Below are 57,671 nucleotides of genomic sequence, written 5' to 3'. Positions count from 1 at the left end.
TTTGCCATTTTTTCTCAATAACTCTGTGGTTATATACCATAAGTTTAGCACACTCCTTCGCTCTACAAGTTCTATACTCTATAGTATACCAATTTTACCCTTATTTAGCAACATCCGAAATAGAAAAGTAGGTTAAATCTATACTTTATACAATAAGTAAAAACCAGCCTAAAAATTTGGTTTTTTATTATCATCTAGAAATTAGACAAGAACTCTAACTTTTAACTGATATTTTATCAAACTTTAGACTAGTTTTTATTAATTAGTTATTTCCTATCATCATAAATGATCCACCCATTACTGTATCAGATGGTTCAAAGCTACGTTGATTCCAAATATTATTTACATCATACCATTTTCCAGTAGTATAAGCATTATCTGGATCCATTGCTTTTGTTTTTCCATTTTGGTAGCCACTTAAAACTACCGCATGAGTATAATAATTTCCTTTTACAAAATAACCATTCGCCATCGCTGCAAATACTGGACGGCCACTTTGCAATGCTTGAACTAATTGTTCTTTTGATTGAATTACACTATAGTTGAACCCATAATGACGAATTGCATAAGCCGCTCCTCTACCTGAAGTACCTATTTCTCGCTTGTTAAACTCGTTAGTATTATAATAAATTACATCTGCCACATCTGTAGGTTTAACTTGTTTTCCTAAACCTGAAAAAGCCATAGCTAAAGATGTTGGCACACATCCTGTGTTTCTCATAGTTGAAAGCCCATAACGTTTACTTCCCCAACGCGCATCACCTTGATAGTATTGAGGCATATTTAGTGGTTGGGCGTTATTTTCTTTTCCGTAATTTGGTATCCATTTTCCAGTTGAATCTACATAGTAACGTCCGTTATCTACCCAGCTACTTACAACCATCTTACCATCAGCACCTAACCAATAGTTTCCTGCCCATGCATTTCGTTTATAAACTCCATCTTCTCCTAGGTAATACCATGCTTTATAGGTATTGTCATATATCCAGCTTTTTACAACCATCTTACCATCTGAACCTAAATAGTAGTCTCCTACCCACGCGTTTTTTACTAAGTTACCTTTATTGTCGTAGTAATACCAAACTCCTCCATTTGATAGCCATCCTATTTTCTTATCTTCTAGTTTCTTAGCCTCTTTATTCCACAGTCCGTCAGCCCCTACGTAATACTTGTTGTTATCTACCCAACTATTTGTTGCCATTCGACCATCTGAACCTAACCAATAGTTTCCTACCCATGCATTTCTTGCCATTTGTCCTTGAGTATTATAGTAGTACCATGCTCCTGATTTTTCAGTCCATCCTGGATTTTGAGCATTTTTTACCCATAGTCCATCATGACCTACATAATAGTTGTTGTTGTCTACCCAGCTATTTGTTACCATACGACCATCGACTCCTAGCCAGTAGTTCCCTGCCCACGCATTTTTCACCATTTGTCCTTGCGCGTTGTAGTAGTACCACGTGCTTCCACTTTGTATCCAACCACTTTTCTTCTCTTCCGGTTTCTTGGCATCTTTTACCCAGGCTCCATTACTTCCCACGTAATAGTTATTGTTATCTACCCAGCTGTTTGTTACCATACGACCGTCAGCTCCTAGCCAATAGTTTCCTACCCATGCATTTCTTGTTAAACTTCCATTAACACTATAATGATACCATGTACTTCCGCTTTGTATCCAACCTTGTGCTGCTTGTACTTCGTTACCATCAACTGTATTTATAACTACCGGAGTTGCTAAAACTGTTAGTAATCCGACTCCTAATTTTATATTTTTTCTCATTAATCTATCTCCTAAAATAACCACTATTATTTACTACTAGATTCTACTATACTTCATAAGGATTGTAAACTAAAATGAAGCCATAAAAATACTTATATTCTCTATAATCTTTGTACCTCTCCGACTTTTCATTGACAATTATACTTCCTTCCTTTAAAATTATAAATATAAATCATAGAAAGGGCTCGTATTTACGAGAATAAAATTGATATGACTAAAATCTTAGTAACAGGGGGAGCTGGATTTATCGGTTCTCACACTTGTATTGAATTATTAAATAATGGAAACGAAGTAGTTGTTGTAGATAACTTATACAACGCTAGTAAAAAAAGTTTAGAAGTAGTAGAGCGAGTTACAGGGAAAAAAGTAACTTTTTATGAGGTTGATATACGTGATGAAGAAAAATTAAACGAAGTTTTTGAAAAAGAACAAAATATTTTTGGAGTAATTCACTTCGCTGGGTTAAAAGCAGTTGGAGAATCATGCCAGATACCTCTTAAATATTATGATAATAACGTTGCAGGAACTACTACACTTTGTCGTGTTATGGAGAAAAATAATTGTAAAAACATTATCTTCAGTTCTTCTGCAACTGTATACGGGGATCCTCATGCACTTCCTATTAGAGAGGACTTCCCATTATCAGTAACTAATCCTTATGGACGTACTAAACTAATGCTAGAAGAAATTTTAGGAGATATTTATAAAGCAGATAACGAGTGGAACGTAGTTCTTTTACGTTACTTCAATCCAATTGGAGCACATGAAAGCGGAGATTTAGGCGAAGATCCAAAAGGAATTCCTAACAATCTACTTCCTTATGTTATGCAAGTTGCTGTTGGAAAATTAGAAAAAGTTAATGTCTTTGGTAATGACTTCGATACTCACGATGGAACGGGGGTACGCGACTATATTCACGTAGTAGACTTAGCACGCGGACATGTTGCTGCTCTTAAAAAATTAGAAAAAGGTAGCGGCCTTACTAAGTATAATCTAGGTACAGGTATTGGATACTCTGTTCTAGATATAGTTAAGAGTGCTTCAGCTGCTGTTGGCCGTGACTTACCTTATGTTATAGTCCCTCGCCGTGCAGGAGATATCGCTGCATGTTATGCTGATGCAACAAAAGCAAAAGAGGAACTTGGTTGGGAAGCTTTATATGATGTTAAACGTATGTGTGAAGACTCATGGCGTTGGCAAAGTAAACATCCAAACGGATTTGATGAATAAAAAATTTTATAACTAAAATTAATATAATAAAAAGCTTAGGATAATTAACAATCCTCAAAAAGTCTAACTTTTGAAGGATAGAGCAAATATTATCCTAAGCTTTTTTATTAAAATCTATTTGTAAACCGCCATAAAAGGACCCCCTACGGCATTGTCCTCTAACTCTAGACTGCGTTCGTTCCAAATATCATCAACACTATACCAACGATTTGTCTTACTCATATTATCCGGATCTATCGCTTTTGTTTTACCGTGATCATAGCCACTAAGTATTATTGCATGTGTACTATACCCTCTAACAAAAATTCCGTGACCAACTGCCCCGTAAACTATCTTCCCACTTTTAAGCGCTGCTATCAAATCTTCTTTTGAATCAATTACTTGATATTTTAAACCCCAGTAAGTAATTGCATCCCGCGCTCCTAGACTTGAAGTCCCTGTAAACATAGTATTCATTTCCATAGTAGTATCATAAATATAATCTGCCACCTGAACAGGTGTAACATCTTTCACTAATCCAGAGATTACCATTGCTAAAGAAGTAGGCACACAACCAGTAATTTTCATATTAGATATCCCATATCTCTTATCGCCCCAACGCGCATCCGCTTGATAGTACTGCGGAAATTCAGTAGGTTGTACAACTAGATTCTTATTTTCATAAACAAGTTGATTTGATATATTTTCATAATAAGTCCATTTACCTTGTTGATCCTTTAACCATTCTGCTTTTATTTGAGTAGCACTTCCAAAAATTAGAACAAAAATAAAAGTAATTCCAATAAACTTCTTCACATCGTACACCTCCTACCTTCTCAAATTTAAAATTTATTTTATAACATTCTATATTATACTATGATTTCAAATTTTTAACAAATTCTTGTCACTAGAAAAGGTGAACTTGATAATAATCAAAATTCACCTTTTTAATTTTAAAAAACTTAATTTTTAATACATTGGTCTTGCATATCCTTTAATATAACGAGAGTCCCAGTTATAAGTTTTTCTATTTACTTTTGTTGGCGCTGTATCTCCTGCATATTGAGCTGAATTCCCTTCGATAGTAGTAATTACTCCATTATTTACAGATTCTACTATACCGATATGGTCTGCCCAACCACCACCATCCCAGTCGAATGTTACTATATCTCCTACTTTGGGTTGTGTTTTTCCTTTCCAGATTCCTTTTTGTTCCAATATTCCAATATGGCGTTGAACTCCACATTCACGACCTATTAAATGACTAAGTCCAGCTTGTTGGAATACCGTTGTTACAAAGATATCGCACCAATCGTCTGAATATTTTGCAGTATAGCCTACAGGTTTAGGATTAACAGAGTTATATGCATCAACTATTTTTTTGTGTTCTTCACTTCCTGATTGAACACCAAGATAATTTCGGGCAATGTTTAGAACACTATCTAGACTAGCCCTACCAGTAGCAGATTTCCCTGCATTTTTCTCCCAAGCGCCACTAGGCCCTACATAATAACGACCATTGTCTACCCAACTATTCGTCGCCATCTTTCCATTTGAACCTACCCAGTAGTCTCCTACCCATGTGTTTCTCTTGTAAACTCCATTTTCTCCTAGGTAATACCATGCTTTATATGCATTGTCATATATCCAACTATTTGTTGCCATCTTTCCGTTGGCTCCTACCCAATAGTCACCTATCCATGTATTTCTCTTGTAAACTCCGTTTTCTCCCAGATAGTACCATGCTTTATATGTATCGTCATATATCCAACTTCTTACTATCATCTTCCCATCTGAACCTAGATAATAATCTCCCTGCCATGAGTTTTTTACAATTTTTCCTTTATCATCGTAGTAGTACCAAACTCCTTCATTTGATACCCAACCACTTTTCTTCTCTTCTGCTTTCTTAGCGTCTTTCTCCCAAGCTCCATTAGCTCCTACATAATAGTTGTTATTGTCTACCCAACTATTTGTCGCCATCTTTCCATCTGAACCTAACCAGTAATTTCCTACCCACGCATTTTTTGTTAGGTTTCCTTTATTATCGTAGTGATACCATGCTCCTGATTTCTTTGCCCAGCCTGGTCTTTGGGCATCTTTTACCCATAAGCCATCGGCTCCCACATAATAGTTGTTATTGTCTACCCAGCTATTTGTGGCCATCTTACCATCTGAGCCCACCCAGTAGTCTCCTATCCATTTATTTTTTTCCATTTGGCCTTGACTATTATAGTGATACCATGTGCTTCCGTTTTGAATCCATCCTGTCTTCTTGGCATTTCTTACCCATACGCCATTACTTCCTACATAATAATTATTGTTATCTACCCAACTGCTTGTTGCCATGCGTCCATCAGCTCCTACCCAGTAGTCCCCTACCCACGCATTTCTTTCCATTTGGCCTTGATTATTGTAGTAATACCATGAACTTCCACTTTGAATCCATCCTGTCTTTTTAACATTTTTCACCCATAGTCCATCATGACCTACATAGTAGTTGTTGTTGTCTACCCAGCTGTTTGTTATCATACGACCATCTGCACCTAACCAGTAGTTTCCTACCCAAGCGTTTTTAGTTAAACTTCCGTTATCTTTGTAATGGTACCATGCACTCCCATTTTGTACCCAACCTTGGGCTGCTTGCGCTTCGTTACCAGATACTTCTCCTACTACGAATGGTGTTGCTAAGACTGTTAAAAATCCTAACCCTAATTTCAAATTACTTCTCATAATTTCTTATTCTCCTACATTTACTATTTTCTTTACACTAATGCACCTTATATTATATCATCTTTCTTATCTATACTACGTTACAAGTTAATTACAATTAAAAGAGAGATACGTTACAGTTCTTTATCTCTCTTTCTTAGTTACTTACTATAATATGTTTTCTTCCAACTAAATCCTTTTACTAAACCAACTAATGTCCCTAATCCATAATATACATGGATTAAAAATAATAGTATAGGCATTAATAACAACGTAATATTAAACTTATTATTTATAATTGTCATCAGCATAATCATCAAAGTAAATATTAAATATAAGCTACTTAACAACGCTATAAATAGTTTAGTGAATGGAATCATTAATAGGCTAAAAATAATCGCTAACACAAAAACTAATGGAACAAAATGGAAAATAGATAAACATTTACGTTCTACGTGAGACGTAAGACCAATCCAATAACCATTAGAATACTTCTGCTTCAACATTTTTTTTAGTGTTGGGCGGATATATTGATAAGATACTATTTCAGGAGTATATCTTATCTTATAACCATGTTTTCGAATTCTATAATGAATTTCATTATCTTCTGTTCTTATTAATTTTTCATTTAATAAGCCTACTTTTTCAAAAACTTCTCTTTTATACATCCCATGAAAAATTGAGTTAACATATTTAGCCCCCTCAGATTTTCTATAATCCGCTATACTACTTCCGAACATATTTTCTTCAACTAAATGTAAGGTTCTTGAAAAATTATCTGTAGTTTCTACTATAGTAGGTCTTCGTCCGCCAGAAATATCTTCCCCGGACTGAATCACCTCTACATTTTTTTCAATAAAATTTTCTGAAATTTTTGAATGTCCGTCTACTTTTAAAATAACATCACCAGAAGCATTTTTTACTCCTAAGTTAAATCCACTTGGTTGTGTTTTCTTAACATTGTCTAATACTTTTACACTATAAAACTCTTCATCACTGTCTCTAAAAGTCTCCATAATTTTTTTACTACTATCCGTAGACATAGCATTTATAAGTATTATTTCTATTAAACTATGTGGATAAGTCTGTTTTTTAAAATCATCTATTAGTCCTGGTAAATATTTCTCCTCATTAAATGCACTCACTACCACCGATACTAACATACTCTTCACCTCATTAAAAAGTAAGCTAGATTAAAATCTAATCTAGCTAAACTTGTATTATCCATCTTTTCTACCTAATTTTTCATTAGCTGCGAACATTATACTAGCTATTGATTCTCCCCAATATGGTGCTGTTGCGTAGTTAACGTTCATTCCTCCAGCTTTATTTCCAAGATAAGCTCCACGAGCAGGATATGTTGATTTTGATAAATATTTCTCATTAATCCAACGTGCTGCGCCTAAAATACCAGCATCAACATTATCAAACTTAGTAGCAGCATTATATGGATTGTTATCATAAGCTGAAATACCAAAGAAGTTATTTTTATCTCTAGCAATCTTACTTCTTCCCCACGCACTTTCTAAAGCACTATGTGCAACTAAGTACAATGCATTAACACCATACTTTTCTTCAGCAGCTTTAAATGTAGCTCCTTTGCCAGCTAATCTACTGTCGCTAGCTCCCATTAAGCTATACAATCTATCTAAATCTGCTGCTGTATAATTTGTTTTTGATTTTAAATTGCTGAATTGGAATGGATGATCTAATTTGAAAGTTCCAAAATTAATTCCATCCGCCGAATAATAAGATTTTCCTACTACCATATCTTGATGATGACGCGCAACCATCACTTTACTATATTGTGAATATCTGTGGTAGACATATTTACCATCACTAACATAATCTGGAATAAATGTAGTGCTAGAATTTACCGCTTGAACTTGTGATGGATTTACATATCCTGTCAATCCTGCTACTTGAACTGGAATTCTTCCCCCCACACTAGCTCTATTATCTTTAAATAGAATTGTATCTTTAGATACATGTGATAAAATATTTCCACTAGCATCATATACTGGAATATATAGTGACACTACTTTATAGTACCCAGAGTATGCATTATTTTGCACCCAAGCGCCACTAGGCCCTACATAATAACGACCGTTATCTACCCAACTATTAGTCGCCATCTTTCCATTTGAACCTACCCAGTAGTTTCCTACCCATGTGTTTCTCTTGTAAACTCCATTTTCTCCTAGGTAATACCACGCTTTGTACGCATTATCATATATCCAACTTTTTACTACCATCTTTCCGTCTGAACCTAAGTAGTAATCTCCTGCCCATGCATTTTTTACCATTTGACCTTCTTTATTGTAGTAATACCAAACTCCTCCATTTGATACCCAACCACTTTTCTTCTCTTCTGGCTTCTTAGCATTTCTTTCCCATAATCCATCTTTACCTACATAATAGTTGTTATTATCCACCCAACTATTCGTTGCCATCTTACCATCTGAGCCTAACCAATAGTTTCCTACCCACGCATTTTTTGTTAGATTTCCTTTATTATCGTAGTGATACCATGAACCTGATTTCTGTGCCCATCCTGGTCTTTGGGCATCTTTCACCCAGTACCCGTCAGCTCCTACATAGTACTTATTGTTATCTACCCAACTATTTGTTGCCATACGTCCATCTGCACCTAACCAGTAGTTTCCTACCCATTTATTTTTTTCCATTTGGCCTTGACTATTATAGTGATACCATGTGCTTCCGTTTTGAATCCATCCTGTCTTCTTGGCATTTCTTACCCATACGCCATTACTTCCTACATAATAATTATTGTTATCTACCCAACTGCTTGTTGCCATGCGTCCATCAGCTCCTACCCAGTAGTCCCCTACCCACGCATTTCTTTCCATTTGGCCTTGATTATTGTAGTAATACCATGAACTTCCACTTTGAATCCATCCTGTCTTTTTAACATTTTTCACCCATAGTCCATCATGACCTACATAGTAGTTGTTGTTGTCTACCCAGCTGTTTGTTATCATACGACCATCTGCACCTAACCAGTAGTTCCCTACCCAAGCGTTTTTTGTTAGGCTTCCATTTGCTTTATAATGATACCATGTACTTCCACTTTGTACCCAACCTTGGGCTGCTTGCGCTTCGTTACCAGATACTTCTCCTATAACGAATGGCGTTGCTAAGACTGTTAAAAATCCTATTCCTATCTTTATATTGTTTCTCATAGCCGTTATATCTCCTAAATCTACTGTTACTCTTTATATACTAATTTTTTAACTTATTATTAAATTTGGTTTATTCTTCAATCATATAAAATTATAACATACTCTATCCTCTAACCCTTTTACAATTTGGTTACAAATAACCTCCACTATTAAATACTGTAACAATGGTATTTGACGCATATCCAATTTAATCATATATAGTCTCTTTTATAACTATATTAAAAAAGAATACGAATTTATTACTCGTATTCTTTCAATATTTCTTCTAATTTTTTATAATCTTTAACACTATCAATTTCGTAGATGCTATTCGATTCTAATTCTTCGACATAAACATCTAACTCATTAATATTGTCTTTAACCATGTTATCCCAATATAAATTTATAAAATCTCCACTATTATATGCTTTGTCTATAAATCCAACAATTTTCTCAGCTGTAGGTTTATCCCAAAATGATACTCCACTCAATATTCTACCAGCTTTACTATCGACTATAATATCTTGAACTTTATAATCATCTCCATAAAGAAGGAACCATTCATTTTCACAATCTTCACGATAAACGCTAAAATATGTAGAACGTGTTACATCTGTTCTAAACATATTTTTAAATAAATAATTATCCGCATCTATTACATAACTATCTGCTAAATAATCTTTTACTAAATATAACGAATAAAAGTTATTATATTCTGCATATTTATCATTCAATACTAGTTTTACATTATATTTTTCTTTTAAATAATCAAATTGTTCATGTAGATATCCTACTACAATTATAATTTCATCTATTCCTTTTTCTTTTAAATATTCTATTTGGTATTCTACCAACGGCTTATCTTTTACTTTGACAAGTGCTTTCGGCGTGTTGTTAGTCATAGGTCTAAGCCTAGTACCTAAGCCCGCCGCTAAAATTATCGCTCTCAAAATTTATCCTCCTAAAATTTTCACCTAGTCTTTTATAATTATATATACCCCAAAGATAATAATTAATGACGTAATTATTACTTGGAAGCCAAGTCCTATACCTAAGAAAATTGCAGAAAAGATCACAGTCCAAACAACATAACTGACATTTAATCCTGTTGCTTTTGCTGGTTGCAATCTATTTATCGCAATATAGTACATAATATATGATACCATATTACTTAAAACAAAGAAGAAAATTAACCCCCCCAGCTTAATATCCGCTACTTCTCCTATAGTAAAACCATTAAACATAACAATTACCAAATAAGCTAAAAACGATGTTACTTGTCTTATTAATAACGTCTCAATCTCTGTTAAATGGTTACTCATCGCATACGAACTTAGGACACTTTCACTCCCCCAAGCAACTGCACAAATTAGCGCAAAAAGAAATCCTATGTAAAAAGAATTAACCTGCTCACTCTTATAACTTTGAATAAAGATACCTGTTATTATTAGTGCAATCCCTACAATTGTCTTTGTAGAAACTTTATGGCGCAGAAAAATAACAGCTAATATAACAGATACTGCTGGATAAATTGCTGTGATTGATGAAGTCAATCCGCTACCTATATATTTCACCGCGTAAAGATTACACTGCATTCCTATCGGCCCTGCAAGTAAAGCACCAATTATAACACTTACGTTTCTAATATTTGTAAATATTTTAAAGTCTATCTTTTTATACTTTATTAATAAAATTGACGCAAGTATAAAAATACTAATAAAGTCATGAACAACTGCAACGACAAAAGGTGAAATATTATATAAAGAAAATATATATGCACTTATTGTGAGTCCTAATCCCCAAAATAAGCCTGAAAACAATCCAAATGATATCCCTGATTTATTTTTCATAACTCGCTAAATACTCCTTCAAATTCTTAAGACAGCGATTATATCTGTCTTGACCATAACTACCAAAGTCATCTCCCTGTTCTTCTTTATAAATAGTCCATAGACTCCATAAAAAGTCCTGAAGAATCTTGTAAATCATAACTTTGACAATACTAACAGGTGTCTTTTCACTATAATAATGTTTGAAAAACTCTCCTTCTTCTGCTTTTTTAAAATTAGATTCTAAAAACAATGCTGCCAAATCCCACATTGGATCATTCATCGCGGCATACTCCCAGTCAATAAGATAAACTCTTTTATCTGGTGCTTCAATAAAGTTTTCCGGTACTAAATCTGTATGACATGATTTTCTATCTACACCTAATTCTTCAAGATGATTTTTTAAAGAAAAGATTTTCTCTCGTATTTTATCATAATATACATACTTGATGTCTTCTGTAATTAAGTTCTCATATTTTTCAATCTCAGAAAATACATCAAACTCACCATCTAATTCTTTTCCTGAACCATGTACTCGTTGTAAAATTTTAGCAACTTCTTTTGTTTTAGCTTTTAAATAATGAGCATCAAAAGTAATCGCATCTTCTATATACTCATTAACTTTTATGCCAGCATCAATATCAAAAATATAATTTTCAACATCAAGCTCTAAATCACGAAGTTTTGCCAAATTATTCTTTTCATTAATTCTATTTATTAACTTATCCGTTCCTTTTCCAAAGAACTTCACTATATATTTTTTATTCGTAGTTACAACTAGATAGTTGTTATTAGTCATCCCACCTAGGCGTTCTACACTCTCTATCTCTTCTGAGTCAGAAAGTAGTCTTTCTATTTTATTTTTAATCAATTGTTTCAATGGACAAACCCCATTTCTGTATTACATTAGTATTTTTTCCATTATATCACAAAATCAAAAGTTTTTCATCGCTAATGTAAAATTCTTATGCTTAACATATAGAAATAGGAGTACTATAGTAGTACCCCCATTTTAAAAATCTACACTTCCCACTTAAACACTGTCTTAAATGCTGTATTTAAGTCTGTTGCGAACACACGATGAATATCTTGAATATTTTGCACAGGCTCTTCTAAGTATATGATGTTTTTAAATCTTCTTTCAAATTTTTTATTACTTAACATTTCAACTGTTTTCTCAAAGTCAGCACGCCCTGAACGTGATGAACCAACTAATGTAAGACCTTTTTCTAGCACATCACGAGTATTAATATTTACTTTGTATTCACTTACTCCCATAAGTACCATACTACCTTGTGGTTTAATATATTTTATTAAATCGTTAATCGCATAACCACTGCCATCTCCGCCACAACATTCTATCCCATGATCAAAACTTAATTCTGCTGGAATATCATCAGTCAAATAACGTTCTTTAGCAAAACTAAATAAATCTAATTTCTCCCAATGGCGTCCTATAACTATTATTTCAGCGTTTGGTAAAACGTAGTTCACAATATTCGCCATAACATATGCAAGACTTCCATCACCAATTATTGCAATTCTATCTCTTTTACTATGAGCTAGTTTTTGAAATCTATCTATTGCATGCATTCCCACACTAATAAATTCACTAATTACCGCAACATTATCTTCAATACCATTATATGCTACTACCCTATCCTTTGGTAATGATACATATTCTCGCATAAATCCATCATAACCACTTGATAAGAAATGTGTCCCTTGCATATAATTTTCATAAAATTCGGCATCGCTTGCTCTTGGAGGTTGATTAGGAATCATTACAACTTTTTGCCCTACTTCATAAGTTCCTGTAGGATCCGCAATTACTATCCCCACACACTCATGAATAAGTGCCATTGGTAATTTCTTAGCAAGTACTTTTGGATCTCTCTTCCCTTGATAATATCTTTGATCCGCATGACATAACGCCATGTAATTCGGACGAATTACTATTTTATCTTTTTCATTCAAGTTTTCTTCATTATATTTTACATTAATAAATTTCGGCTTTACTAATTGATATATCTGATTTATCATATTACTCGTCCTCTAACATGCTCTTAGCAATTTTCAGATCTGTTACCGTTGTTATTTTTAAATTTGAGTATTCACCTTTAGCTAGAGCAACTTCTTTCCCCTTAATAACAAAAATTTTACAAGCGTCTGTTAATATTTGTTTTTCTTCACTAGTCAATGAATTATATAGGTTTAAAAAGTCTTTACAACGGAAACTTTGTGGTGTTTGTCCCTGATAATAATGAGCTCTATTAGGAATATTAGTAATATATTCCCCATTTGTACTTTCTACGATTGTATCCACAGCTTCGACTACAGTATCTACCGCATCACATTCTTTTGCCAAGCGAATATTATCTTTTATTATACGTAATGTAATAAACGGACGCACTGAATCATGAGTAATTACAATATCTTCATCCGTTAGTTCTTTATAGTCATCAATAGCTTTGATAATATTTTCGATAGTTGTATTTCTATCAGACCCACCAGCGACAATAATTATTCTGTCTTTAAATGTAGATATGTATTCTTCTACTAAGTCCTCTGCATGACTTATCCAATCTTCATGAACTCCAACCACAATCTTCTCAATTTCAGGCTCTAGTAAAAACTTTTCTATTGTATGAATTATTATCGGTTTATTCCCTAAATCTAAGAATTGTTTCGGCATATTGCTTATTCCCATTCTTGTCCCTGTTCCCCCAGCCAAAATTCCTGCGTATATCATATAATTCTCCTTAATTTGTTTTATTATCTGTTAATCGTTTTAATTATATCATACAAAATAACGGAATTGAAATGATAATAAACTCTGCTATCTGATAGAAAATAATTAAACTTATATTGCTATTGCATATTAAAAAAATGTGCGATACAATGACTATATGAAATTTAGGAGGCCACTATGGACATAATAATACTATTATTATTTTCAGTTTTAATATTTTTGCTACCAAAAAGCAATGTAGATTACTTAGAAAAAAACTCAACAAATGGGTTAAAAGGATTGTTAGCTATTGGCATAGTACTACATCACCTATCTCAGTGGATATCTTCTGGGGAGACTTTTTCTAATTTTCAATATATGGGTACTTATATTGTTTCTATTTTCTTCTTTTTATCTGGTTATGGGTTATATATTCAAACCAAAGTAAAACCTGATTATTTAACTAATTTTTTTAGAAAAAGACTGTTGAAGATACTTATTCCGTTTGTATTTATCTCTGGGATATACTTAATTTATAGAATGGCGTATCTAAAAGAAATAATAAATTTGAATTTCTTTTATAATTTATTTTTAAAAAATACCACTATAATATATAACGGTTGGTTTATCAATATCATAATTCTAACTTACATATTTTTCTATATCTCATTTAAATTCATAAAGAATGCCACTGTGGCTATTACAGTTAATTTTATATTTATTGCATTATATATTGTTGTAGCTATAAAATTGAATTATGGATTTTGGTGGTATAATAGCATTCTTACATTTATTATAGGATTAGTTTGGGCAAAGAATAAAAAAGTAATAGATTATGTCTTTGAAAAATATTATTTTTTAAGTCTAATACTTTTTACTATTTTAATATTTATATCTCATAAATATAGTATTGTTCTTTCTAAAGTAGGATTAGTAGATACCTATAGTTATGCAATCGCAGCGAATATAGACAATATTATTTTCACGATATATTTTATGCTAATTATAAAAAACATTGATTTCAATAATAACTATTTACTGAAACTAGGTTCAATATCCTTTGAATTATATATGATTCACGGTCTTGCTATTGCATTTTTTAGTAAATATTTTACTTCTTCAACTTTAAATGACATTCTCTTTACAACAACCGTTTTTTTTAGCTAGTATAATTTCTGCAAAGGCTATTCATCTAATAATTACTAATATTCAAAAAAGATAACTTAATGTTATCTTTTTTAGACCTATAATATTTATTTTAATCAAAGAGCGCCCTATTATTCTCTTTATATTAAGAATTTATTTTAAAACTATCTCGGATGTGTATTTTATGCTATAATAAAAAATAGAATTTTAGAAAGGATTTACTTTTGCATGAAAAGTATTAAAATCAATGCTTTAGCATATGTAGGTATTAGAATTTTAAATACTATATTCCCTTTACTGACAGGGACGTATGTAGCGCGTGTCTTAGATAAAAGCTATTATGGGTATTTTAACTCTGTTGACACTATCTTATCATTCTTCTTACCTTTTGCCACATATGGAGTTTATTCATACGGATTAAGAGCTATTAGCAATGTGAAAAATAATAAAGACAAAGTGAATAAAGCTTTCTCTCAATTATTTTACTTATGCATAGGTTGTACTATTTTAACAACATTAGTATATTTAGTCGCCTATCCTCTATTTTTCGAGAATAATCCTATACTAAAAAAAGTATATTTAGTTATGTCTATCCAGCTTATTGCCCAAATTTTCTCAATTGAATGGGTAAATGAAGCACTTGAAAATTATGATTTTTTATTTTATAAAACTGCTTTTATAAGAGTATTAATGCTTGCATCTATTTTTATTTTCATTAAAAACGAGAAAGATATAATTCCATATACTCTTATTATGAGTTTGGCCACTCTTATAAATTATGTAATTAGTTATTTTTGGATAAAAAAAGATATAAAACTAGTAAAGGTTAGCCTTAAGGAGTTTAAGCCTCTTTTTATACCTTTAACAGCAATGCTTATCTTCTCTAGCGCTAATATGCTATTTACTTTTCTTGATAGATTATTTCTAGTAAAAGCTGGCGAAGAGCTTTATGTAACTTATTACACTATGGCCCAAAGGATAGTTGGCGTCGTCACTGGAGTAGTTACTGGGGCCGTGAGTGTTAGTCTTCCTAGGCTTAATTACTACTTAGGTATTGGCGATAAAGATGCTTATACCTCTTTGGTTAATAGAGGAAGTAGAATATTTATGTTCCTAATAATACCAATAAGCTTAGGTTTAACTGTCCTTGGTACTGAAACCATTTTACTATACGGAAGTGAGAAGTATGTTGGTGGCGGCATATTAACATCCTTATTTGCTTTTCGCTTTATATTCTTAGCGTTAGATATTATCTTGGGTTCACAAATTATATTTGCTAATGGTTTTGAAAAAAAACTAACACTATTTACTGTATTATCAGGTTTACTTAACATAATTTTAAATAGCGCTTTATTCTTTAACAAAGTCGCTGCTCCCGAATTTTACCTACTAACAACTATGTTATCAGAGGCAATACTGTTGATTACTTATGTAATATTTATTAAAAAGAAACAATTAATCTCTTTAAAATATATATTCTCATATACTTTAAAATACTTTATGATTAGTTTGACTTTTATTCCTATTTATTTCATTATAAATTATATTCATCCTACTGAGATGAAAATTACATTAGATTTAATAATAAATATATCTGCTGTTATTTTCCTTTCTGTAATTAGTTACTGTGCATTCTTAACAGCAACTAAAGATGAGATATTTTATGAATTTTTAGGATATGTAAAAAAACTAAAAGATAAATTCTCTCGAATATAGGAGCTATAAAATGAAAAAAATAACTATAGAAGAAGCTAAAGAAATTGAACTCGATATTTTATCTTATATCGATGACTTTTGCAAAAAAAATAATATTGAATATTTTATAAACTATGGTACCCTTATCGGTGCAGTGCGTCATAAAGGTTTTATTCCCTGGGATGATGATATTGACATATCTATGACGCGTGAAAATTATGATAAATTCATTGAGTATTATAAAAATGATAAATCTAAATATAAATTGCTAGCGTTAGAAACAAATAAACACTATTTTAATAATTTTGCAAAGATAGTTGATAGTACTACTAGAATAGACAATACGAGAATCTATAAGTCATACCCATCTGGTATCTTCATAGATATATTTCCTATGGATTCATTTGCAGATAAAAAAATAGTAGATATTTGCTATACGCTAGAAAGTTTCAAACTATTATCATTCAGTAAGAGAAAAAATATTATCTACAAGGATAGCAAACTAAAAGATTTAATAAGAGGAAGCTTTTGGCTACTATTACGACCAATATCTCCTAGATTTTTTGCGAAAATGATAGAACGATATATCAAAAAATACTCAACTCCAAAAGGTCCATACGTAGCCTTTCTACCTTCTAAATTTAAGTATAAAGAAGTATTCGATAAAGAAGTATTTAATGATTTAATCGATATAAACTTTGAACATTTGACTCTGCCTGCTCCAAAAAATTATGATTTAATATTAACTCAATACTATGGTGACTACATGGAGCTACCACCAGAAGAAGAAAGATTTTACGGTCACGAGTTTAACGCATATAAACTTGATGAATAATATCGTCTTTCTAGTTACAATAAGACTTATTCCAAAGGAGATAATATATCTAAGATGAAAAAAAAGATACTCTTCGTTATATGGTCCTTTAGTTTGGGAGGAGGCGCTGAAAAAATGCTCTCTGTCCTTACTAGGAACCTAGATATTGATAAATATGAGATAGATATACTGGAAATAGAAAATCATGGGTATAAAGAAAAAATAGGTCCTCATACAAAAATATTACCTGCTTTTTTAAATCCTAACCACGATTCTAAATTACTACACAACTTAAAATGGTATATATTTAAGCTATTCCCTCGTTTAGTGAAAAAAATAAAAACAGGAAACAAAAAATATGATTTTGAAATAGCGTTTAACTATCTTTATCCTGTTTTTTGCATAGATAAAGATGCTAAAACAATTTCTTGGAATCATGGCAGTGTATACAACTTAAACCATGAAGAAAAAAAACGTGAGCGCTTAAGAAAAAATCTAAAATATGTTAATAAAATAGTAGCTATATCAGACAAAACAAAAGACTCTCTAATTAATGTATATCCTGAATATGAACATAAACTTACCCTTATTAATAACGGTTATGATTTTAACGAGATTATATCAGCTTCTAAACAGGAAATACCTCACAAAATAGAAGCTGATAATTTGATTTTCCTTGGAAGAATTGAAAAAGCTAAAGGTGTCCCCCGTCTTCTAAATATTTTTAAAGAAGTTGTCAGAGTTCTTCCTGAAAAAAAATTATATCTACTTGGGACTGGAGAATTAGATGCATACACTCTGGACTATATAAAAAAACATAACTTAACTAGCAATATTATTCCTTTAGGGTATATCAATAACCCTTATCCTTATATAAGTAAGTCCGCATATGTTATAATGCTTTCAGAAGCAGAGGGATTCCCTACTGTATTCGTCGAAGGCCTTGCTCTTGGAGCAGGTTTCATTAGTACAAATGTCGGTGGGGTCAAGGAGTTATCTAATAATAACCTATGCGGCTTTATCTCAGACGATGATAGCGAACTAATCCACTATCTCATTACAGAACTATCAAAAGAAAAAAATGATAGAATTATTAATGGTGATATATGTAAAAATCACGTAAATAAATACAGTATCAGTGAACAAATTAAAAGATTTGAAGAACTTTTAAATGAATTATAGAGGTGAACTAATGAAGAAGATTATTATTCCAACTGGGTATATGGGTAGCGGTTCTTCTGCTGTTACCGATTTACTGAGAGAGTATCCAGTAATAAATACAAAGAATGCTGATTTTGAGTATATTTTTCTGCATGCTCCTAATGGTGTTTTTGATCTCGAAAATAAATTATTAAAAAATAATAATGCTATTCGTAGTGATGAAGCTCTAAAAACTTTTAAGTATTTTATGACATCATTATATGAATATCGAGGATGGTGGCCTGCAGGATATAGACAAAAAGTATCAAAAAATATAGATAACATTGTAGAAGAGTATATCAATAATCTTACTACTTCTGAATTTCCTGGTGCTTGGTATTATTATGAAAAACCATCAACTACTATTTGGCTTTTAAATGCTATTAAAAATAGAATATTTAGACTCTTAAATATTAGAACAAAAAAAATAAGGCCTAAACAACAACAATTATCCTTTAGTTTACTCTCTCCTGATGAATTTTATAAATACTCAAATCTATTTATAAATAATATTATAGACGAATTTTCTAAAAATGATGATTATGTAGTTTTAGATCAGCTATTATTACCGCATAACTTACAAACTATAGAAAACTATAAAATGGATAATTTATATCCTATAATCGTCAGCAGAGACCCGCGCGATGTATTTATTTCAAACAAATATTATTGGTATCCTGATAATTATCAAGTTCCATATCCTCTAGATCCATATGAATTTTGTAAATATTACAAAACTGTCAGAAAGAGCGAACCACATTCTAATAACAGAATATTACGTATAAACTTTGAGGATCTTATTTTAAATTACGAGCAAAGTGTAGAACTAATAGAGAATTATCTAGAGCTTCCTAAGGGTTCTCACAAAGAAAAATTAAAATATCTAAATCCAAATTTATCTATTAATAATATCCAAATTTATAACAGAAATGATAAATATAAAGATGAGGTTACAATTATAGAGCAGGAATTATCTGAATATCTATATCCATTCAAAAATGAGATAATTTCTGATGGGGATATTTTTTAAAATAAAGGTATATAAGCTATACTACTAGCTTATATACCTTTATTGTTTTTATTGAATATTCTTCCTTATAATTTTTTTCTATAAATGCTTTTATGTAGTAATCCGTAGCTTTCTTATAATCATAACGCTCATCAAAAATTATATATTTAGGCGCTCTCTCTTCAAAGCTGCTCCTAACATCATCTATAATAGGAGTTTCATCTTCTAACGACGGAATAAAGAAAAACTTACTATTTGCCAACCTCTCCGCTTCTAAATATATTAATCCTTGCATTCTATGACTATATATCCTATCTGTATTAGCGGTATTATTTTTAACATATTGAGCAATTTTAACCTCATCATTGAAATAGTTATAATTTCTATTTTCTATGTTCGTTAATATGTTTTGAATAGGCGTATAATAAATGATATAAACACCTAACAGTATATATACTATATTGACCTTAAATATCGAACTCTCTAAAATTATACTTAATATCGGGATAACTAAAGGAATCAATACTAATAAATAATGTAAATATGGTCTCTTAGATAATAAAGCAAAAACCAAACATAAACCTATAGCAATGGCAAAAAATAAAATTCTTCTACCATATTTTCTATAAGCAATAACTACTCCCCCAAAAAATATCAATGATATATTGAGTCCATTAGCTGTCTCAATAAACCACTCTAGAATCTTTCTTTTCCCTAATCCTTGATTTTTCGCGTAGATAAAATTCATCGTAAATGATTGATAAATCATTTCAGACAATACACCTTTTATTGATAGATATATACCTAAAGGAATAATAACTACAAATATCCCTAGTATAAAATACATGGTAAAAGTCGCCAATTCTTTATATTGTTTTTTAGAAATTTTGTCTACTAAAATATATAAAGAAAAAATTAACCATATCCCTATCATATTGGCTCTTGTGAAAAATACTAAAGCTAAAGACGCTCCTACTAGTAATATTTCTAATCTACTTACTCTTTTTACTAAGAAATATTTTATATAAATATATAAGGAATAATTTATTACTGGTAAAACATATCCTTCTATTCCCCAACCTAACTCAAAAAAATTTTCAAATAAGACAAGGATAACTACTAATACAATGATAGAATTTCGTTCATTAGTGAATAACCTCGCTATTAAAATACTAGTATAAAAAAAGATAAATATACAAATCAAATAGACTATCTTTATACCAAATTCTCCATTTAATATATATCCAAAATAATTTATTAGAAAAATTATTGGCCCCTTATGATCAAATAAATCCCTGTACAAAACCTCTCCGTTAGACATAGCATACCCGAAATATTCGAAAATAGATGCATCGCTAAGCCCCAATGCGTAGCGAGCTCTAACAGGCATAGTAAAATAAACAAGTATTGTGAATACACTGCTCCATAGCCATCTATTATATAGATATATTTTTTTCACCTTATTTCCCTCCTTATAAAAAGATAGCCTAATTCAAAAGTTAGACTATCCTTTATAAAAAACTATAGTTTATAAGTCGCTATACCTAATACTTTTTTGTTTAGGTTTTGAACTACTTGTAATGTTTCCTCAAAGTTTTTATATCTAGTTACCCCATACTCCTCTACAAATAGTACGCTATCTGCTACTAGAACATCTTTAACATTATCTATATCTCCAATAGCTATATTATCAGCTAATACTTTCCCGTACTCTTTAGCAAACTTATTTATAACTTTTTTATTTGACCCTAATAAAACTAATGAACTATTTCCATTTTTATATTGAATTATTTCTTTCAAGTTATCTGCTGAATCTAATTTTGTTACAAAATTAATCCCATACTTGCCATAATCCCCAGCCCTATTAATTGTCGGATTAAAAATATATACTATTACATTTCCTAATATAGTAATGATTAACGCTCCTACGCCTAGTATAGCTAGACGGATTAGTAAACTAATTTTATTAACTCCTGACTCTGTACTTGCAGCTTTAGCTAATTCTTGAGAATTTACCGTATCTAATTTTTCGATTGTTACATTAGAATAAGTATTTTTAAATTTTTCAATCAAATTATCCAATTTTTTCTCTATAATATCATTAGCTAACTTACTTGAAGTTAGTATTTTTACAGATATTCCTGCATTGTTAATTAGCGAATTCACTACTATTTTCTTATCCCAATAATCAAAATTAGAGTTTTTAAGAGTTGTTACGCCTGTATCTAATTCTGAAGAAATTTTACTCATATCTTCAGAAGTTAAATCATTGAATAAAAATGCTCCATTTAAATTAGATTCTATTAATTTACCATAGAAATCTCCATATCCACCTATTTTATTCTTATTAAAATTTTGTTGTTCTTCCAGTGGTGAAGTAATCTTATAACTAACATAACTTGAATAGTTCGTGGTATCTTTTATTATTGTTTTACTATTTAGTGCCTTATATGTATATGGCACTGCGATTATACAAAATATTAATACTAAAGCTACTATATTAACTAGCCTTTTTTTATAAATATTAGCAACTAAATCTGCTACTGAATAATTTTCAAACATTACTGTCCTCCTGTATCATTTACTACATATTTTATATTGTTCTTTAGCAATCCTGCACTTACAAAAATTACAATTATTATTCCCCAAAATTGCAACGTAAAAAGACTAAAAAAGCTTTCGGAAAAACTACTTCTTGGCATGAAAAATAGATTATTTAAAACTAATAAAGTCATCCCAAATAACAATATTTTCCCTGAATATGCAATTCTCATCATTAATATAAATAGTATTCCTAGCAAAATGCTAAATAAAAATACGCCTGCTAAGCCATAGTCCGTATATATTTCCATAATATAGCTACTACCAATACCATGACCTTCTAAATATTCTTCCTTCATAACTATATATGAAATATTGTGAGGATATCTATCACTTTGAAGCGCTAATTCCATACTATTATTGGTTGCCGTAAATGGTCTCCCACCAAATAATATAGCCAAGTTCCCTTTAGAAAAATACTCTATTATTGGACTAAAAGTATAATTTCTAAATTCTTTTATCGGTAAGTTGCTTTCATATAAATAACCTCTTGTTAAGACACCAAAACTTGTCCCTTGTTTATAAATAAAATCTAGTAGGATATCAAAAACTCCAGTTTTATTTATTTCTGCATCATCTCGTACATAGTTCAAAAGTCCCATAGCTACCATCATTAGTGGCGCCCCTATGTACAATACTAATTTTTCTTTTAATCCTATCCATTTATCTTTTTCTTCTTGATTTCTTATAAAATAATACAAAAATGCAAATATAACACTTAATACAAATGGATTCCTTGTTCCAACTAAAAGATTTATTACATTCGCAAAAACAAACGCCCCTAATACTAAAGCAGAATAGAATTTTTTGGGTTTTGTAGCTAAATATATACACATAGCATAAACTACAAATGTTGATAATATGTATGTAAAGTAAGGAAGTTCGCTTTTAAAATTGGCGTAATACTCATAGTAACTAAAGTTCATTCTATAAATCAGTCTTTCAATTAATCTTATTAAATAAAAGGGATATGAAACGATAAATACAGATAATGATGTTTTCCTTATATAAGATACCCAATTCTTTCTTTCTTCATTTTTATTATAATTATTGATTACCCGCTCTTTTTTAGATACTAAAAATCCACCTATAGTAAGTCCTACTAATGATATAATAACTGATATAAATGCAAATCTATATGCATCAACTTGATATGTATTTAATACTCCATTTTTAAGATAATCTATCGTCGGTCTTGAGACCAAAAAGATAAAAATAGTAATATAGAATAACAGGTGTATTATATAATATCGTAAATTATTGAATGTATATAGGATACTACTAACCAAAACTAATAACACTGTAAATAATAATACTTGTATACTATTGGTATATATGTATATTATTCCCATTAAAATCGCTGTTAAACAACTTAGAATTGTTAATAAGAAGTATATCCTTTTTCCATCGATCAAATACGTTACCTCCTTTAATCATGTACTTTTTTACTATTTTTAATGTTTTTAAATAACAACATTCTATATAACTTAATATTTATTAATAAAGTTATGGCTGCTATTCTTCTTCCAGTTCTAAATATATTGTTCCTAAAGATTTTAAATGCATTTTTCTTTAAAAACCCTACTATTTCATCATAATCTTCTATTTTTTTGTAATCATCTTGAAGTAGCATTTTATCTAAAATTACAAAATATGAATATGATAATCTAAAAAAAGCTTCTTCTTTAGTAGATAAGGCATTATTCAGTGCATAATCATAGAACTTAGTATATATATCAATGCAAGATAAATCTCTTTTTTTATAACACCCTTCTGTTAAACTTCCCTCTCTATGATAATAATTGTACAATGGTTTTGTGTTTACTACATATCTTTTTGCTAATTTTATTAACTCATAATGATAATATGCATCCTCATAGATTCGTCCTACAGGAAATTTAATAGTTTTCGCTATCGAAGCTTTTATCAACTTATTCCATATTCCTCCCGGTACCCGTTCTCCTTTCAAATACTCCCTTAAAAATTCCTCATTATTCAAAATTAAATATTCATTTATATTCCTAGCTTGAGGAGTGTGGTTGTTTTCATAGACGTTCATGACCCCGCAAACAGAAACATCTGCATTCTCTTTTTTAATTTGAGAATACAACTCGCTTAACATTTCCTCGTTAATATAATCATCTGAATCAATAAATATCACATATTCTCCTGTTGCATTATCAATCCCTATATTTCTTGCTTCAGATACTCCTCCATTTGTTTTATGAATAACTTTAATTCTGTCATCTTTTTTAGCAAGTTCATCACATAATTTTCCGCTATTATCTGTAGAACCATCATCTACTAAAATAATTTCAAGGTTTTTGTATGTTTGGTTTATTATAGACTCTACACATCTTTCTAAGTATTGCTCTACATTATATACTGGAACAATGACACTAATTTTTTCGCCCATAATATTCTCCTTTATACTTAATATAGCTATTCTCCATATCTGTAATCACTGCATCATGATGAGGAACCTGTTTTTCTATTGGAGGTGGCGTCATATAATCTCCAAAAGCTGTTTTCAAATATATATCATAACCGACTGGAATCGGCATCTTTGTATTTTCAAAATCTATAAAAATACTATCTTCAAATGCCTCTATTGGATATTTTTTCTTCATATATCCCGGTCCAGTACAAAGCTCAGTTATTCCATCGCTCTCTTCAAGTGTGTATTTAGTCATTTCTTTTTCAGCTTTTTTCCAAATTTTGTAACGGAGTTTCTTCGGCGTGAATCCCAATAATATTGTACTACCCCACTTCATAACTTTTCCGTGTTTTTCTGGAATAGTTTGTGCACAAAACAATGAATAAATCAACGCCCAACGAACTTGTTTTTTTCTGTTTTTATCGTCTTTTGGATAATAGTCTAATGGAATAACATCAAGAGCTAGCCCATGAGGTATTTCTAGATCTTGCTGATAGGGCTTAATACATGTTGTTTCCTTATCGCGTATCGTAATGAATAAGTTTCTATCAACAAAATCCTCAGAACTTTTTGATAAGAAATATTGTTCTTTTGCGTGTTTTCTCCATAATTCTGGAAGTCTTTCATAATCTCTTCTTGGCATAAAGAAATCTAAATCATCATCCCATGGTATAAAACCTTTATTACGAAGCCCCCCTATGGCTCCACCACCACATAAATAGCACAGCAGGTTATGTTCTCTACAAAATTCAACAAAATATTCAGCCATCTCTAGACTTTTATTTTGAATCTCTTTTAAACTACTCACCTACTACCTCCGCTATTACTTCTTTAAAGTTTTCTACAATAACATCTACATCCTCATCACTAAGACGTGTATGCAATGGTAATGTCACTTCATTAACATAATATGAATAAGCATTTGGATAATCATTCATATCAAAACCTAAATTTTTATACGCTGTAAGAAGTGGTAATGGTTTATAGTGAACATTACAACTAATTCCACGTTCTGCCATTTTCGTAATGATTTCCCCACGTTGTTCAAATGTTGCACCTTCTACATGTGTAATATATAAATGGTTTGAACTTTTGTGGTCTTTTGTATTATGAATCAACGGAATTACTTTGCTTCCTTTGAAACCTTCATTATATTGTTCAACAAGTTCTAAACGACGTTCTAATAATTTAGGATAGCGATCTAGTTGAATTAAGCCGATAGATGCCATAATATCCGTCATATTGCATTTATATCCAGGAATAATAATATCATATTCCCAAGAACCAGCTTTTGTTTTCGCCAATGCATCTTTTGTTTGACCATGAAGCGAGAAAATTTGGAATTCTCTATATAATTCTTCATTATCAAGGTTTGGGTTTTCACGCCAAGTAACGCTTCCACCTTCTGCTGTTGTGAAGTTTTTTACCGCATGAAATGAGAATGTTGTAAAGTCGGCAACTGCACCAACTTTTACTCCTTTATACTCACTGCCTAAGGCATGCGCCCCATCAGCAATAACAGCAACACGCCCAAGTTTTTCTTGATAAATACTGTTCGCTTCAAATAACTCTTTTTTACTTTCTACTACTTCGAAAATTTTATCATAATCACATGGAATACCCGCAAGATCCACCGGAATAACTGCTTTTGTTCTTGGTGTTATTGCATCAGCAAGTTTAGAATAATCCAGCTCTGCACTATCAGTTTGAATATCAACCATAACAGCTTTTGCCCCTACATGATAAATAACACTACAAGATGCTGTATAAGTTAGAGCTGGAACTATTACCTCGTCTCCTTTTCCTATACCCAGCACACGTAAAACAAGTTCTAACGCTGCAGTCGCTGAATTTAAACATACTGTTCTAGGTGTTGTTGTATATTCTGATAGTCTTTTTTCTAATTCTTTTGTTTTAGGCCCTGTTGTTATCCATCCAGATTTTAAAGTATCCACTACTTCATTTATTTCTTCTTCTGTAATATCTGGTGGTGAAAAAGGAATATTGTATTTTTTCATTTTGACTCCTAACCTTTTATTATTTATTAACCTTCCTTTTTATGTTATCTCTTTATTATACTCTAATTTTGAAAAAAATTCAGCTATCACGTCAAAAAAAACACAAGAGAATAGCGTGAAGCTTTCTCTTGTACCTCTATGTTTGGATTGTTAAAGTTAATTTTCATATAGTAGCTACAACGTGAAATTAATCTTATTCTACTACTTTATGACCGCTAACGCTGTTAGTATCATTATTTTTATATCATTTACTATACTAAAGTTCTTGATGTAGTCTAAATTGTATTTCATCTTATCTGGCAGAACTTCTTCAATATAAATATCATCGATAGAACGTCCTGTCCCTTTGAACTTTTCAATTACTTCATCCTCATCTTTGTATTCAATACTCGCAGGAGACGTTATTCCTGCTGGGAGAAGTAATGTTGCGTTCATTTCATCAGTATAACGATTAACATATTTTGCAACTTCTGGACGAACACCGACGAAGCTCATATCTCCAAGAAGCACATTAAAAAGCTGTGGCAGTTCATCAAGACGAACCTTACGAAGTTTATCCCCAGCACGACTTATACGTGGATCGTTATGTTCAGTCACGGCTGCACCAAGTTTGTCTGCATCTTTAACCATTGTTCTAAATTTAAAAATCCTAAATGGACGCCCATAAGTAGTAATACGCTCTTGCCTATAAAACACTGGCCCCTCACTGTCCAACTTTATCCAAATAGCAATAGCCAAAATTATAGGACTTAATGGAATAAGTAATATCAAAGCTAATACTTTATCTAAAAACAACTTTAGAAACAACGATATTTTTCTCTTTTCTATTTCTTCTCTATATTTTTTTACTATCTCTGTTTCAAATCTTTTATCTATATTCATCTTTCACCTTACTTTTATTCAAAACTGAAAATCTCTTTGAATAAGTTTATTTTTCCTTAACAATTATAGCACACTTGTTAAAATAAAAAAAGATAGAGCAAGAACTCCACCGCATTTAGCGATGGAGTTCTCATTCTTCTACCCATTATAACAATTTATTATATTAAACAACTCATCGCGAATTTCTTCGTTAGTTGCATGTCCTAGCATCGCTTGTAGTTTGTCTAGCTTAACATTTAGTTCGTCTACATCGATGTCTAAGGTTGTATTTTTATAAATCATTTTGTTATCTGTTTTCTCACTATTTTCGTAATCTAATGATAATTCTTCGTACATTTTTTCTCCTGGACGAAGCCCGATTTCTTCAATAGCTATATCTTTATATGGTTCTAAACCTGAAAGTTTGATTAGGTTTGTTGCCAGATCTATAATTTTTACCGGCTCTCCCATGTCTAGAAGGAAAATTTCTCCCTCACTCGCATAATAACCAGCTTGTAAAACTAACTGCGCCGCTTCTGGTATAGTCATAAAGTAACGAATAATATTACGGTGTGTTATTGTTATTGGGCCACCTTTTCTTATTTGTTCTTTAAAGATTGGAATAACAGAACCATTAGATCCTAACACATTACCAAAACGGACGGCTGCAAATTTTGTTTTATATTTATTACCTTTTGACTGTAAGATAATCTCTGTTAAACGTTTTGACGCGCCCATTGCATTTGCTGGATTTACCGCTTTGTCAGTCGAAATCATAATAAATCGTTCAACATCTTTTTCTATTGCTACATCCATAACATTTTTTGTCCCAAAAACATTATTTTTAATAGCTTCTTGCGGGCGACGTTCCATTAAAGGTACATGTTTATGAGCTGCCGCATGGAAAACTACCTCTGGTTTATATTTATCAAACACTTCTCTTAGAGCCTCTTTTTCACGAATGCTGACAATTTCTGAGATATAATTTACACCTTCATATTCTTTCGAATGACTTCTTTCAAAATCAAGATCACGCTCTAACATATAAAGAGCATTTTCATTTACATCTACTAAAATTAAATTACTCGGTTTAAATTTGAAAATCTCACGAACAATTTGGCTACCAATTGAACCACCAGCACCTGTGACAAGAACGCTTTTCCCGCGTAAATAACTGCGAATTTCTCCTTGGGAAAGCTTAACTTCCCCACGTCCTAATAGGTCCTCTATTGAGACATCTTTAAGGTGTTTTGAAATACTTTCTCCATCTTCAACTGTTACCCCAGAGCCCATAACTTTTATACTAATATTTGCTTCTTTTAAAATATTTAATATTCTATTTTTATTGTATGCGTCTATAGATGGTATAGCTAAAAACACTTGTTCAACTTCATACTTTGGAATAAGTTTTAACAATTCATAAGTTGTTCCTACAACAGTTACACCACTTATTACAGAATTTTTTCTTCTGTCATCAATAAGCCCTACAACATTGGCACGGAAAACATTATTTTTAGATAATTCTTTTAACAGTATATATCCAGCATCTCCCGCTCCAATAATAAAGGTGTTTTTATATGTGGCTTTTCCTGTACGTCCTACTTCTCGCTCACGTAACGCACGGTAAAGCATTCTAATAAACATAATCCCGGCAATAATTAATAATGGTGAGAAAATAGCAAATCTTATATTAGAAAATGTATCAGGCAGCATATATTGATATAGTATGCTTGTAATTAAGTCTGCAACAAATACCGAAACGCAGATATTAACAATTTCATTAACTCCTAAATACGACCATAAAGATTTATTTATCCCAAATAATTTAAAACTAATAGCGTATATAATTAAGGAAATAATTAAAAACCCACCTATTTCTATATAGTGCGTGGTTAACATTGCGAAAGGATCCGAAGCCTTACCTAAAAATATTGACGCAATAATTCCCAACGCTACTATTTTCAAATCTAGTAACATTATCAATTTAAAGCGGTGCTTTATATATATTTTTGATGAAAACAATTTATCCATACTAATCTCCTATAATTTTATTAGAATTCTGTTTTTTCTCAACCTAAAATCGAACTCCAGTTAGACTTCATTTTGACAATAACATCCTTCTAAAACTATACTTCTTAAAATTAGGAGCTAAAGTAAATAACATTAGCTCCCCCTTTTCCTAAAACATTTTGTATCCAAAATAACCAGCGGCAGCAACTATAATAATCAAAACTACTATACTTACCTTCCTCGTCTCTTTTATAACAATTATTTCTACAATTTTTTGAATTACAAGTATACTGATTGCCACAGCTATAGCTACTAGTTTTGTCTTTTGATTTTCGATAAACATCGTTCCTATTATTATAGCTAAACTCAATACCGTTATCAGCATATTCACCGCTAAAAACATCATTTTTTTATCTGACATGCTTATTTTTTCCTTACTTTTATAGTTACTTTTACTATTGGTGTGTCAGTTGCTACTCGAAGATCTTCTTTTGAATAAATTTTCAAGTTACTACGTTCTTCTGTCTCTTCCTTAACATCACTCAAGTCGACATCAACTAGCATTTTTGTTATTCTATCCAATGTTTCTTGACTTTCTGTTCGAATAGTAACCTTACTTACATCTGCTGTTACACTAACTAGTTCATACCCAGATGGTAGTTTCCCAATAGTATTAACTTCCAACGGAACTTCTTTTTCTAAACTTTTTAGCTCAATCGACATTACCGTTGAACCAGGTTCTATCTGAATATCTTCTATTTTGTTATAATTACTGTCATAAGCAACTAATTTTGCTTCTTCTTTAGTATTTTTGCTTAGTTTCGTACGAGTTGCACTTTCTGCACGAACTTCATGTATTCTATTAATACTATCAATATCCCCAGAAATTTTTACAGTTTCGTTATTAACGCTAAGTTTTTCTATTTCATACCCTATTAGTAATCTCTCTTTTTTCACAGTAGGTGTTACCTTAAACTCACGCGTTACTTTTTCTCTAATAGAAATCGTAATTGTCCCCGGCTCAACTGTGCCTTCAAGCCCACTTTCTAAACCTTCTATTTCTAGTTTTACCTTCTGGTCATCACCTATTTGAGCATTTTTAAGATTTAACTTAACTTTGAAACGACGAGCTACACTTTCTTTTTGAACTTTCGCCAATGAACCAGATAATTTTACTGAAACAGTATTTGGTATTCCAACTACGTATAATTTATCTTTATCATACTCCGCTTCAAGAGGAACCTCAGTTACCCACGCAGTAGATTTATTATCACTATTTCCTAATACAGAAAAGTTCTTGAAATTTTCGTTTACCGATATAAACAGTAGTATTGCTATTAAAAATGATATTAACTTTAATTGATTATTCTCTTTTAATCTCATAATATCACCTCTTATTTAATAATCTTTTCATTTTGTTGTTGCCAATTTTCTTCTAAATACTTCATCAATTTTTCATCGGTAAAATCTGTCGTTAATTTACCATTTTGGCATACACTTATTTTTCCTGTTTCTTCTGAAACAGCAATAACAATTGCATCTGTAAGTTCTGATAGTCCTAATGCTGCGCGGTGACGCGTCCCATAACTACTAGCTATACTTCTATTATCTGATAATGGTAATACGCAACTTGCAGCTCTAATTTTATCTTTATTAATAATCATCGCACCATCATGAAGTGGTGTATTTGGAATAAAAATATTAATAATAAGCTCATGTGTTACTTCTGCATTAATCTCTATTCCACTTTCCACATATTCATCAAGACCTGTATTATTTTCTAATACAATAAGAGCACCTATACGACGTCTTGCCATATGTCTCGATGAAGTAGCGACAGCCTTTATGATATGATCTTTTTGTCCTTTTTGAACATCTTTATAATTAAAATTGAGAATATTAGTCCACTGAACCCTACCTATATACTCTAAGGCGCGTCTCAATTCTGGTTGGAATATAATCATAATTCCCAACACTCCCCAAGTAACCACTTGATCGAATATATAAGTCATCGTTGTAAAGCCAATAAAGTTGAAAAATATTTTCAATCCGATAATGATTAAAATACCTTTAACTAATTGCATACCACGAGTACCTTTTAACAATGTTAATAACTTATATACTAAAAACCATACTAAAAGTATATCTAGCAGGTGAATAACTAATGTTAATGTACTTATGCCTGATAGGTAATCAGCTATCATAATAATCTCCTTTCTTAAGTAAGCAATATATCCTTATTTAAATACTTACTTTTTTATTTTTATAGTTATGATGTAAAATAAATGATAAAGATTAAAATCATCTTTCTAACTATACACATACTACATAACTACCCACATTTTATTATAACATAAAATATGGGGATTGTAAGATGTTTTTGAAAATAAAAAGAAGATATTTTAAAGTTTTTTCAAATATCTTCTCTTACTTAATCAACTGAATATTCTCGTATATAAAATTTCTAAATTTATTCTATATTGAAATAATCCTAATCTTTTAGACTTATATAAGAATTTATATCGTAATCTTGTGAATCTAACTCATTTTCTCTCCCTAAAATAATATTCGCAACACTATATCCAATAATAGGTCCAGTCGTTAATCCTGACGAACCTAATCCACTTACTGCAAAAACATTTTTTAGCGTTGGCACCTTTCCATAAAATGGTGAATAGTCAGACGTATACGCTCTAATACCTACTCGTTCATTAATAATTTGTGCATCAGCTAATTCTTTTAAAAACTGTTGAGCTTCATTTCCAAACACATCTAACTTTGTTCTATCTATTCCCAAGTCAAATCCCATATCATTTTCATGAGTTGCCCCAACACTAACTACACCATTTTCAGAAGGAATTATATCTAGTTCTCCTTCTGGCATAATTACTGGATAAGCACCTGTATTATTATCTTTTATTTTATAATCACGTAGTTGTCCTTTTTGAGGACGAACGTCAACTTCAAAACCAAGTGGCTCTAAGACATCTTTTAACCACGCACCTGTCGCAAGAACTACAATATCAAACTCCTTGTTATCTATTAAATACTTATCGCTAGCTAATCCTAAAGTCACCTTTTTATTAAAGACTTGCGCCCTTGATGCTTCAAGCAAAGTTTTCACAAAACGCTCCCCTTCTACACGACCGCCACCGCTAGCATAAAGTACATCCCCATTGTTATCAAAGCTTGGAATTACTTTTTGAACATCTTCTTTAGACAGTAATTTTAGCTCGCCTATCATCGGTGATAATTCCATACGACTTTCGGCTAATTCTTTTAATTCTGGTAATTTTGCTTCATCTTTTTTTAATAAATATACGCCACATTGTGAGTAAAAATTCGTATTGATTCCTTCAGCTTCTAAATCTTGAACAAGTTTCAAGTAAAAATCTGCGCCTAAACGCGCCATCTTATACCACAGTTTATTACGACGTTTCGAAAACCATGGACTTATTATACCTGCTGAGGCCTTCGTTGCTTGCCCTACACCGTAATCAAAAACTGTCAACTCTATATCGTTATCTTTTGATAAATAGTATGCGCATGTTGCACCAACTATCCCTCCACCTATTATCGCTACTTTCATAGTTTACCTCACTTGCTAGTTTTTAATTTTTTTCAAAAATTCTACTATAAAAATTATACATCAAAAAAAAATGCTAGTAAACTTTTTGTACAATAAAACTAGCTTGTAAGGTTCTCTTTGTGTATCACTTTTATATATCCTTACTCCTTTGTTCCTCTCTTCTGATAACAAAGATAATACTATCTTTTTTAGAAGTTGCACTCACCCTCCCACGCTGTATATATTCTCTTGATTGTAACTATTTTAACATACTTAGTATATCTGTATTAAAAACTTTAAATTTCCTAAATATATTTTATATCTACATTATCTATTTTCACATCTTCAGGTAGTATTCTTTCTCTTCTTTCTAACTCTTTAAACTTAACTTCCGGACTAAGTCCTATCTCATCTGTAGAATTGTTTAATTGTTCTTTTCTCGATAAGTAAATCACTGTTTTATATCTATCTTCTTTATTTATTTTAAAAGTCAATCTATAATAACCTGGCTCGATAGTTTTTTTAAATTCTAAAAATTCTATTGACTTTATATCATAATTTTGAACTAGTCTTTTCACTAAATTTTTTTGTTGTTCTCTTGTGATTTCTTCTTTTCCACAACGTGAAATAGATACCGCTATAACTCCTACAACTAGCAAACTAATTACTATTTTTATTATTTTCTTCATTTTCTACCATCCTTTGTTTTTATATCATATTTTTGAATAAAAAATAGCGTGTTTATATTCTATTCTCGCTTAAAATCTTATTGTAAATACGCTCATTCCCTTGACTACGTTACAGTTTCTTATGATAAATACTTATACTCATGATCTCTAATCATATACTATCCTTCCCAATATTTTACCTCTACATTACTATTGCTTTTTTCTTATCTTTCTTTCAATTTGTTTACCCCTACTTTCCTCTATGTAATGTACCATACCTATATCCCTATTTTTACCAATATCATCAACTCAATACTTGACATATATGTTATCACTTATAGTTATATTTGTAGTCCAAGATTGTGTTAAAAATTTTGTTCAAAACTTGTAAATCCTACCTTTTTTATGTCTTCAAAATTCTCAATAGTATACTCTGCCATTCTTTCTTACTCTTGTCTTATTAGTCTTTTCTCTTCTTGATGGCTTTTAAACCAATGCATAGCACCTAACATCATAAACAATATTATCGCTGTAGTTAATGAGATTTTTATGGCTTTTTTTATTATTTCTTTTCCTCTTTTTTTATAATTATATCATATTTTTGAAATGGACACCGACTTAATCTATACAAACAATCTACTAACTTAAAAAAAGAGATAATTAGCTTTATTTTATATTTAATTATCTTTACCTATCTATATTTATGTATTATAATAAGTATTACTAAGTTGCGCGAGAGCAACTATTAATATAACTTAAAAAATATATGGGAGGTAATCTATGGCTGAAATAAAATTAGTACCACGTAGTGAAGTAGATAAAAAATACACTTGGGATATGACTCTACTTTATAAAACTGATGAAGACTACAAAAAGACTTTAGAAAAAACAAAAAAAGAAATAATTGAATTTAAAGACAAATATGAAGGAAAGTTAGCTGATTATACTACTTTAAACGAAGCTATCCTAAAATACGAAGCGATAGAAGAAGAGTGTTATAAACTTTCTCACTATGCTGAGCTACCTATGGCTGTTGATCGTTTTAACGACAATGTAGTAGCTAACGCTACTATCTATGAAGAACTTTCTTCTCTTTTAGCTAGTAAATTGAGTTTTTTCTTCACAGAATTAATATCTCTAGAGGAATCCTTTATAAATTCTTTTGTTATCAACTATCGTCCAGACTTGAAATATTATTTCGAAAAGATTATTAATATGAAAAAACATGTATTACCAAAAGAAGTTGAAGAAATAATCGCTAGCTATGAAAGTCTACCTAACTTCTATCGCTTATATGAAGTAACTAAACATGAAGATATGCAATTCGATAGTTTTGAAGCAAATGGCAAGACTTACGAAAATAGCTTTGTTTTGTATGAAAATCTACACGAAATGGACAATGACACAAACGTTCGCCGTGCAGCTGCAAAAAGTTTTTATAAAACTTTAAATGCATATAAAAATACTTCGGCAAATGAGTATATTTCTCATATTAAAAGAGAAAAAATGCTTGCAACTGCTCGTGGTTATGACAGTGTTATTAATTATCTATTAGACAAGCAAGATGATAGCCGCGAATTATACGACCGTCAAATCCAAACACTTATGACAGATCTTGCACCACATATCCGTCGTTATATCAAACTATTAGCACGCGAGCATAAAATTGAAGATATGCAATTTGCCGACTGCAAAATTAATCTAGATCCTGATTTCGAGATTGATATGACTATTGAAGAATCACGAGAGTACTTGAAAAAAGCACTGGGTGTTCTTGGGGAAGATTATGTTAAAATGATTGATGAAAGCTATGATAAACGTTGGACGGATTTTCCACAAAACATTGGTAAAAGTACAGGTGGTTTCTGCGCTACTGTTCCAAATGTAGCTGGTTTTATCCTTCTTTCTTGGACTGGGAAAATGAACGAGGTGTTTGTCCTTGCTCATGAACTTGGACACGCTTATCACTTTATGAGTACAGGTAAACACCAAACTATACTAAATAACGATTGCTCACTTTACTTCGTAGAAGCACCGTCTACTTGTAACGAGGTTATCGTTTCTAATTATCTACTACAAACTAATAAAGACGCACGCTTTAAACGTTGGGTAATTAGTAATATGATTAGCAGAACTTACTTCCACAATATGGTAACTCACTATCTTGAAGCTGTTTATCAAGACCGTGTTTATAAAAAAGTTGATAATAATGAAATGTTAACTGCAGAAGTCTTATCTACTATAAAACGTGAAGTTATGGAAGAATTTTTCGGAGATAGTCTTGTAATTAACGAGGGAGCAGAACTTACTTGGATGCGTCAACCTCACTACTACATGGGACTTTATCCATATACTTACTCTGCAGGACTAACTATCGGAACAGCAGTTGCTAATAAAATTGACAAAAATCCAAGTTATGCCGATACTTGGCTAAATGTTCTTTCTAAAGGAAGTAGTATGTCAGCACTAGATCTTTCTAAACTTGCTGGTTGTGATGTGAGTACCACTGAACCACTTAAAGAAGCAATTTCATATGTTGGATACTTAGTAGATCAACTTTATGAATTAACAGATGAGCTGAAAAAATAAGACATAAAAAGAATCTTAATGACTTCTAATCATTAAGATTCTTTTAACTTTTATGAATTTTATACTTTATTGTTAGACTTTAACCCTACATTTCTTTTAACTTTTCAAAGCAAGCTTTTTCGCATTCAATTACTGCTGAACGGAAATTTTTTTCTTCAAGAATTCGGACAGCTTCAATTGTACTACCTGATGGTGAGCAAACATTATCCTTTAGTTTTCCTGGATGTTCTCCTGTTTCTAGTACCATTTTTGCAGCCCCGATTACTGTATGTGCCGCTAAGCGATAAGCAGTTTCACGACGTAACCCGTTTAACACTGCACCATCAGCTAATGCTTCAATAAATAAATAACCATAAGCAGGGCCTGACCCACTAAGTGCAGTCAATCCAGCCATATCTTTTTCCGCTATCACCTCTGATAATCCAAGACTGCTAAATAAACTTAAAACGTACTCTACTTCTGTTGATTCTATATTATGTCCTACACTAACACCAACAACCCCCGCACCTACTTCAACGGGCGTATTCGGCATAATGCGGACTACTTTTGCACTTGGTACAATACTTTCTATATCTTTTATTTCTACTGCTGCCGCTATCGAAATAACTATTTTTCCTTCTAGTTCTACTTTGATTTCTTCTAGTACACTTGCTACTAAATATGGTTTTACACCTAAAAATACAACATCACATTCTTTTGCCAAATCTTTTGAGCTATTGGCCGCTTGGGCTCCGTTACGTTCAGCTACTTTTTCTGTACTGTCGTTTGAAGAATTTCTAACGAAAATATTTTCTTTCGCTACTTTTTGACTAGAAATTACTCCTTTCAGAACTGCTTCCCCCATATTACCAACACCGATAAAACCTAGTTTTTTCATATTGGCCTCCTATTATATTTTTTGTTTTTTGAGAATATACAAACTACTCTCCATTCACTATCTATTATATCATATTTAACCGTTCTAATTCTCTCTTCTTAATAAATTTTATTAGTACTACATCTTATGTTATACTTAAATGTGTATTGAAATTTTTGCAAATAAGGAGTTATTATGGACAACAGTTGGAAAGAAATATTTAAAGATTATCCTAAGCGTAATGAATTGGGAATAACAGTTGATAATATAAATAAAAAAAGACAAACGGCGACTATCTATCCACCAAAAGAATTAGTTTTCAAGGTCTTTGATCTGCCATTACAAGATATAAAAGTAGTTATATTGGGACAAGATCCATATCATAATCCCGGTCAAGCTTGTGGATTAAGCTTTTCTGTTAATGATGGCGTTCCTTTACCTAAGAGTTTAATAAATATTTATAAAGAACTTTATGATGACCTTGGCATTACTCCTGCAAAAACAGGAAATTTAGAAAAATGGTTTAAACAAGGTATTTTCCTATTGAACTCTGTTTTAACCGTTGAAGAATATTCACCAGCAAGCCATAGCAATGTTGGCTGGCAAGATTTTACAGACTATATAATAGAAACTATTTCACAAAAAAATAACAACGTTGTATTTGTCCTATGGGGGAGTTATGCTAGAAGTAAAAAAACTCTAATAGATAGCTCTCGCCATAAAATAATAGAATCGCCACACCCAAGTCCGCTATCTGCCTATCGCGGTTTCTTCGGCAGCAAGGTATTTTCACGTATAAATTCATATTTAGAAGAAGTCGGCAAAAAACCTATTGACTTTAATTTGGAAAATTAGTTATATCCCACAATTTAGGGTTTATAATCTATTCTCTTAAAAATTTTTAATAAAAATAAATTTTAATAGAAAATTTAAAAATAATTTTAAGTATATTTTAAGTAAAAGAGATATAATTGTGACTTAGACAAAAATAATTAATTTTTCATTCTTAACGACACTTGTCGTTTCTCCCTTTTAAGTTTGAAAATATTTTTGTTTAAACCAATATTTCAGTTAATTCTTTATGATATTAACAGATAATAAAACTTTTTAATTTTTTTCATAATGTGGCTTGTCGCTCCCTAGGCAAGCCATTCTCCCTTTAAGAGTAGCGATACTCTTTTGTTATTTGTATATAAGATTAGATATTAATAAGCAAGAAATTGCTTCGAACTTAATTTAGTTCATAAAAAAGCTAAGTATCCCCTATACTTAGCTTTTTTATTTTGCCTATAATTAAATAAGAAGCACCTTAAATTCTTGATCATCCATATCAATTTTTTAAGGCGCTCTTTTTTATTGTTTAGTATATTACAAATTTTTCTATATAATACATAGTTTTATGTTGACCACTTGCATATTGTTTATTATTTAATCGTAGTGTAATTACACCTGTTGGTCGATTAGTAGCTATAGTAACAAATGGTATTATTATTCTATCTCCTTGAACTTCCCAACGTTCTACTGGAGCAAAGATTGAATCGGTAGCTCCGCCTATTCCAGCGATGTAACGTAATGCAAAGGCATTATCTTTTTTGAAATATACTATAGTATTATTATCTTTTACTAATTTTTCTAATTCTTCTTGAGTATATTCTACTTTACTTTTATCCAGCTCCATAAAAGTAATTCCTCTTTCTGCATCCAATTTTGCAAATACATCTTTAAGATTATAAGTACCTTCATTATATGTGTTAATTAAGTCTAATACATAAGTAGCTGGTGCAAAAACAATTTGATTATCTGTTCCGTTATCTATAACACTATAACGAATTGCATTAGCCGCTGTAGAACCTTTAAAGTTAAGCAAGCTATAATTCATAAGTTCTAGTATTTTCCCAGCTTCATTAAAGTTATGATTGTATTTATTAGTATTATTTCTATTAGTTGGTACTATTGTTTGATTTTCATTTTTATTGACGACATTGTTATCTTTATTTTCTTGTTGATTTTGTTGATCAACATTAGCATCATCTTTTAACATATTCGTTGTTACATCTTGTGTTTTTTCTGTATCATTAGTAATCTTTTGTGCTACTTTATCTGTACATCCTGTTAAAACTCCTATTCCTAAAACAAAAACCGCTGCAATTTTTAAAATTTTGTTCATTTTCTCCACCTTCTTTCTGTTTTAATATTATTTACTTTTATTTCTTCTCTTCTTTAATTATATTATACTACCAAAAATTACAAAAAGCAACGATTTATTACAAAAATATTACATTTATATTACAAAATAATTTTATTTTTGTTTCAGTATTCTTCACTATAGCTTTTTATCTCATTTTTATGAATTTATTTCTTGTTATTTTTTCTCTATCTTCTTAAAAAACTCTTTTCAATAGTTCGCACGTAAAATTTGAACTGATAGTTTTTTTATAGTAAAATATACTCGATTATATGGATAGGAGATTGATATATGAGTAGAGTCGCTATTGTTAGTGCTAAACGTACCGCTATCGGTAGTTTTGGCGGCAGTCTTAAAGATATTCCAGCTGCAACACTTGGAGCTGAAGTTGTAAAAAAATCATTAGAGGAAATAAATCTAACCCCTACCCTTGTTGACGAAGTAATCTTCGGCAATGTTCTTGGAGCTGGTCTTGGACAAAACATCGCTCGTCAAATCGCGATCTTTGCTGGTATTCCACAAGAAAAGAGTGCATTTGTCGTAAATAAGGTTTGCGGTTCTGGTCTAAAAAGCGTTGTTTTAGGCGCTCAATCTATTTTACTTGGTGACAATGATATCGTTGTTTGTGGCGGTGTAGAGAATATGAGCACTACCCCTTATTACACAAAAGATGCGCGTTTTGGTGCTAAACTAGGAAACTTCGAACTTGAAGATAGTATTATTCATGATGGTCTAACTGATGCTTTTGAAAATTATCATATGGGTATTACCGCTGAAAATATTGCTGAGCAGTTTTCTATTAGTCGTAAACAACAAGATGAATTTGCAGCACTTAGCCAGCAAAAAGCTAGCACTGCTATTGAAAAAGGAAAATTCTCAAATGAAATAGTTCCTATTACGATAAAAACACGTAAAGAAGAAAAAGTTTTTGATACAGATGAATTTGTTCGTTCTAGTACTAATCTAGAATCTCTAGCAAAACTACGCCCAGCGTTCAAAAAAGATGGAACTGTAACAGCTGGTAATGCTTCTGGTATTAATGATGGAGCGGCTTGCGTTATTTTAATGTCTGAAAAACGCGCTAGTGAGCTAGGTATTAATATTCTTGGATTTATCGATGGTTATGCTACCGCTGGATTAGATAATAAAGTTATGGGTCTTGGTCCAATACCCGCAACGAGAAAAGTTTTAGATAAACTAAATTTAACAACTGATGATATTGATTTATTCGAACTTAACGAAGCTTTTGCAGCGCAGTCGATAGCTGTTCTTAACGAACTTAACCTTGATACTTCTAAAGTTAATATCAATGGTGGTGCTATAGCTTTAGGTCATCCTATTGGGGCGAGCGGTTGTAGAATCCTTGTTTCTTTAGTACATGAACTAATCAATGAAAACAAAAATCGCGGACTATGCTCGCTTTGTATCGGAGGCGGTCAAGGTATTTCTGTGGTTATAAGCCGCCATTAAAACTATTATAAGTAATATATAACTAGATTTATTGTTTCCTTCTATCAATTAGAATAACTAAATCTAGTTTTTTTAAGTTTAATTTAAGCTTCTATACTAAAATCTTATTGTCAAGAAACTTTTTTAACTTTAAACAGTCTAACTGTGGACTATTTACGAAAAATTGTATACAATAGTAGTTGCGTAGATTTTATTTGAGCTCTTGAGGAGTTCACTCTGTTTTATAGAAATAATTAGATTAATAGTAATCGAAAGGTAAAAATAAAATGAAAATAGGAATTGATAAGATTGGGTTTGCAATGCCCGAGTACTATCTAGATATTCGTGACCTAGCAATAGCTCGTGGTATTGAACCTGATAAATTTACTAAAGGTTTACTTCAATTAGAAATGAGTATCCCGCCAGTAAGTCAAGATATCGTTACACTTGGCACTCAAGCTGCTTTTGAAATTTTAGATAATGATGATTTAGAAAAAATAGATATGATTATTGTTGGGACAGAATCTGGTATCGACCAAAGTAAAGCTTCTGCGGTGTTTATCCACGGTCTATTAGATATTCAGCCATTCGTGCGTACTATCGAAGTAAAAGAAGCTTGCTACGGTGCTACTGCAGCTCTTGATTTTGCAAAAAACCATGTCTTGAACAATCCTGATTCAAGGGTACTTGTAATTGCGAGCGATATCGCTAAATATGGAGTAAAATCTTCTGGAGAATCTACACAAGGAGCTGGTAGTTGTGCTATGCTAGTTACTAGCAACCCTCGTCTTCTAGAATTAAACAACGATAATATCTGTCTTACTCGTGATGTTATGGATTTTTGGCGTCCTAACTATTCTCAATATGCTTTTGTCGAAGGTAAATTTTCAACTGAGCAGTATCTTGGATGTTTAGAGACTGTTTGGGCTAAATACTTAGAAAGAACAAAACAACAGCTACAAGGCTTTAGTGCGGTATGTTTACATCTACCATATCCAAAACTTGGACTTAAAGGATTACAACTGTTATTAGAACAAGAAAATAATGAATCTACAAAAGAAAACTTATTAGCACGTTTTAACGAATCTATTCTTTATAGCCAACGTGTTGGTAATATTTATACAGGTTCATTATTCTTAGGGTTATTATCTCTTCTTGAAAACAACACTACTCTTAAAGCAGGGGATAAAATCGCTCTTTATAGTTATGGTAGTGGTGCTGTTGCCGAAGTATTTGGTATGACGCTAGTCGAAGGTTATGAAAACCAATTAAAAACTAATAGACTTGAACAGTTTAATAATAGAAAACAAATCTCTGTTGATGAATATGAAAAAATGTTCTTTAGAGATACTACCGTTGATGAAGATGGTAATCTAGATATTTCTGATATTCATGATGAAAGTCGTTTCATCCTAGAAAAAATCGAGAATCATAAACGAATCTATAAAAAACAAATTTAAAAACTTAGTTAATTTTACACTAACTTATAAACCTCACTAACACCACTATTTATAAAGCTATTAGTTAATTGTTAGTGAGGTTTTTTCAAAAATTACGGAAAGGGAGGCTCCTATAATGAATAATTGGAGTGGATTTTATAAAAAAACTCGCGATGAACGTTTAAATGTTATTAAAGAAGCTAATATTTTAGATAATGAGCATTTCGACTTGCTAAATAACAACAAAATATTAGATTTTGAAACAGCTAATAATATGGTAGAAAATGTTGTCGGGACGTTTTCTTTACCATTTAGCGTTGTTCCTAATTTTGTTGTTGATAAAAAAAGCTATCTAGTTCCTATGGTTACCGAAGAACCTTCTGTTGTTGCTGCATGCAGCAATGCTGGAAAAATAGTTGAACGCTGTGGAGGTTTTAGTACTACTATCCATGATAGAAAAATGATCGGACATATCGCACTCTATGACATTAACGATGTTGAGGCTACCTGCAATCTTATCTTAGACAATAAAGAACTTCTGCTTAAAACAGCAAACGAAGCTTATCCATCTATAGTTAAGCGTGGCGGTGGTGCTTGCGATTTAGAGGTTAAAGTTCTAACCGAGGATAATACTTCTTTTGTAGTTGCTTATTTAATAGTTGATACCCTAGAAGCAATGGGGGCAAATATGCTTAACACTATGCTTGAGGCAGTAAAAATATCACTTGAAAGTCTTACAGGTGGCGTTGCCCTTATGGCAATTTTATCTAACTACGCAACACGTTCTTTAGTTTCAAGTCGCTGTGAAATTCCATTTTCAAATCTTGGAGATAATGGAGAATACCTTGCAAAACGTATAGAACTAGCGAGCAAGTTTGCTCAAGCAGATACTTATCGCGCAGCAACACACAACAAAGGAATTTTCAACGGTATCGACAGTATTGTTATCGCCAGCGGTAACGATTGGCGTGCTATTGAAGCTAGTTGCCAAAGTTGGGCAGCACGCGATGGAAAATACAAAGGACTTTCTACTTGGACTTGCGACCTGGAAAAACAAGTTTTAATCGGGGAGTTGACATTACCTATGCCAGTAGCGAGTGTTGGTGGTTCTATTGGAATCAATCATAGCGTAAAAGTAGCACGCGCTATGTTAGGAAATCCTGATGCGAAAACTTTGGCAAGCATTATCGTTTCTGTTGGCCTTGCTCAAAACCTTGCTGCTTTACGTGCATTAGTTGGAGATGGTATTCAAAAAGGTCATATGAAACTACATGCAAAATCATTGGCTATTTTAGCAGGAGCTACTACAGATATTCTTGACGAAGTAGTTGAAAAATTACGCGCTGAAAAACATATGAATTTAGCTACTGCTAAAGAGATAGTAAGTACATATAAGAAATAAGAAAAAAATCGATGTATCTCAACTGATACATCGATTTTTAAAATTTTACCTTATGCAGCTCTCTTATACCCCGCTTTTTGTGCTGCTTCCTCTGAATTAAAGACTAATAAGTTTTTAGCTGCTACCTTATTGTAAGAAGGATGCTCTGGAGTATAGTACTGTCCGCTCTTTTTACTTGCACGAACTACTACTGCTTTTTTAGCCTTCTCCTGCTTTTGTTCTTGTGCTTTTTGCTCTTTCTTAATATCGTCCATAGTCGCCTTCATCTCTTTTTCTAGACTCTGTTGCGGCGCTGATGTCTGCATTTGATTTTGAGATTTACTTTCCTCAGAAGTATCTCGTTTTTCATCTGTCTGCTCTTCAGTTTTTTTCTCGCGTTCTTCCTTCTTCTCTTGGAACATTTTTATCATCTCTGCTTTTTTCGCATTACTGAAATGATTAGTCATCATCATAGTAAAAGACAGCACCAAAGCAACTCCTGCCCCTAAAATAACTTTTTTAATCCTTGTTTTTCGCTGAATAAGTTTGATAATAGGTGGGCATAATAATATAAAACTGAATATAAAGATGATTATTGCATATTCTGGTCCATGGGTAAACACCATACTAAGTGATATAAACATAAATATCACAAATATAAACCATAAAATCATTTGTCCATGCTCTTTTATAAATTTATTCACGACTTTTCTCCTTAAAAATTTCTCACTTTATATATTCTATCACTTTTTTCTAACTTATACAATTACTTTCAAATTGTTTCCTCAATTATAAAATTATTTTTTACAAGCAGTTTTGTTGTTAATTTTTAAATTTTTTCTTATAATTAACTTATATATTGATTAAAAAAATTAGGAGGCTTATTATTATGACATTTAAATTACCTGAATTACCTTATGCTTTTGATTACTTAGAGCCAGTTATCGACGCTAAAACAATGGAGATCCACCACGGAAAACACCACGCTGCTTATGTTAATAATTTAAACGCAGCTTTAGAAAAGCATCCAGAATTCGAAGCAAAATGTCTTTGCAAACTATTAAAAAATATTGATAGCGTTCCTACTGACATTCGTCAAGCAGTTATTAATAACGCTGGTGGCCACCACAACCACAAACTATTTTGGAAATCTCTAACTAAACCAGATTCTTCTGAATTCGGTGGATTAGTTAAAGAAAAAATCGATGCTGAGCTTGGTGGATACGAAGAATTCGTTAAAACTTTCTCTGCTGCAGCTACTACAAGATTTGGTAGTGGCTGGGCATGGTTAGCACTTGATAAAGAAGGTAAATTAGTTGTTACTTCAACAGCTAACCAAGATTCTCCTTACTTAACAGATCTTACTCCAATCCTTGGGCTAGACGTTTGGGAACATGCTTACTACCTAAACTATCAAAACCGTCGCCCAGACTACATTAAAGAGTTCTTCCGTGTAGTAAACTGGGACTTCGTAAACGAACGCCTAGCTAAACAGTTAAATAAATAATACAAGAAAAACAGTATAGACTTGAATTTAGTCTATACTGTTTTTTTATTTAAAATTTATTCAACATACTTCCCATCAGGTCCTACCCAGTAGCGACCTACCCATTCGTTTCTAGCATATTTACCATCAGATTTTAGATAATACCAAGCTCTATAGTAGTAATCTTTAATCCATTCATCATGCGCCATTTTACCATTATCTTTAAGATAGTAATCTTTATACCAAGCATTTCTCAAATATTTTCCATCATTACCTAAGCGATACCAGGCATTATAACTTTTATCGAAAATCCATTTATTGTACACACTTTTTCCATCAGATCCTAAATAATAGTCTCCTTTCCATGCGTTTTTATAGTATTTTCCAAAATAACCTAGGTAGTACCAACCATCGTAATTTTTGTCATAAATCCATCTACTTGTTACCATTTTACCATCTGTTCCAAGATAGTAACCATTTACCCATGTATTTTTTACATACTTTCCATCTGATCCTATGTAGTAATCTCCCCCAGCAGAGATCCATTCACTTTTTGCCATCTTTCCATCAGATTTAAGATAATAATCATTATACCACTGGTTTTTTAAAGGTTTACCTCCCATATAATAATACCAGTCACTACCTTTTTTATGCCAACCATTAGTAACTGCTTGTGCAAAATTATGGTTTTCCGACACACCTGCTGGTAGCAATATTCCTAAAGATAATACCGCTACAATAAGTTTTTTGAGAAATTTATTACTTTTCATTTTTTTCTCCTCCTTTGTCTTTTCTTAATTAAATATTAACATATTCTAAGTAGAAAATCAAACGCTCACATTCTGTTTTTTTTATTTTTTATTCGAGAAAAACTTTAACTAAATTTAAACTATTTCTTATATAATTTCTAAGATTTATTAATAGCGTGTAGTTGGCCTATTTTTTAAATTAACCAACTACCCTATTTTTATTTTATAAAATTAGATTTGATTTGGAGGAAAAAACTATGAGTAATTGGAAAGCTATTGCTGCTTTTGTAGGGGTAGCTATATTTTACGAAGTATTAGTTTTACTTTTATGGCTTGGCTTAAAATGGATGTTAACACCTTTTATCTCAGCTAAGGTAAAATTAGTTCTTGGTATTTTATTCTTTATTTTTGCTAACTTTTCAATTATAGCTTATATGCTTCGACTAGGTGCTCCATGGGTAAATTATGGAAATACTTGGTTTTTCTACTTCTTAAATGGAGTAGTTATAGCTATAATTTTATTAGTAGCAAAACTAGTATTAAAACTATTTAACTTTAACCTTTCTCAAGGTATAAGTTTAGGTATAACAGGTATATTCCTTGTTGGAATGAGTGCTTTAGGGTTATATTGGGCATACTCGCCTATAGTTAAAAGTGAAACTATAAAAGTTGATAAAAAAATTGAAAAACCTATAAAAATAGCTATGGTATCTGACTTACATCTTGGAACATTTTTTGGAAATGATCAACTTGAGAAATTAAACAAAATTATCGAAGAAGAAAAACCAGATGCTATCGTAATTGCTGGTGATATTATGGACGATGATATGGTTATGTATAAAAAGCGCAATATGGGTGAAACACTTAGCAAATTATCTGCACCTTTAGGCGTATACGCTACTATGGGTAACCATGACCGAGATGCCCAAGAGATAGTAGATGAGGTTAAAAAAGCAGGCATAATTCCTCTATTCGATGAAAGTGTGGAACTTAATAAAGATGTTACCTTAGTTGGCCGTAAAGATAGAAGTGTTAGTCGTGATAGACTAGACACAGCTGACCTGCTTAAAAGCGTAAATCTTAACAAGACTATTGTTCTCGTTGATCACCAGCCAGATGCTATCGACTACCACTCTACCTTACCTATCAATGTTCAGCTATCTGGTCATACTCATCATGGTCAAATATGGCCAATTAACTATATTACAGAGCGTATATATACTCTAGATTATGGCTATAAAAAGATTAATAATAAACATTTCTTTACATCTGCTGGTTACGGTTTTTGGGGACCACCTTTCAAAACAACAGCTCGTAGTGAAGTTTGGATAATTACAATAGAAGGAAAATAAATAAAACCAGTAAGAAGTTACTCGAAATTATGCTTTTTAACATCAATTTTATTGAGTATCTTTCTACTGGTTTATTTTATACACATTCAATCTACAGCTAATTAGATCAACTTTCTAAAACTATAAAATTAATCTCTTACCTTCTTATTACAGAATCTACCTTTTATTGATTTTCTTGTTCTCTTATACTATCCCATAATTCTTTAGCTGTTTTCAAATCTATTTTGTAATAATCTTTAATAATTTTTATATTGGCTATATCTCCTTGAGAGTAGTCTACTATCTCTTTTACATTAGAGAAGTCCATACTCTCTAGTACGCTTGGCTTAATATGTTCCCATAAATTTTTAGCATCTAGTAGATTCAAACCATACGCTTCTCTTAACAATTTTATATTAGCTATGTCTCCTTGAGTTGTGTCTATTACCGCTAGCACTTCTTCTTTCTTTTCTTCTTTTATTAGTTCTTCATATTTTTCTTTACTTAAACGTGCTTTTTCTTCTGCTTCTGGGTTTGGCGTTTTTGATTTAATCGAAAAGTATACAAAAAGACATACCCCTAATATTATAATTAATCCTATTTTCATTATTTATTCTCCTAACCTATTTTCTTGTTTTTAATATCTCCCACAGCTTTTTAGCATCTGCGAAGTTTAAAAAGTATTTTTTTCTAAGCGCCGCGATATTGAATGCATCATTTTGGCTAAAGTTTATTACACTTTCTAATTCTTTTCTATAATTTTTCTCTTGTAATCTCTCGAATGCTTCTTTGCTTTTAGCATTTTGTTTATTTCTTTTATCGCGAATAGTTGCAACTATTGCATAAATAAAAATAAATCCAAGCATTATATAAACTGTATTCATATTCATAATTTAGTAACTCCTTTTAAAATAATCTATCATATCTAATTATATAGTTTTTCTTTCCAGTTGTAAATACACACTCTTTTCAAAATTGATTTTTCCACTATAATTTGGTATCATTAATTGTACTTTGAATTAAAGGATTGGTAACTTATGAAATTTTTAACTGAAATTGATACCGAAAAATACACAGAATTTGTAAAAAATCACAAACTTGGAAACATGATGCAAGCGACAGAGTGGTCACAAATAAAAAACACTTGGGGTGTTGAGCGTGTTGCAGTCGTTGATGACAATAAAAATATTATCGCAGCCACTCAAATACTGACTAAAAAAGGCTTTTGGTATGCCCCTCGTGGTCCCATTATGGATTATGATAATAAAGAACTTGTATCGTTCTTTTTAGAAAATCTAAAAAAATATGCAAAAAATAAAACTGCAAAACTAGTTAAGTTGGACATTCCTGTTGCGATTAAAGATGAAAAACTCCACGAGTTTAAAGACATAAATGTAGAAAGAACAGATAATGAGCTTATAAAGGTATTTAAAAAATATGCATATAAGCATAAAGGATTCAGTCTTGATATGAGTAGCACTATCCAACCTCGTTTCAACACTGTAACCAAGCTAACAGCCGAAGTTCCTGACCTTTTTCCTAAGGATACACGTCGTTTGATTCGTGATGCTGATAAAAAATTTGTTGAAGTACGTCGTTGTGGAAAAGAAAACCTAGATGATTTCTTATTTGCGCTAGCATGTACAGAAAAAAGAAAAAATATCTCGTTACGAGGACGTGAGTATTTTGAAAACTTATTAGATACTTTCGGAGATAATGCATTACTTTATATTTCATATATAAATATCGAAAAAGCACTTGAAGCATGCCAAATGCGTAAAGAAAATCTAGAACTAGAAATCGAAGCACTCGAGGAGAAATCTCCTAAGAAAAAACGTACTCTTGTTGAACAAGTAGCTGGAATAGAAAAATTAATAACATTGTTTAATACTCTTGAAATTGAGGATAAAACTAAAGACCAAGTAATTAGCGCAGCTATCACTATAGCCTACGGAAATCATGCTGAGATTATTTATGCAGGAATGAATGAAAGTTTTGCGAAATTACCTGCACAATACAAAGTATTCTCTGATACGATGAAAACAGCTCAAACGATGGGTATTAGCGAAGTATCAATGGGCGGAATCGAAGGGAATCTTAACGACAGCCTTCTTGGTTTCAAATCAAAATTCGCTCCTAATATAGTTGAATATTACGGAGAATTTGACCTAGTTCTTTCTCAATCATTCAACCTAATGTATAACTACGGTTTACCACTTCGTAGAAAATTATTAAAACTTATAAAGCGCTAGACAATAACCAAAAAATCCCTGTTGAACTTAGTTCTGCAGGGATTTAATCTTTTCTATTTAATTAATTTGAATACATCATTCAAGTTCTCAGCCATTGTTGGATGTGTGAAAATCTGATCTTTTAGATAAGTGTATGGAATTTTATTATCAATTGCCATTTTTATTATGTTTATAATCTCTTCAGAATTTTTTCCAAATAGTGTTGCACCAAGAATTAAATTAGTATCTTTATCAACTATTACTTTATATATACCTCTTTGATCCTGATTAACTGCTCCTCTTGGCATATTAGCAACTGGCAGACTTGCTACCGCTACGCTAGAGTAATTTTCTTCAGCTTCTGCTTGGTGAAGCCCTACATGAGATAATACTGGTGAAATAAATGTTGAGTAAGGAACATTTTTACGATTTGCTCTTGTATAGTCCTTATTACCATGAAGGTACCCATTTACCACTCTAAAATCATCTAACGATACATATGTAAACTGTAAGCCACCATTAACATCACCAACTGCAAAAACATTTTCTACATTTGTTTGACAATAATCATCAACTTCTATAAAGCCTCTTTCATTTACTTTGATATCTGTATTTTCTAATCCAAGATTTTCTATATTAGCTCGACGCCCTGTTGCATGTAAAAGAGCATCAAACTCTAACTCACCATATTTTTCTGTATCAACTACAACTTTTTCTCCATTATTGCGAATTTCTTTTGTAGCAGTTCCTAATTTAAACGTTACTCCTGCTTCTTCTAAATAACCTTTGGCCATTTCGGCTATATCTTTATCTTCACGTCCTAATACAGTTGGCGCAAAATCGATAACAGTAACATCTACACCGAAACGTGCATATAAATTAGCAAACTCTATCCCAATATTTCCTCCACCAATAATTCCTAGAGTTTTTGGAGTAGATTCTAATTTTTGAAACTGTGTACTATCGTAAACATTTTTAGATGTTGTTAATCCTGGTATTGGTAGTACATTATTTTTTGCTCCTGTATTAATTACAACAATATCCCCTTCTAACTGCTTAGTTTCACCATCTATCGAGATTTCTACTACTTTATTAGACACAAATTTCGCACTAGCCGTATAAACATCTATATTAGGGTTATTGTCTAGCATTGCAAAGTTTTTCGCGTTAAGTTTAGATACAACAGTATCTCTAGTTGCTTTCGCCTCTTTAAACTCTTTTTTATTATCAGCAGCAACAATTAGAGTTTTTGTCGGTATACATCCGATGTTGATACAAGTTCCTCCGTACATCTCGCTACTTTCTTCTACAACTGCTACTTTTTTCCCTTCATTTCCAAAAGTGGCAGCTAATGTTTTTCCTGCTTTCCCAAATCCAATTACTAATAAATCATACTTAATCATTCTTCGACTCCTTTTGTCTTAATAAATGTATTTTGAAAGTTGCTAATATAGTTACCATATATCCGCCAAACTAATTAGTTCTTTCGTTAAAATTTTAGTACTGTTTTCTTAAACTTACAACTTTTTTGCTCATAAGTAATATATTCGACTTAATATATGGTTTCGCCAAGATATAATTTGATATCACATCTGATTATGATATAATAATCTTTGTACAAATTTGAAAATTTATGGAGGAAGAAAAATGACACTACCTAATTGTCCAGAGTGTAATAGTGAATATACTTATGAAGACGGAAATATGTTAGTATGCCCTATGTGTGCTCATGAATGGTCACCAGAAGATGCTGCTAATGCTGAGGAAGAAAAAGTTTACCGTGATGCAAACGGTAATATTCTTCAAGATGGGGATACTGTTTCTGTAATTAAAGATTTAAAAGTTAAAGGAAGTTCTTCTACACTAAAACAAGGAACACGAGTTAAAAATATTCGTCTTGTAGACGGAGATCACAATATCGACTGCAAAATCGATGGTTTTGGAGCGATGAAACTTAAAAGTGAATTTGTTAAAAAAATATAAGTAGAAATACGCAAAATATTTTGATACCCTCCTTATTGGATATTAAGTTTCCAGTAAAGAGGGTAATCTTTATATCTAATTTCTATATTTTCTTATTTTAACAAAATTTTCTGACAATTTCCCTTTACAAAACTCTTTTTTTCTTGTATAATGAACACATGTCTTTTTAAAAAATACAATTGTAGTTTTAAATGTTAAAGATAACTTTGTATAAAGTTATCTATTTATATAAATTTTAAATGAATAAAGGAGAATATTATCATGAGTTTTTATAAAAAAATACCATTAGTAGTAAAACTTATTTTAGCTGTAACTCTTGGGATTGTTTTAGGAAGCTTCCTTCCTACTTCTATTATTAGAGCATTCGTTACTTTCTCATCAATTTTCAGCTCATTCTTAGGATTTGCTATCCCACTTATTATTGTAGGATTTATCGTACCAGGGATTAGCCAAGTGTCTAATAACGCTGGTAAACTTCTTGGACTTTCTACTGGAGTTGCCTATGTTTCTACACTTATCGCAGGAACATTCGCTTTCTTAGTAGCGAAAGTAGCTTTACCAAATTTACTTGCTAATTCTACATTACAAACATTCCAAAACCCAGAAGATTTAATGCTTAAAGGTTATATCGAATTTAAAATGACACCTATCTTCGATGTTACAACAGCGCTTATTATTTCATTTATTCTAGGTATCGGAATCTCTGCAACTAAATCTGAAGGTCTTAAACAAGGATTTAATGACTTTGGAGAAATTATTGAAAAATTACTTTCTTCATTAATTATTCCACTATTACCATTATATATCCTTGGGGTATTCATGAACATTACTGCTTCTGGTGAAGTATTCAAAATCTTAAAAATCTTCGCTTTAGTATTCGTTCTAATAATCGTATTACACTTTATAATTATAGCTATTCAGTACACTGTTGCAGGTTCAATGAACAAGAAAAATCCATTCAAAATGCTTGTTAAAATTTTACCAGCTTACATGACAGCTATCGGTACTCAATCATCAGCTGCAACTATTCCAGTTACACTGAAAAGTACTAAAAACATGGGTGTTGATAAAAACATTGCAAACTTTACTATTCCATTATTTGCAACTATCCACCTATCAGGTAGTACAATTACTTTAACTACTTGCGCATCTGCTGTTTACTGGTTACAACACGGAGCTAGTTTCCCATCAGCTGTAGTTATGGTTAAATTCATTCTACTTCTAGGAGTAACAATGGTTGCAGCTCCTGGTGTTCCTGGTGGAGCTGTTATGGCTGCTCTTGGATTATTACAATCTGTTCTTGGATTCAACGAAATCATGCTATCTCTTATGATCGCTCTTTACATCACTCAAGACAGCTTCGGAACAGCATGTAACATTTCTGGAGATGGCGCTTTATCAGCTATCGTAGATAGATTGAATAGAGTATTCTTTAAAAAAGACAATCAAGAAGCATAATAAAAATCGGGCTTGAAATAAAATTCAAGTCCGATTTTTTATATTTATTTTTTATCACCATCTCTTAGCATCTTATTTTTCTTATATAAATAATATGCTAAATTAACAACGACAAACAAAAGTAATAACCCTATACACAACGTTACAATTGACACTATTACATTTCCATAATTCATAATTTTCACATCCTTTATATTTATTTTTGCTATATCATGAACTATTAATTATATATCCTATATCTCTATCCTCATTATACAAAAAAAGCATTAAATTTTCAAATTATTCCAATACTCCCTAACCAAAAGATATTACTTTATCTTCTTAATCCATCAACAACGAAGATTTATAAACCTTGATAAAAAATGACTTTGTAAAGGTGGAATTTAATTCCCGCTATTATAAATTAAAATAAATAACATGATTTTTTGGAAACCATGTTGTTTATTTAAGTGTTAATTTTTATTTTAATCTAAATCTAAGTTTTACAGGATTATGATCGCTATATCTATAATCTTGGTCTAATGTTTTAACCTGCGATACTTCTATATTATCACTCACGATAAATCCATCGATTATAAATTCATACGTTCCATTAGAACCTTTTTCATACGGTTTATTGTTAAGTCGCGCTGATGGACGACTATTATCATAGTACAACTTGAACTTATCTTTTAACAATGTTTTATCGAATAATTCTGCTCGCCAAAGCTCCGCCGGAGTCTTTTCTATTTCTTCTTTGGTTAAATCTCTAAGCTCTTGATTAAAGTCCGCTCCTACTAAAACATAATTTCCTTTTGCATATTCTTTCTCCATAAATTCAATAAGTTGTTTTGTTTGTACTATTTTTCCTTTATTATCCTTATCATAAGCGTCTAAATGTGCATTAATAAGAACTAACTTTTTATCACTATTTTCTATATTACTATAAATTACCGAAAAGCCACGTTTTAAGTTAGCTAACCTCGTCGGGAAAGTAAACGGAATTGGCATTTGATATCTTTCGGCATTTTCTATATTGAATTTCGTAGAAGTATAAATACCACTATTTACCTTACCTAACGGAGGTAATGGATATGGGATATAGGCAACTCTAAAATTGTATGCAAAGATACTACTGTTATCTAATACTTTATCTAAATAGTCGACTTGATTTATGTTATATGTACGCTTAGAATCAACATCAACTTCTTGTAAAAACGTAACGTCAGCCACTTCTTCTTTAATAATACGCGTAATATTGGTTAAATTGTTTTCTACATGCGCCTTGTCAATTGGGTGAACCATTTTTCCACCATCCATAAAGAAATCGACATCTTTATCCATACCGAAGTATCCGACATTCCAATCTAACGCATTATACTCTGTATTTAACTTAACCGCATGAGTTTTTGTGCTTTGAACAACGGTTAGCTTTTCCATATCATGTGGTTTGTACTCTGTAATCATTAAATAACCGATCAACCCTGCAAACGCTATAACACAAGCTAAAATTATACTACCTAATATTTTAATTATTTTTTTCATCAATCTACCTATAAAAAAGAGATTGGTGTTTTACCAACCCCTCTTGTAACCTTCCTTGTTTTATTAAATTTTTATGTTACTTTTGTTCTAGTTTGGGAGATTTTTTCTCTCGTAATTGCGAAATAATTATCCCCACTAAAACAATAGCCATACCAATACCTTCACGTAGTCCTATATGCTCATTAAGGATAAGTACCCCTCCTATAGCTGCAACAACCGATTCTAAACTCATAATAAGCGATGTCGTATGCGGCGGAATCTCCCTTTGAGCAATTATTTGTCCAGTATATCCCAGTCCGCTTGATAAGATACCAAGAGCAAGCAATGGGGCTGCCACGCCAAGTATATCAGCTAAAATAATTGTTTCTTTAATCATCGCTAATCCTAAACTAAAAATAGCTACTACCACTAATTGAATTATTGATAGAAACATTGAGTTAACACGTAATGCTGAATAGTCAATAACAATAATATGTACCCCAAAGAAAATTGCACTAATAAAAACTATAACATCTCCAAGTTCAAGGGTAAATTCTTCTTTTACTGATAATAGATAAAAACCTATCACGGCCAAAATAAGACCTATTATAAAAAACTTATTTAATTTATTACCTAAAAACACACCTATAAATGGGACTATACAAATATAAAGGACAGTGATAAACCCAGCCTTTCCTGCTGTCGTCATTCCTATACCAATTTGCTGAATATACATAGCAAAGAATAACACTACACCACACATAATACCTAACCAAAGTTTTTTAGAAGAACTAGCTTCTCCTATCAATTTTGGAGCTTGACTCTTATAAAGACTTGGTACTAAAATGGCTACCAATGTTATAAATATAACGGCAATAAGCGATCTCAGTCCAACTACTGTAAGTGGGCCCAATACTTTACTTGCGATATTTTGCCAAATAAACGCTAGTCCCCAAATAATAACTACACCTATTAATATTAATTCCGAGACAAATCTTCTCACACTACACTCTCCTTTTACATTGATATAAATTTCATTTTCGTCCTATATAATTGTATATTTTTAAAGGTAAAATTTCAACTATAATCCTTAATTTTATCTAAAATTTAAATTTATATCTTATAGCCAATTCAAATAATATTTAACTTACATAAAAAGGTTATACAATATCTCTTATTGTATAACCTTTCCTATAGCTTTTTATCTATTTTTTTCTATATGAAAAGAGCGAACTATCGCTCGCTCTATTTATTACTATTTAGCACCTTGTTCATCTGTTAACTCAATGTTATACAGATAAAATTCTCCATTTTTAATTTTGTTTAAGTCGTAATTTTTAACACGTTTGTTAACCCATGTGATACTTGTATCCCAGCTTAGAGGGAAGAATGGTAGTTCTTCTGCCACTTCTGAGTCAAACTTGTTATATGCTTCTTTTAATTTTTTAGCATCAAACATATCTGCTGTTGCTTGTACTTTAAAGCTTTCTTCAAACGCATCTGTTGTATAACGATATAAGTTAAGCGGTGCTTTTTTCCCTAATAACTCTTGACGGTTAGGGTTTGTTCCATATTGCCATACACCTTGGAAGATTTCAATTGATGGATCATCACTTTGTACACGTTGCGAGAAGTCTTTTGGTGCCATAAGTTTTCCATCATTAAGTACGACATTTAATCCAACTTCTTTCCAAGATTTAATAAATGTATCTGCTAATGCTTGATCAAAATCTTGACCTGTATTACGGATTGCAAAATTAAATTTCAACTCTTTTCCGTCTTTTCCTTCACGGATTCCGTCTCCATTCGTATCTTTGTATCCAGCTTCATCAAGAAGTTTTTTAGCTTTTTCTACATCTTTTTTAATAGCTGTTGCATTTTCGTTTACAAGTTGTCCTATTGCTGGTGGATACATCCCTGATCCAGTTGGAGTAAATCTAATTCCTTTAAATACTTTTTCATTAATTTGGTCACGATCTACCGCATATAAGAATGCTTGACGTAATTTTTTATCAGCGAATTTAGAGTTAGGATCAACTACGTTTTCTCCTTTTTCTTTGTCAAATTTACCTAATTTGAATCCTACATAAGACATATAACGAGAGCTTTCTCCTAAAAACGTTCCGTTTTTAACATCTTTTGAACTATCATAAACTCCTGATGTTACTGATTCAATAATATCAACTTCACCAGATTTAATTACTGAGCTTGCTTGTGCAGGTGCAATTACTTTAAATTCTACTTTTTTAGTTTTTACTTTATCTTTTTGGTAGTAATGAGGGTTTGCTTCTGCTAAAACACTTTCTCCATTTACTTCTTTAGAAATATAGTATGGTCCATAAGATAATGGTTTTTTATTTAATTCTGCTTCCGCAAATTTAGTAAAATCTTTTGATGCTGCTTCTACTTGTTTTGCATTTAAGAAGTCAGTAACCATTCCTTCACCCCATTGAATTGATGGACGAAGTTGACTATATTTAATTACTACTGCATTATCATCTTTTACTTTAATACCAGAGATAGTATTTGCTTTCCCTTCGTGGTACTCTTTCATACCTTCAATAAATTCAAATGAATCATTGTAACGAACGTTTGTTGTAAATTTAGGGTTACCCATAAGTTCATATGTAGCAACGATATCTTTTGATGTAACATTTTCTCCGTTATTCCATTTTAAATCTTTGTGAATAGTTAATGTTACTTCATTTTTTTCACGATCAAGATGCATTTTAACAGGCGCGTCTTCTTTATCAAGTTTTGCTCGCCCCTCTGCATCAGTTGGGAATGTGCCACCCATTACATTTTGGTTAACAAACTGGTCTGTTGCTTGGTCAGAAAAAACAACGTTCCATAAACCTGTTAATGGTGCTGAACTAAGGATACCATATTTTAATGTTTGACCTTCCTTTAAGTTTCCACCATTATCTACTGATGTTTTAAATTCAACTTTTGGCTTAGCACCTTTTGTACTTGAGCTATTGTTTGAGCTTGAAGAACATCCAGCTAAAACAACCGATAGTGCTACTGCTGAACTAAACACTTTTAGAAATTTATTTTTTTTCATTTTATTTCCTCCATATATGAAAACTTGATTTTCAATTAATCATAGATGTATTCTATCATTATTTCCTTCTTAAGTCAATACAATTTTCAGATAATTTTTCTCAAAAAACAAAATTTAACATTTATTAGTCAGTATTTTAAAATTAATAAAATGAATTTTATCCAATTCTACCAACCCTTTTATTATTTTACTATCTAAAATCCACCATACTTTCACACCCCTAATAAAATTAAGAATACTTTTATAATTTTGTAATATTACACTGTATTTAAACTATTACCATTTTTCAACCTCTATCCATTATTGATTATAAATATTTATAATTATAAAAAAAGAGCAAGAATAACCTTGCTCTTTTTTTATAATTGAAAATAAAATGAAATATAAATTATCTTAGGAGGGGTCTACTAAGTCACCTTAGGCAACCCCTATCTCCTAAACAGAATTATTTAATTATTTTGCTGGGGCTTCCGCAGTTAATTCTAACTCATAAA

Annotated in this window: 52 protein-coding genes (2 of these 52 cut by a window edge); 16 read left to right on the top strand and 36 right to left on the bottom strand. The window is 31.5% G+C overall.

Features of this window, described 5'->3' with window-relative positions:
- Both leuS and DQN46_RS00485 read right to left on the bottom strand, forming a co-directional pair.
- A protein-coding gene (gene leuS, locus DQN46_RS00490; RefSeq protein WP_111742631.1) for a leucine--tRNA ligase crosses the window boundary here: on the bottom strand, nt 1–40 show its start. The gene continues 2,390 nt to the left of window position 1, outside the view; the window shows 40 of its 2,430 coding nt (coding positions 1–40); its start codon is at nt 38–40; its stop codon lies beyond the left edge, outside the window.
- 222 nt (nt 41–262) lie between these two features.
- Entirely contained in the window at nt 263–1,783 is a 1,521-nt protein-coding gene (locus DQN46_RS00485; protein ID WP_111742630.1) for a C39 family peptidase, read from the bottom strand.
- Between the two features lie 210 nt (nt 1,784–1,993).
- Here DQN46_RS00485 and galE point away from each other — a divergent pair, with 210 nt between their 5' ends.
- Nucleotides 1,994–3,013: a UDP-glucose 4-epimerase GalE gene (galE, locus tag DQN46_RS00480; RefSeq protein WP_111742629.1), complete on the top strand. Its 1,020-nt coding sequence runs from the start codon at nt 1,994–1,996 to the stop codon at nt 3,011–3,013.
- A 114-nt stretch (nt 3,014–3,127) separates the two neighbouring features.
- On the opposite strand, the gene DQN46_RS00475 is transcribed toward galE, so the two are convergent.
- From DQN46_RS00475 to DQN46_RS00430, 9 genes are all read right to left on the bottom strand, one after another.
- Nucleotides 3,128–3,808: a C39 family peptidase gene (locus DQN46_RS00475; RefSeq protein ID WP_111742628.1), complete on the bottom strand. Its 681-nt coding sequence runs from the start codon at nt 3,806–3,808 to the stop codon at nt 3,128–3,130.
- Between the two features lie 153 nt (nt 3,809–3,961).
- The gene (locus DQN46_RS08525; RefSeq protein ID WP_145961391.1) at nt 3,962–5,725 is read right to left on the bottom strand and encodes a CHAP domain-containing protein; all 1,764 of its coding nucleotides are present in this window, start codon (nt 5,723–5,725) and stop codon (nt 3,962–3,964) included.
- A gap of 140 nt (nt 5,726–5,865) precedes the next feature.
- The gene (locus DQN46_RS00460; protein ID WP_111742627.1) at nt 5,866–6,867 is read right to left on the bottom strand and encodes a glycosyltransferase family 2 protein; all 1,002 of its coding nucleotides are present in this window, start codon (nt 6,865–6,867) and stop codon (nt 5,866–5,868) included.
- 57 nt (nt 6,868–6,924) lie between these two features.
- Entirely contained in the window at nt 6,925–8,907 is a 1,983-nt protein-coding gene (locus DQN46_RS00455; protein WP_111742626.1) for a glucosaminidase domain-containing protein, read from the bottom strand.
- 239 nt (nt 8,908–9,146) lie between these two features.
- Nucleotides 9,147–9,836, bottom strand: a complete 690-nt coding sequence (locus tag DQN46_RS00450; RefSeq protein WP_111742625.1) for a sugar phosphate nucleotidyltransferase — start codon at nt 9,834–9,836, stop codon at nt 9,147–9,149.
- Between the two features lie 24 nt (nt 9,837–9,860).
- On the bottom strand, nt 9,861–10,736 hold the full coding sequence (locus tag DQN46_RS00445; RefSeq protein ID WP_111742624.1) for a DMT family transporter: 876 nt from the start codon (nt 10,734–10,736) through the stop codon (nt 9,861–9,863).
- The gene (locus DQN46_RS00440; protein ID WP_111742623.1) at nt 10,726–11,595 is read right to left on the bottom strand and encodes a phosphotransferase family protein; all 870 of its coding nucleotides are present in this window, start codon (nt 11,593–11,595) and stop codon (nt 10,726–10,728) included. Before DQN46_RS00440 ends, DQN46_RS00445 begins: the two co-directional genes overlap by 11 nt.
- Nucleotides 11,596–11,735: 140 nt before the next feature.
- Complete coding sequence (locus tag DQN46_RS00435) at nt 11,736–12,758, bottom strand: ribitol-5-phosphate dehydrogenase (protein ID WP_111742622.1); 1,023 nt, start codon at nt 12,756–12,758, stop codon at nt 11,736–11,738.
- A 1-nt stretch (nt 12,759) separates the two neighbouring features.
- The gene (locus DQN46_RS00430; protein WP_004633963.1) at nt 12,760–13,467 is read right to left on the bottom strand and encodes an IspD/TarI family cytidylyltransferase; all 708 of its coding nucleotides are present in this window, start codon (nt 13,465–13,467) and stop codon (nt 12,760–12,762) included.
- 177 nt (nt 13,468–13,644) lie between these two features.
- Here DQN46_RS00430 and DQN46_RS00425 point away from each other — a divergent pair, with 177 nt between their 5' ends.
- The 5 genes from DQN46_RS00425 (at nt 13,645) to DQN46_RS00405 (ending at nt 19,331) form a co-directional block, all read left to right on the top strand.
- Nucleotides 13,645–14,613 (top strand): acyltransferase family protein, encoded by a 969-nt coding sequence (locus tag DQN46_RS00425; protein ID WP_197712512.1) that lies wholly within the window; start codon nt 13,645–13,647, stop codon nt 14,611–14,613.
- A gap of 207 nt (nt 14,614–14,820) precedes the next feature.
- Entirely contained in the window at nt 14,821–16,308 is a 1,488-nt protein-coding gene (locus DQN46_RS00420; protein WP_111742621.1) for an oligosaccharide flippase family protein, read from the top strand.
- Between the two features lie 10 nt (nt 16,309–16,318).
- Nucleotides 16,319–17,122, top strand: a complete 804-nt coding sequence (locus DQN46_RS00415) for a LicD family protein (protein ID WP_111742620.1) — start codon at nt 16,319–16,321, stop codon at nt 17,120–17,122.
- A 54-nt stretch (nt 17,123–17,176) separates the two neighbouring features.
- A complete protein-coding gene (locus tag DQN46_RS00410) occupies nt 17,177–18,283 on the top strand; it encodes a glycosyltransferase (RefSeq protein WP_111742619.1) in 1,107 nt (368 codons plus the stop codon).
- A gap of 10 nt (nt 18,284–18,293) precedes the next feature.
- Nucleotides 18,294–19,331 (top strand): sulfotransferase family protein, encoded by a 1,038-nt coding sequence (locus DQN46_RS00405; RefSeq protein ID WP_111743719.1) that lies wholly within the window; start codon nt 18,294–18,296, stop codon nt 19,329–19,331.
- Between the two features lie 16 nt (nt 19,332–19,347).
- Here DQN46_RS00405 and DQN46_RS00400 read toward each other — a convergent pair whose 3' ends face one another.
- The 13 genes from DQN46_RS00400 to DQN46_RS00340 form a co-directional block, all read right to left on the bottom strand.
- Complete coding sequence (locus DQN46_RS00400) at nt 19,348–20,769, bottom strand: hypothetical protein (protein WP_111742618.1); 1,422 nt, start codon at nt 20,767–20,769, stop codon at nt 19,348–19,350.
- Between the two features lie 62 nt (nt 20,770–20,831).
- The gene (tarQ, locus tag DQN46_RS00395; RefSeq protein ID WP_111742617.1) at nt 20,832–21,872 is read right to left on the bottom strand and encodes a teichoic acid biosynthesis protein TarQ; all 1,041 of its coding nucleotides are present in this window, start codon (nt 21,870–21,872) and stop codon (nt 20,832–20,834) included.
- Nucleotides 21,872–23,326, bottom strand: coding sequence for an O-antigen polysaccharide polymerase Wzy family protein (locus tag DQN46_RS00390; RefSeq protein ID WP_111742616.1), 1,455 nt, complete (start codon nt 23,324–23,326; stop codon nt 21,872–21,874). The genes tarQ and DQN46_RS00390 overlap by 1 nt, the downstream gene beginning before the upstream one ends.
- Before the next feature lie 14 nt (nt 23,327–23,340).
- Nucleotides 23,341–24,327 carry a glycosyltransferase family 2 protein gene (locus DQN46_RS00385; protein ID WP_111742615.1) on the bottom strand — a complete coding sequence of 329 codons (987 nt, stop codon included), beginning with the start codon at nt 24,325–24,327 and terminating at the stop codon, nt 23,341–23,343.
- Nucleotides 24,311–25,156, bottom strand: coding sequence for a LicD family protein (locus tag DQN46_RS00380; protein ID WP_170120618.1), 846 nt, complete (start codon nt 25,154–25,156; stop codon nt 24,311–24,313). Before DQN46_RS00380 ends, DQN46_RS00385 begins: the two co-directional genes overlap by 17 nt.
- A complete protein-coding gene (locus DQN46_RS00375; RefSeq protein ID WP_111742614.1) occupies nt 25,149–26,366 on the bottom strand; it encodes a DegT/DnrJ/EryC1/StrS family aminotransferase in 1,218 nt (405 codons plus the stop codon). The genes DQN46_RS00380 and DQN46_RS00375 overlap by 8 nt, the downstream gene beginning before the upstream one ends.
- Before the next feature lie 201 nt (nt 26,367–26,567).
- Entirely contained in the window at nt 26,568–27,248 is a 681-nt protein-coding gene (locus DQN46_RS00370) for a sugar transferase (protein ID WP_111742613.1), read from the bottom strand.
- 138 nt (nt 27,249–27,386) lie between these two features.
- The gene (locus tag DQN46_RS00365; RefSeq protein WP_004633937.1) at nt 27,387–29,258 is read right to left on the bottom strand and encodes a polysaccharide biosynthesis protein; all 1,872 of its coding nucleotides are present in this window, start codon (nt 29,256–29,258) and stop codon (nt 27,387–27,389) included.
- A 148-nt stretch (nt 29,259–29,406) separates the two neighbouring features.
- The gene (locus tag DQN46_RS00360) at nt 29,407–29,658 is read right to left on the bottom strand and encodes a hypothetical protein (protein ID WP_111742612.1); all 252 of its coding nucleotides are present in this window, start codon (nt 29,656–29,658) and stop codon (nt 29,407–29,409) included.
- 2 nt (nt 29,659–29,660) lie between these two features.
- On the bottom strand, nt 29,661–30,620 hold the full coding sequence (locus DQN46_RS00355) for a CdaR family protein (protein ID WP_111742611.1): 960 nt from the start codon (nt 30,618–30,620) through the stop codon (nt 29,661–29,663).
- Between the two features lie 11 nt (nt 30,621–30,631).
- Entirely contained in the window at nt 30,632–31,441 is an 810-nt protein-coding gene (cdaA, locus tag DQN46_RS00350) for a diadenylate cyclase CdaA (protein WP_111742610.1), read from the bottom strand.
- A 287-nt stretch (nt 31,442–31,728) separates the two neighbouring features.
- Nucleotides 31,729–32,826 carry an NAD(P)/FAD-dependent oxidoreductase gene (locus DQN46_RS00345; RefSeq protein WP_111742609.1) on the bottom strand — a complete coding sequence of 366 codons (1,098 nt, stop codon included), beginning with the start codon at nt 32,824–32,826 and terminating at the stop codon, nt 31,729–31,731.
- A 284-nt stretch (nt 32,827–33,110) separates the two neighbouring features.
- A complete protein-coding gene (locus DQN46_RS00340) occupies nt 33,111–33,494 on the bottom strand; it encodes a hypothetical protein (RefSeq protein ID WP_111742608.1) in 384 nt (127 codons plus the stop codon).
- A gap of 759 nt (nt 33,495–34,253) precedes the next feature.
- Here DQN46_RS00340 and pepF point away from each other — a divergent pair.
- Entirely contained in the window at nt 34,254–36,062 is a 1,809-nt protein-coding gene (gene pepF, locus DQN46_RS00335; protein ID WP_111742607.1) for an oligoendopeptidase F, read from the top strand.
- Between the two features lie 85 nt (nt 36,063–36,147).
- On the opposite strand, the gene proC is transcribed toward pepF, so the two are convergent.
- Entirely contained in the window at nt 36,148–36,939 is a 792-nt protein-coding gene (proC, locus tag DQN46_RS00330) for a pyrroline-5-carboxylate reductase (protein WP_111742606.1), read from the bottom strand.
- 174 nt (nt 36,940–37,113) lie between these two features.
- Between proC and ung the strand changes: the two genes are divergently transcribed.
- Nucleotides 37,114–37,773 (top strand): uracil-DNA glycosylase, encoded by a 660-nt coding sequence (gene ung, locus DQN46_RS00325; protein WP_111742605.1) that lies wholly within the window; start codon nt 37,114–37,116, stop codon nt 37,771–37,773.
- A gap of 505 nt (nt 37,774–38,278) precedes the next feature.
- Here the strand turns inward: ung and DQN46_RS00320 are convergent.
- Nucleotides 38,279–39,085, bottom strand: coding sequence for a hypothetical protein (locus tag DQN46_RS00320; protein ID WP_111742604.1), 807 nt, complete (start codon nt 39,083–39,085; stop codon nt 38,279–38,281).
- Nucleotides 39,086–39,394: 309 nt separating this feature from the next.
- Between DQN46_RS00320 and DQN46_RS00315 the strand changes: the two genes are divergently transcribed.
- The 3 genes from DQN46_RS00315 to DQN46_RS00305 all read left to right on the top strand — a co-directional run bounded on the left by DQN46_RS00315 (nt 39,395) and on the right by DQN46_RS00305 (nt 43,393).
- On the top strand, nt 39,395–40,573 hold the full coding sequence (locus tag DQN46_RS00315) for an acetyl-CoA C-acetyltransferase (protein ID WP_111742603.1): 1,179 nt from the start codon (nt 39,395–39,397) through the stop codon (nt 40,571–40,573).
- A 266-nt stretch (nt 40,574–40,839) separates the two neighbouring features.
- A complete protein-coding gene (locus DQN46_RS00310) occupies nt 40,840–42,012 on the top strand; it encodes a hydroxymethylglutaryl-CoA synthase (protein ID WP_111742602.1) in 1,173 nt (390 codons plus the stop codon).
- A gap of 115 nt (nt 42,013–42,127) precedes the next feature.
- Entirely contained in the window at nt 42,128–43,393 is a 1,266-nt protein-coding gene (locus DQN46_RS00305; protein WP_111742601.1) for a hydroxymethylglutaryl-CoA reductase, degradative, read from the top strand.
- Nucleotides 43,394–43,443: 50 nt separating this feature from the next.
- Here the strand turns inward: DQN46_RS00305 and DQN46_RS00300 are convergent, their stop codons facing one another.
- The gene (locus DQN46_RS00300; RefSeq protein WP_111742600.1) at nt 43,444–44,076 is read right to left on the bottom strand and encodes a sunset domain-containing protein; all 633 of its coding nucleotides are present in this window, start codon (nt 44,074–44,076) and stop codon (nt 43,444–43,446) included.
- Between the two features lie 185 nt (nt 44,077–44,261).
- Between DQN46_RS00300 and DQN46_RS00295 the strand changes: the two genes are divergently transcribed.
- A complete protein-coding gene (locus DQN46_RS00295; RefSeq protein ID WP_111742599.1) occupies nt 44,262–44,879 on the top strand; it encodes a superoxide dismutase in 618 nt (205 codons plus the stop codon).
- Between the two features lie 56 nt (nt 44,880–44,935).
- On the opposite strand, the gene DQN46_RS00290 is transcribed toward DQN46_RS00295, so the two are convergent.
- Nucleotides 44,936–45,628: a PspC-like choline-binding domain-containing protein gene (locus DQN46_RS00290; protein ID WP_111742598.1), complete on the bottom strand. Its 693-nt coding sequence runs from the start codon at nt 45,626–45,628 to the stop codon at nt 44,936–44,938.
- A gap of 236 nt (nt 45,629–45,864) precedes the next feature.
- On the opposite strand from DQN46_RS00290, the gene DQN46_RS00285 reads away from it, so the two are divergent.
- Nucleotides 45,865–46,959 carry a metallophosphoesterase gene (locus DQN46_RS00285; RefSeq protein ID WP_111742597.1) on the top strand — a complete coding sequence of 365 codons (1,095 nt, stop codon included), beginning with the start codon at nt 45,865–45,867 and terminating at the stop codon, nt 46,957–46,959.
- A 163-nt stretch (nt 46,960–47,122) separates the two neighbouring features.
- Here DQN46_RS00285 and DQN46_RS00280 read toward each other — a convergent pair whose 3' ends face one another.
- A complete protein-coding gene (locus DQN46_RS00280) occupies nt 47,123–47,545 on the bottom strand; it encodes a hypothetical protein (RefSeq protein WP_004633902.1) in 423 nt (140 codons plus the stop codon).
- A gap of 16 nt (nt 47,546–47,561) precedes the next feature.
- A complete protein-coding gene (locus DQN46_RS00275) occupies nt 47,562–47,828 on the bottom strand; it encodes a hypothetical protein (RefSeq protein ID WP_111742596.1) in 267 nt (88 codons plus the stop codon).
- 147 nt (nt 47,829–47,975) lie between these two features.
- Between DQN46_RS00275 and DQN46_RS00270 the strand changes: the two genes are divergently transcribed.
- Nucleotides 47,976–49,190, top strand: coding sequence for a peptidoglycan bridge formation glycyltransferase FemA/FemB family protein (locus DQN46_RS00270; RefSeq protein WP_111742595.1), 1,215 nt, complete (start codon nt 47,976–47,978; stop codon nt 49,188–49,190).
- A 53-nt stretch (nt 49,191–49,243) separates the two neighbouring features.
- Here the strand turns inward: DQN46_RS00270 and DQN46_RS00265 are convergent, their stop codons facing one another.
- Nucleotides 49,244–50,572 carry an FAD-containing oxidoreductase gene (locus tag DQN46_RS00265; RefSeq protein ID WP_111742594.1) on the bottom strand — a complete coding sequence of 443 codons (1,329 nt, stop codon included), beginning with the start codon at nt 50,570–50,572 and terminating at the stop codon, nt 49,244–49,246.
- Nucleotides 50,573–50,816: 244 nt separating this feature from the next.
- Here DQN46_RS00265 and DQN46_RS00260 point away from each other — a divergent pair, with 244 nt between their 5' ends.
- Together DQN46_RS00260 and DQN46_RS00255 are read left to right on the top strand one after the other, a co-directional pair.
- The gene (locus DQN46_RS00260; RefSeq protein ID WP_111742593.1) at nt 50,817–51,152 is read left to right on the top strand and encodes a zinc ribbon domain-containing protein YjdM; all 336 of its coding nucleotides are present in this window, start codon (nt 50,817–50,819) and stop codon (nt 51,150–51,152) included.
- Between the two features lie 261 nt (nt 51,153–51,413).
- Nucleotides 51,414–52,610 carry a dicarboxylate/amino acid:cation symporter gene (locus DQN46_RS00255; RefSeq protein WP_111742592.1) on the top strand — a complete coding sequence of 399 codons (1,197 nt, stop codon included), beginning with the start codon at nt 51,414–51,416 and terminating at the stop codon, nt 52,608–52,610.
- 44 nt (nt 52,611–52,654) lie between these two features.
- Here DQN46_RS00255 and DQN46_RS08810 read toward each other — a convergent pair whose 3' ends face one another.
- From DQN46_RS08810 to DQN46_RS00235, 5 genes are all read right to left on the bottom strand, one after another.
- Nucleotides 52,655–52,786 (bottom strand): hypothetical protein, encoded by a 132-nt coding sequence (locus DQN46_RS08810; RefSeq protein ID WP_263433191.1) that lies wholly within the window; start codon nt 52,784–52,786, stop codon nt 52,655–52,657.
- Nucleotides 52,787–53,069: 283 nt separating this feature from the next.
- The gene (locus DQN46_RS00250; RefSeq protein ID WP_111742591.1) at nt 53,070–54,134 is read right to left on the bottom strand and encodes an endonuclease/exonuclease/phosphatase family protein; all 1,065 of its coding nucleotides are present in this window, start codon (nt 54,132–54,134) and stop codon (nt 53,070–53,072) included.
- A 76-nt stretch (nt 54,135–54,210) separates the two neighbouring features.
- Nucleotides 54,211–55,116 carry a DMT family transporter gene (locus tag DQN46_RS00245; protein ID WP_111742590.1) on the bottom strand — a complete coding sequence of 302 codons (906 nt, stop codon included), beginning with the start codon at nt 55,114–55,116 and terminating at the stop codon, nt 54,211–54,213.
- A gap of 252 nt (nt 55,117–55,368) precedes the next feature.
- The gene (locus tag DQN46_RS00240; RefSeq protein WP_111742589.1) at nt 55,369–57,177 is read right to left on the bottom strand and encodes an ABC transporter substrate-binding protein; all 1,809 of its coding nucleotides are present in this window, start codon (nt 57,175–57,177) and stop codon (nt 55,369–55,371) included.
- Nucleotides 57,178–57,630: 453 nt separating this feature from the next.
- Nucleotides 57,631–57,671: the final stretch of an ABC transporter substrate-binding protein gene (locus DQN46_RS00235; protein WP_111742588.1), read on the bottom strand. It continues 1,759 nt past the right edge of the window; 41 of the gene's 1,800 nt are visible here — the last part of the coding sequence; the start codon falls outside the window, past its right edge; its stop codon occupies nt 57,631–57,633.

The organism is Gemella morbillorum, from assembly GCF_900476045.1.
GTDB lineage: Bacteria > Bacillota > Bacilli > Staphylococcales > Gemellaceae > Gemella > Gemella morbillorum.
This window is presented reverse-complemented; position numbering and strand designations above follow the sequence as displayed.

What these genes read in the sequence shown, in the direction of transcription:
- DQN46_RS00260 (WP_111742593.1), top strand. Translation starts at nt 50,817, where the DNA reads ATGACACTACCTAATTGTCCAGAGTGTAATAGTGAATATACTTATGAA.
- DQN46_RS00310 (WP_111742602.1), top strand. Translation starts at nt 40,840, where the DNA reads ATGAAAATAGGAATTGATAAGATTGGGTTTGCAATGCCCGAGTACTAT.
- DQN46_RS00410 (WP_111742619.1), top strand. Translation starts at nt 17,177, where the DNA reads ATGAAAAAAAAGATACTCTTCGTTATATGGTCCTTTAGTTTGGGAGGA.
- DQN46_RS00420 (WP_111742621.1), top strand. Translation starts at nt 14,821, where the DNA reads ATGAAAAGTATTAAAATCAATGCTTTAGCATATGTAGGTATTAGAATT.
- pepF (WP_111742607.1), top strand. Translation starts at nt 34,254, where the DNA reads ATGGCTGAAATAAAATTAGTACCACGTAGTGAAGTAGATAAAAAATAC.
- ung (WP_111742605.1), top strand. Translation starts at nt 37,114, where the DNA reads ATGGACAACAGTTGGAAAGAAATATTTAAAGATTATCCTAAGCGTAAT.
- DQN46_RS08810 (WP_263433191.1), bottom strand. Translation starts at nt 52,786, where the DNA reads ATGAATTATGGAAATGTAATAGTGTCAATTGTAACGTTGTGTATAGGG.
- DQN46_RS00435 (WP_111742622.1), bottom strand. Translation starts at nt 12,758, where the DNA reads ATGATAAATCAGATATATCAATTAGTAAAGCCGAAATTTATTAATGTA.
- DQN46_RS00280 (WP_004633902.1), bottom strand. Translation starts at nt 47,545, where the DNA reads ATGAAAATAGGATTAATTATAATATTAGGGGTATGTCTTTTTGTATAC.
- galE (WP_111742629.1), top strand. Translation starts at nt 1,994, where the DNA reads ATGACTAAAATCTTAGTAACAGGGGGAGCTGGATTTATCGGTTCTCAC.
- DQN46_RS00290 (WP_111742598.1), bottom strand. Translation starts at nt 45,628, where the DNA reads ATGAAAAGTAATAAATTTCTCAAAAAACTTATTGTAGCGGTATTATCT.
- DQN46_RS00295 (WP_111742599.1), top strand. Translation starts at nt 44,262, where the DNA reads ATGACATTTAAATTACCTGAATTACCTTATGCTTTTGATTACTTAGAG.
- DQN46_RS00305 (WP_111742601.1), top strand. Translation starts at nt 42,128, where the DNA reads ATGAATAATTGGAGTGGATTTTATAAAAAAACTCGCGATGAACGTTTA.
- DQN46_RS00315 (WP_111742603.1), top strand. Translation starts at nt 39,395, where the DNA reads ATGAGTAGAGTCGCTATTGTTAGTGCTAAACGTACCGCTATCGGTAGT.
- DQN46_RS08525 (WP_145961391.1), bottom strand. Translation starts at nt 5,725, where the DNA reads ATGAGAAGTAATTTGAAATTAGGGTTAGGATTTTTAACAGTCTTAGCA.
- DQN46_RS00485 (WP_111742630.1), bottom strand. Translation starts at nt 1,783, where the DNA reads ATGAGAAAAAATATAAAATTAGGAGTCGGATTACTAACAGTTTTAGCA.
- DQN46_RS00270 (WP_111742595.1), top strand. Translation starts at nt 47,976, where the DNA reads ATGAAATTTTTAACTGAAATTGATACCGAAAAATACACAGAATTTGTA.
- DQN46_RS00255 (WP_111742592.1), top strand. Translation starts at nt 51,414, where the DNA reads ATGAGTTTTTATAAAAAAATACCATTAGTAGTAAAACTTATTTTAGCT.
- DQN46_RS00345 (WP_111742609.1), bottom strand. Translation starts at nt 32,826, where the DNA reads ATGAAAGTAGCGATAATAGGTGGAGGGATAGTTGGTGCAACATGCGCA.
- DQN46_RS00320 (WP_111742604.1), bottom strand. Translation starts at nt 39,085, where the DNA reads ATGAACAAAATTTTAAAAATTGCAGCGGTTTTTGTTTTAGGAATAGGA.
- DQN46_RS00385 (WP_111742615.1), bottom strand. Translation starts at nt 24,327, where the DNA reads ATGGGCGAAAAAATTAGTGTCATTGTTCCAGTATATAATGTAGAGCAA.
- DQN46_RS00430 (WP_004633963.1), bottom strand. Translation starts at nt 13,467, where the DNA reads ATGATATACGCAGGAATTTTGGCTGGGGGAACAGGGACAAGAATGGGA.
- DQN46_RS00275 (WP_111742596.1), bottom strand. Translation starts at nt 47,828, where the DNA reads ATGAATATGAATACAGTTTATATAATGCTTGGATTTATTTTTATTTAT.
- DQN46_RS00365 (WP_004633937.1), bottom strand. Translation starts at nt 29,258, where the DNA reads ATGGATAAATTGTTTTCATCAAAAATATATATAAAGCACCGCTTTAAA.
- DQN46_RS00375 (WP_111742614.1), bottom strand. Translation starts at nt 26,366, where the DNA reads ATGAAAAAATACAATATTCCTTTTTCACCACCAGATATTACAGAAGAA.
- DQN46_RS00415 (WP_111742620.1), top strand. Translation starts at nt 16,319, where the DNA reads ATGAAAAAAATAACTATAGAAGAAGCTAAAGAAATTGAACTCGATATT.
- DQN46_RS00240 (WP_111742589.1), bottom strand. Translation starts at nt 57,177, where the DNA reads ATGAAAAAAAATAAATTTCTAAAAGTGTTTAGTTCAGCAGTAGCACTA.
- proC (WP_111742606.1), bottom strand. Translation starts at nt 36,939, where the DNA reads ATGAAAAAACTAGGTTTTATCGGTGTTGGTAATATGGGGGAAGCAGTT.
- DQN46_RS00340 (WP_111742608.1), bottom strand. Translation starts at nt 33,494, where the DNA reads ATGAAGAAAATAATAAAAATAGTAATTAGTTTGCTAGTTGTAGGAGTT.
- DQN46_RS00360 (WP_111742612.1), bottom strand. Translation starts at nt 29,658, where the DNA reads ATGTCAGATAAAAAAATGATGTTTTTAGCGGTGAATATGCTGATAACG.
- DQN46_RS00370 (WP_111742613.1), bottom strand. Translation starts at nt 27,248, where the DNA reads ATGAATATAGATAAAAGATTTGAAACAGAGATAGTAAAAAAATATAGA.
- cdaA (WP_111742610.1), bottom strand. Translation starts at nt 31,441, where the DNA reads ATGATAGCTGATTACCTATCAGGCATAAGTACATTAACATTAGTTATT.
- DQN46_RS00460 (WP_111742627.1), bottom strand. Translation starts at nt 6,867, where the DNA reads ATGTTAGTATCGGTGGTAGTGAGTGCATTTAATGAGGAGAAATATTTA.
- DQN46_RS00405 (WP_111743719.1), top strand. Translation starts at nt 18,294, where the DNA reads ATGAAGAAGATTATTATTCCAACTGGGTATATGGGTAGCGGTTCTTCT.
- DQN46_RS00265 (WP_111742594.1), bottom strand. Translation starts at nt 50,572, where the DNA reads ATGATTAAGTATGATTTATTAGTAATTGGATTTGGGAAAGCAGGAAAA.
- DQN46_RS00355 (WP_111742611.1), bottom strand. Translation starts at nt 30,620, where the DNA reads ATGAGATTAAAAGAGAATAATCAATTAAAGTTAATATCATTTTTAATA.
- DQN46_RS00285 (WP_111742597.1), top strand. Translation starts at nt 45,865, where the DNA reads ATGAGTAATTGGAAAGCTATTGCTGCTTTTGTAGGGGTAGCTATATTT.
- DQN46_RS00445 (WP_111742624.1), bottom strand. Translation starts at nt 10,736, where the DNA reads ATGAAAAATAAATCAGGGATATCATTTGGATTGTTTTCAGGCTTATTT.
- tarQ (WP_111742617.1), bottom strand. Translation starts at nt 21,872, where the DNA reads ATGTTTGAAAATTATTCAGTAGCAGATTTAGTTGCTAATATTTATAAA.
- DQN46_RS00455 (WP_111742626.1), bottom strand. Translation starts at nt 8,907, where the DNA reads ATGAGAAACAATATAAAGATAGGAATAGGATTTTTAACAGTCTTAGCA.
- DQN46_RS00250 (WP_111742591.1), bottom strand. Translation starts at nt 54,134, where the DNA reads ATGAAAAAAATAATTAAAATATTAGGTAGTATAATTTTAGCTTGTGTT.
- DQN46_RS00425 (WP_197712512.1), top strand. Translation starts at nt 13,645, where the DNA reads ATGGACATAATAATACTATTATTATTTTCAGTTTTAATATTTTTGCTA.